Source organism: Streptomyces sp. NPDC006529, assembly GCF_040611795.1.
GTDB lineage: Bacteria > Actinomycetota > Actinomycetes > Streptomycetales > Streptomycetaceae > Streptomyces.
On the sequence record NZ_JBEXPB010000032.1, the window covers coordinates 1 to 55,841 of the forward strand.

The 55,841-nt window shown below is 73.6% G+C and carries 51 protein-coding genes; 30 read left to right on the forward strand and 21 right to left on the reverse strand.

Translation table 11 applies throughout. The features are described from left to right. Window positions 1–85 precede the first annotated feature (85 nt). Window positions 86–628 carry a TerD family protein gene (locus ABZY31_RS21460; RefSeq protein WP_356412674.1) on the reverse strand — a complete coding sequence of 181 codons (543 nt, stop codon included), beginning with the start codon at window positions 626–628 and terminating at the stop codon, window positions 86–88. Window positions 629–800: 172 nt separating this feature from the next. Here ABZY31_RS21460 and ABZY31_RS21465 point away from each other — a divergent pair, with 172 nt between their 5' ends. After that, complete coding sequence (locus ABZY31_RS21465; RefSeq protein ID WP_356412676.1) at window positions 801–1,616, forward strand: glutamate ABC transporter substrate-binding protein; 816 nt, start codon at window positions 801–803, stop codon at window positions 1,614–1,616. Window positions 1,617–1,630: 14 nt separating this feature from the next. Here ABZY31_RS21465 and ABZY31_RS21470 read toward each other — a convergent pair whose 3' ends face one another. After that, entirely contained in the window at window positions 1,631–2,761 is a 1,131-nt protein-coding gene (locus tag ABZY31_RS21470; RefSeq protein ID WP_356412678.1) for an alpha/beta hydrolase-fold protein, read from the reverse strand. Window positions 2,762–3,063: 302 nt separating this feature from the next. On the opposite strand from ABZY31_RS21470, the gene ABZY31_RS21475 reads away from it, so the two are divergent. Further along, window positions 3,064–6,360, forward strand: a complete 3,297-nt coding sequence (locus tag ABZY31_RS21475) for a TIM-barrel domain-containing protein (RefSeq protein WP_356412680.1) — start codon at window positions 3,064–3,066, stop codon at window positions 6,358–6,360. Here ABZY31_RS21475 and ABZY31_RS21480 read toward each other — a convergent pair. Continuing rightward, window positions 6,350–7,321, reverse strand: a complete 972-nt coding sequence (locus tag ABZY31_RS21480; RefSeq protein WP_356412682.1) for a LysR family transcriptional regulator — start codon at window positions 7,319–7,321, stop codon at window positions 6,350–6,352. The two genes, ABZY31_RS21475 and ABZY31_RS21480, sit on opposite strands and share 11 nt — an antisense overlap. Before the next feature lie 71 nt (window positions 7,322–7,392). Here ABZY31_RS21480 and ABZY31_RS21485 point away from each other — a divergent pair, with 71 nt between their 5' ends. From ABZY31_RS21485 to ABZY31_RS21500, 4 genes are all read left to right on the forward strand, one after another. Beyond that, on the forward strand, window positions 7,393–8,310 hold the full coding sequence (locus ABZY31_RS21485) for an NAD-dependent epimerase/dehydratase family protein (protein WP_356412684.1): 918 nt from the start codon (window positions 7,393–7,395) through the stop codon (window positions 8,308–8,310). 283 nt (window positions 8,311–8,593) lie between these two features. Beyond that, complete coding sequence (locus tag ABZY31_RS21490) at window positions 8,594–10,096, forward strand: FUSC family protein (protein ID WP_356412771.1); 1,503 nt, start codon at window positions 8,594–8,596, stop codon at window positions 10,094–10,096. Between the two features lie 207 nt (window positions 10,097–10,303). Further along, a complete protein-coding gene (locus ABZY31_RS21495) occupies window positions 10,304–11,440 on the forward strand; it encodes a nitric oxide synthase oxygenase (protein WP_356412686.1) in 1,137 nt (378 codons plus the stop codon). Window positions 11,441–11,618: 178 nt separating this feature from the next. Next, window positions 11,619–12,641: a lactonase family protein gene (locus ABZY31_RS21500; RefSeq protein WP_356412772.1), complete on the forward strand. Its 1,023-nt coding sequence runs from the start codon at window positions 11,619–11,621 to the stop codon at window positions 12,639–12,641. Window positions 12,642–12,753: 112 nt separating this feature from the next. Here ABZY31_RS21500 and ABZY31_RS21505 read toward each other — a convergent pair whose 3' ends face one another. From ABZY31_RS21505 to ABZY31_RS21515, 3 genes are all read right to left on the reverse strand, one after another. Next, window positions 12,754–13,677 (reverse strand): hypothetical protein, encoded by a 924-nt coding sequence (locus tag ABZY31_RS21505; RefSeq protein ID WP_356412688.1) that lies wholly within the window; start codon window positions 13,675–13,677, stop codon window positions 12,754–12,756. A 96-nt stretch (window positions 13,678–13,773) separates the two neighbouring features. Beyond that, entirely contained in the window at window positions 13,774–14,460 is a 687-nt protein-coding gene (locus ABZY31_RS21510; RefSeq protein WP_356412690.1) for a uracil-DNA glycosylase, read from the reverse strand. A gap of 37 nt (window positions 14,461–14,497) precedes the next feature. Then, window positions 14,498–15,598, reverse strand: coding sequence for an exo-alpha-sialidase (locus tag ABZY31_RS21515; RefSeq protein ID WP_356412692.1), 1,101 nt, complete (start codon window positions 15,596–15,598; stop codon window positions 14,498–14,500). A 222-nt stretch (window positions 15,599–15,820) separates the two neighbouring features. Here ABZY31_RS21515 and ABZY31_RS21520 point away from each other — a divergent pair, with 222 nt between their 5' ends. From ABZY31_RS21520 to ABZY31_RS21535, 4 genes are all read left to right on the forward strand, one after another. Further along, window positions 15,821–17,191: a wax ester/triacylglycerol synthase family O-acyltransferase gene (locus ABZY31_RS21520; RefSeq protein ID WP_356412694.1), complete on the forward strand. Its 1,371-nt coding sequence runs from the start codon at window positions 15,821–15,823 to the stop codon at window positions 17,189–17,191. 105 nt (window positions 17,192–17,296) lie between these two features. Beyond that, window positions 17,297–18,376 carry an NADH:flavin oxidoreductase/NADH oxidase gene (locus ABZY31_RS21525; protein WP_356412696.1) on the forward strand — a complete coding sequence of 360 codons (1,080 nt, stop codon included), beginning with the start codon at window positions 17,297–17,299 and terminating at the stop codon, window positions 18,374–18,376. Window positions 18,377–18,482: 106 nt separating this feature from the next. Further along, entirely contained in the window at window positions 18,483–18,833 is a 351-nt protein-coding gene (locus ABZY31_RS21530; protein ID WP_356412698.1) for a helix-turn-helix domain-containing protein, read from the forward strand. A 353-nt stretch (window positions 18,834–19,186) separates the two neighbouring features. Next, window positions 19,187–19,939 (forward strand): class I SAM-dependent methyltransferase, encoded by a 753-nt coding sequence (locus ABZY31_RS21535; protein WP_356412700.1) that lies wholly within the window; start codon window positions 19,187–19,189, stop codon window positions 19,937–19,939. Window positions 19,940–19,993: 54 nt separating this feature from the next. Here ABZY31_RS21535 and ABZY31_RS21540 read toward each other — a convergent pair whose 3' ends face one another. Further along, window positions 19,994–21,355 carry an FAD-dependent oxidoreductase gene (locus ABZY31_RS21540; RefSeq protein ID WP_356412702.1) on the reverse strand — a complete coding sequence of 454 codons (1,362 nt, stop codon included), beginning with the start codon at window positions 21,353–21,355 and terminating at the stop codon, window positions 19,994–19,996. Between the two features lie 52 nt (window positions 21,356–21,407). Beyond that, window positions 21,408–22,157, reverse strand: coding sequence for a DUF305 domain-containing protein (locus ABZY31_RS21545; protein ID WP_356412703.1), 750 nt, complete (start codon window positions 22,155–22,157; stop codon window positions 21,408–21,410). Window positions 22,158–22,374: 217 nt separating this feature from the next. Here ABZY31_RS21545 and ABZY31_RS21550 point away from each other — a divergent pair, with 217 nt between their 5' ends. Beyond that, window positions 22,375–23,790 carry a hypothetical protein gene (locus ABZY31_RS21550; protein WP_356412705.1) on the forward strand — a complete coding sequence of 472 codons (1,416 nt, stop codon included), beginning with the start codon at window positions 22,375–22,377 and terminating at the stop codon, window positions 23,788–23,790. A gap of 2 nt (window positions 23,791–23,792) precedes the next feature. Here the strand turns inward: ABZY31_RS21550 and ABZY31_RS21555 are convergent, their stop codons facing one another. The 3 genes from ABZY31_RS21555 to ABZY31_RS21565 form a co-directional block, all read right to left on the reverse strand. Further along, window positions 23,793–24,434 (reverse strand): helix-turn-helix domain-containing protein, encoded by a 642-nt coding sequence (locus ABZY31_RS21555; RefSeq protein ID WP_356412707.1) that lies wholly within the window; start codon window positions 24,432–24,434, stop codon window positions 23,793–23,795. Between the two features lie 149 nt (window positions 24,435–24,583). Next, complete coding sequence (locus ABZY31_RS21560) at window positions 24,584–25,522, reverse strand: M56 family metallopeptidase (RefSeq protein WP_356412708.1); 939 nt, start codon at window positions 25,520–25,522, stop codon at window positions 24,584–24,586. A 96-nt stretch (window positions 25,523–25,618) separates the two neighbouring features. Further along, the gene (locus ABZY31_RS21565; protein WP_356412710.1) at window positions 25,619–26,242 is read right to left on the reverse strand and encodes a DUF5134 domain-containing protein; all 624 of its coding nucleotides are present in this window, start codon (window positions 26,240–26,242) and stop codon (window positions 25,619–25,621) included. Window positions 26,243–26,390: 148 nt separating this feature from the next. On the opposite strand from ABZY31_RS21565, the gene ABZY31_RS21570 reads away from it, so the two are divergent. Further along, window positions 26,391–26,939, forward strand: a complete 549-nt coding sequence (locus ABZY31_RS21570; RefSeq protein ID WP_356412712.1) for a GNAT family N-acetyltransferase — start codon at window positions 26,391–26,393, stop codon at window positions 26,937–26,939. A gap of 63 nt (window positions 26,940–27,002) precedes the next feature. Here the strand turns inward: ABZY31_RS21570 and ABZY31_RS21575 are convergent, their stop codons facing one another. Further along, complete coding sequence (locus ABZY31_RS21575) at window positions 27,003–27,686, reverse strand: glycerophosphodiester phosphodiesterase family protein (RefSeq protein WP_356412714.1); 684 nt, start codon at window positions 27,684–27,686, stop codon at window positions 27,003–27,005. Window positions 27,687–28,016: 330 nt separating this feature from the next. Here ABZY31_RS21575 and ABZY31_RS21580 point away from each other — a divergent pair, with 330 nt between their 5' ends. The 6 genes from ABZY31_RS21580 to ABZY31_RS21605 all read left to right on the forward strand — a co-directional run bounded on the left by ABZY31_RS21580 (window position 28,017) and on the right by ABZY31_RS21605 (window position 34,253). Further along, on the forward strand, window positions 28,017–29,138 hold the full coding sequence (locus tag ABZY31_RS21580; RefSeq protein ID WP_356412715.1) for an LLM class flavin-dependent oxidoreductase: 1,122 nt from the start codon (window positions 28,017–28,019) through the stop codon (window positions 29,136–29,138). Between the two features lie 55 nt (window positions 29,139–29,193). After that, on the forward strand, window positions 29,194–30,216 hold the full coding sequence (locus ABZY31_RS21585) for an alpha/beta hydrolase (protein WP_356412716.1): 1,023 nt from the start codon (window positions 29,194–29,196) through the stop codon (window positions 30,214–30,216). Window positions 30,217–30,296: 80 nt separating this feature from the next. Further along, window positions 30,297–31,712, forward strand: a complete 1,416-nt coding sequence (locus ABZY31_RS21590; RefSeq protein ID WP_356412718.1) for a DUF6421 family protein — start codon at window positions 30,297–30,299, stop codon at window positions 31,710–31,712. A 26-nt stretch (window positions 31,713–31,738) separates the two neighbouring features. After that, the gene (locus tag ABZY31_RS21595; RefSeq protein ID WP_356412774.1) at window positions 31,739–32,500 is read left to right on the forward strand and encodes an SDR family NAD(P)-dependent oxidoreductase; all 762 of its coding nucleotides are present in this window, start codon (window positions 31,739–31,741) and stop codon (window positions 32,498–32,500) included. Next, window positions 32,497–33,558, forward strand: coding sequence for a low specificity L-threonine aldolase (locus tag ABZY31_RS21600; RefSeq protein WP_356412775.1), 1,062 nt, complete (start codon window positions 32,497–32,499; stop codon window positions 33,556–33,558). Before ABZY31_RS21595 ends, ABZY31_RS21600 begins: the two co-directional genes overlap by 4 nt. 86 nt (window positions 33,559–33,644) lie before the next feature. Continuing rightward, complete coding sequence (locus tag ABZY31_RS21605; protein ID WP_356412720.1) at window positions 33,645–34,253, forward strand: transglutaminase family protein; 609 nt, start codon at window positions 33,645–33,647, stop codon at window positions 34,251–34,253. On the opposite strand, the gene ABZY31_RS21610 is transcribed toward ABZY31_RS21605, so the two are convergent. Beyond that, a complete protein-coding gene (locus ABZY31_RS21610; RefSeq protein ID WP_356412722.1) occupies window positions 34,250–35,512 on the reverse strand; it encodes an MFS transporter in 1,263 nt (420 codons plus the stop codon). The genes ABZY31_RS21605 and ABZY31_RS21610 overlap by 4 nt on opposite strands. Window positions 35,513–35,635: 123 nt before the next feature. Then, on the reverse strand, window positions 35,636–36,358 hold the full coding sequence (locus ABZY31_RS21615) for a lysophospholipid acyltransferase family protein (RefSeq protein WP_356412723.1): 723 nt from the start codon (window positions 36,356–36,358) through the stop codon (window positions 35,636–35,638). A 215-nt stretch (window positions 36,359–36,573) separates the two neighbouring features. Here ABZY31_RS21615 and ABZY31_RS21620 point away from each other — a divergent pair, with 215 nt between their 5' ends. From ABZY31_RS21620 to ABZY31_RS21640, 5 genes are all read left to right on the forward strand, one after another. Further along, window positions 36,574–36,924 (forward strand): thioredoxin family protein, encoded by a 351-nt coding sequence (locus ABZY31_RS21620; RefSeq protein ID WP_356412725.1) that lies wholly within the window; start codon window positions 36,574–36,576, stop codon window positions 36,922–36,924. A gap of 237 nt (window positions 36,925–37,161) precedes the next feature. Further along, on the forward strand, window positions 37,162–37,773 hold the full coding sequence (locus ABZY31_RS21625; protein ID WP_356412726.1) for a flavin reductase family protein: 612 nt from the start codon (window positions 37,162–37,164) through the stop codon (window positions 37,771–37,773). A 202-nt stretch (window positions 37,774–37,975) separates the two neighbouring features. Further along, window positions 37,976–38,761 (forward strand): electron transfer flavoprotein subunit beta/FixA family protein, encoded by a 786-nt coding sequence (locus tag ABZY31_RS21630; protein WP_356412728.1) that lies wholly within the window; start codon window positions 37,976–37,978, stop codon window positions 38,759–38,761. A 69-nt stretch (window positions 38,762–38,830) separates the two neighbouring features. Beyond that, window positions 38,831–39,793, forward strand: coding sequence for an electron transfer flavoprotein subunit alpha/FixB family protein (locus ABZY31_RS21635; RefSeq protein WP_356412730.1), 963 nt, complete (start codon window positions 38,831–38,833; stop codon window positions 39,791–39,793). 185 nt (window positions 39,794–39,978) lie between these two features. Next, a complete protein-coding gene (locus ABZY31_RS21640; protein ID WP_356412732.1) occupies window positions 39,979–41,271 on the forward strand; it encodes an aldolase in 1,293 nt (430 codons plus the stop codon). 275 nt (window positions 41,272–41,546) lie between these two features. Here ABZY31_RS21640 and ABZY31_RS21645 read toward each other — a convergent pair whose 3' ends face one another. Then, complete coding sequence (locus tag ABZY31_RS21645; RefSeq protein WP_356412776.1) at window positions 41,547–42,566, reverse strand: LacI family DNA-binding transcriptional regulator; 1,020 nt, start codon at window positions 42,564–42,566, stop codon at window positions 41,547–41,549. Window positions 42,567–42,786: 220 nt separating this feature from the next. On the opposite strand from ABZY31_RS21645, the gene ABZY31_RS21650 reads away from it, so the two are divergent. Beyond that, the gene (locus ABZY31_RS21650) at window positions 42,787–43,800 is read left to right on the forward strand and encodes an NUDIX domain-containing protein (RefSeq protein WP_356412733.1); all 1,014 of its coding nucleotides are present in this window, start codon (window positions 42,787–42,789) and stop codon (window positions 43,798–43,800) included. A gap of 24 nt (window positions 43,801–43,824) precedes the next feature. On the opposite strand, the gene ABZY31_RS21655 is transcribed toward ABZY31_RS21650, so the two are convergent. Continuing rightward, window positions 43,825–44,484, reverse strand: a complete 660-nt coding sequence (locus tag ABZY31_RS21655) for an MBL fold metallo-hydrolase (RefSeq protein ID WP_356412778.1) — start codon at window positions 44,482–44,484, stop codon at window positions 43,825–43,827. A 167-nt stretch (window positions 44,485–44,651) separates the two neighbouring features. Then, a complete protein-coding gene (locus ABZY31_RS21660; protein WP_356412735.1) occupies window positions 44,652–46,016 on the reverse strand; it encodes a dipeptidase in 1,365 nt (454 codons plus the stop codon). 379 nt (window positions 46,017–46,395) lie between these two features. On the opposite strand from ABZY31_RS21660, the gene ABZY31_RS21665 reads away from it, so the two are divergent. Then, on the forward strand, window positions 46,396–47,712 hold the full coding sequence (locus ABZY31_RS21665) for a geranylgeranyl reductase family protein (protein ID WP_356412780.1): 1,317 nt from the start codon (window positions 46,396–46,398) through the stop codon (window positions 47,710–47,712). A gap of 24 nt (window positions 47,713–47,736) precedes the next feature. Here the strand turns inward: ABZY31_RS21665 and ABZY31_RS21670 are convergent, their stop codons facing one another. Further along, window positions 47,737–48,198, reverse strand: a complete 462-nt coding sequence (locus tag ABZY31_RS21670; protein ID WP_356412736.1) for a nitroreductase family deazaflavin-dependent oxidoreductase — start codon at window positions 48,196–48,198, stop codon at window positions 47,737–47,739. Window positions 48,199–48,412: 214 nt separating this feature from the next. Between ABZY31_RS21670 and ABZY31_RS21675 the strand changes: the two genes are divergently transcribed. Next, window positions 48,413–49,114, forward strand: a complete 702-nt coding sequence (locus ABZY31_RS21675; protein ID WP_356412738.1) for a TetR/AcrR family transcriptional regulator — start codon at window positions 48,413–48,415, stop codon at window positions 49,112–49,114. A 193-nt stretch (window positions 49,115–49,307) separates the two neighbouring features. Continuing rightward, entirely contained in the window at window positions 49,308–50,309 is a 1,002-nt protein-coding gene (locus tag ABZY31_RS21680) for a spherulation-specific family 4 protein (RefSeq protein ID WP_356412739.1), read from the forward strand. Between the two features lie 60 nt (window positions 50,310–50,369). Here ABZY31_RS21680 and ABZY31_RS21685 read toward each other — a convergent pair whose 3' ends face one another. Next, window positions 50,370–51,110 (reverse strand): maleylpyruvate isomerase family mycothiol-dependent enzyme, encoded by a 741-nt coding sequence (locus ABZY31_RS21685; protein WP_356412741.1) that lies wholly within the window; start codon window positions 51,108–51,110, stop codon window positions 50,370–50,372. 36 nt (window positions 51,111–51,146) lie between these two features. On the opposite strand from ABZY31_RS21685, the gene ABZY31_RS21690 reads away from it, so the two are divergent. After that, on the forward strand, window positions 51,147–51,833 hold the full coding sequence (locus ABZY31_RS21690; RefSeq protein WP_356412742.1) for an alpha-ketoglutarate-dependent dioxygenase AlkB: 687 nt from the start codon (window positions 51,147–51,149) through the stop codon (window positions 51,831–51,833). A 181-nt stretch (window positions 51,834–52,014) separates the two neighbouring features. Then, window positions 52,015–53,280 (forward strand): ROK family protein, encoded by a 1,266-nt coding sequence (locus ABZY31_RS21695; protein ID WP_356412781.1) that lies wholly within the window; start codon window positions 52,015–52,017, stop codon window positions 53,278–53,280. Between the two features lie 58 nt (window positions 53,281–53,338). Here the strand turns inward: ABZY31_RS21695 and ABZY31_RS21700 are convergent, their stop codons facing one another. Continuing rightward, window positions 53,339–53,911, reverse strand: coding sequence for an ATP-binding protein (locus tag ABZY31_RS21700; RefSeq protein WP_356412744.1), 573 nt, complete (start codon window positions 53,909–53,911; stop codon window positions 53,339–53,341). A 205-nt stretch (window positions 53,912–54,116) separates the two neighbouring features. Between ABZY31_RS21700 and ABZY31_RS21705 the strand changes: the two genes are divergently transcribed. Continuing rightward, window positions 54,117–55,244: a PLP-dependent cysteine synthase family protein gene (locus ABZY31_RS21705; RefSeq protein ID WP_356412745.1), complete on the forward strand. Its 1,128-nt coding sequence runs from the start codon at window positions 54,117–54,119 to the stop codon at window positions 55,242–55,244. Window positions 55,245–55,278: 34 nt separating this feature from the next. Here the strand turns inward: ABZY31_RS21705 and ABZY31_RS21710 are convergent, their stop codons facing one another. Further along, the gene (locus tag ABZY31_RS21710; RefSeq protein WP_356412747.1) at window positions 55,279–55,755 is read right to left on the reverse strand and encodes an SRPBCC family protein; all 477 of its coding nucleotides are present in this window, start codon (window positions 55,753–55,755) and stop codon (window positions 55,279–55,281) included. Between the last annotated feature and the right edge of the window lie 86 nt (window positions 55,756–55,841).

Here is a 55,841-nt window from a genome sequence, read left to right on the forward strand (position 1 = left end):
CCGGGGGGGCCGGGGGCCCCCCCCCCCCCCGGGCGGGGGGGGGGCCCCCCCCAGCAGGAGCGGCCGCCACCCGGTCCGCGTCAGTTCAAGCCGAGGTGCCGGGGGCCCCGCCCATGATGCGGAGGTACTCCTCCGGTCCGACGGCCAGGCCGTGCACCGCCGGGTCGAGGGACCATGCGCCCGCGGCATCCCGGGAGAACACGGCGACCGTGGCCGCGGTGGCGCCCGCCACCCCCGCGAGCGGGCCCTCGGGGACGAGGTCGACGTACCCCTCGCGGATCCGCAGGGCCATGCCTCCGATGTCACCGAAGGTCTTGTTGCCGTCCTCGCTCTGGATGACCACGCCCACGACCACGCGCCGCAGCCGCTCCGACATCCGGTCGAGTTCGAGGGTCATCACCTCGTCGAAACCGAACCCCTGGCCGGTGCGGCTGTCCCGGTTCAAGGTGACGGTGCCGTCCGGGGCGCGGTGGTCGAAATAAACGGCGTACTCGGGCGTTCCGTGCAGATCACCCTCCGCGTACGCCGCCGCGACGATGTCGAGATCGTTCGCGGGCGAACCGGGCGCGCTGGGATCCCATTTCAGCGCCACCTCCACCCGGGCCAGACTCTTGCGTACTCCGCTCATCGAACTCCCCCTCCAGGTCACGTGCGTTGCCCCCGTACCCCGTCATGCTGTCACGGGGATCTTCGGGCCCGCCCGGATCGTTATCCTCAATTCTTCCTCAGATGTAGTGACGCTGTGCACATGGGCTTTCTAGCTTCTCCAAGCAAGCCGTTCCCTTCGGAGAGAGTCCAGCATGAAGGTTTCCCAGGCCGGTGCGGTCGCCGCAACGATCGCTCTAGCCCTGACCGCCTCCGGATGCGGCGGGCATGATGACGCCCCGCACACGATCCCGATCGGGATCAAGTTCGACCAGCCCGGCCTGGGATACCGGGCGGCGGACGGCACGTTCTCGGGCTTCGACGTGGATGTCGCCCGTTATGTCGCCAAGGAGCTGGGCTACAAGCCCAGTCAGATCGAGTTCAAGCAGGTCTACAGCGCCGACCGGGAACTGCTGATCCAGTTCAACGAGGTCAAGTTCGTCGCGGCGAGCTATTCGATCAACGACAAGCGCAAGACCAAGGTCGACTTCGCCGGGCCGTACTTCCTGGCCCACCAGGACCTGCTGGTCCGCGCCTCCCAGACCGACATCACCAAGCCCGAGGACCTCAACCACAAGAAGCTGTGCTCGGTGACCGGCTCCACGTCGGCCGAGAACATCAAGAACAGCCTCGCGCCCAAGGCGGACCTGCTGGAGCTCCCGGGCTACTCCGAGTGCCTCATCGCCCTTCAGGACAGCCAGCTCGACGCGCTGACCACGGACAACACCATCCTCGCCGGGTACGCCGCGCAGGAGGGCAACCAGGGCAAGTTCAAGCTGGCCGGTCTCAGCCTGAGCAAGGAGAACTACGGCATCGGCATCAAGAAGGGCGACACCGAGCTCCAGACGAAGATCAACGGCGCGCTGCGCAAAATGGTGCAGGACGGCTCCTGGGCGAAGTTCGTCAAGAACAACTTCGGCGCCGTCAACTACAAGAACGAGCCCGCCCCGGCGATCACCGAGGGCAAGTAGCGGGCCGGCCGTCGCTACCCGGTGGGAACCGGTCCCCGCATGTGCGCGCTGATCCACTGGATCAGGCCGCCGTCGTGCATGCCGGGGACGTAGCTGCGGGCGTCGTGGCCGCCGCCCTGGTCGACCTGGAACCTCGTCTTGACAGGCCCCTTCCCGTAGTCCCTGATGAAGTCTTCGATGAGCGGCCGGTTGCGGATGTCGCTGCCCTTGGTGCCGACCTGGAAGGCCAGGTAGACCTCGGGGCCTTCGCGCTCCGCCAGGCGCCGCGCGAGTTCCGGCGGGCTGTTCTCCGCCTTCTCCTTCGGGTGCCCGTGCCACAGGGGGGAGTCGGGAACGATGTCGGGCCCTCCGGCGATCACGGCCTTGAACTTGTCCGGTTTCTGCAGCACCGCCTTCAGCCCCGCGAAACCGCCCGAGGAACTGCCCATGAAGGCCCACCCGTCGCGTGAGGCGATGGTCCGGAAGGTGGCGCGGACCAGGTCGGGGACGTCCTCGGTGAGCCAGGTCCCCATCTTGGGCTGACCGGGGATGTCGCTCCCGTCCCAGTACAGGCCCCCCTTGTCGGTGGCCGGGTTCAGGACGGGCATGGCGAGGATGAACGGCAGGCTGCTGCCCTCCCGGGACCACGCGGAGATGCTGGACTCCAGCTTGAGGCCCGGGTCCATCCAGTAGTTGGTGGGGTAGCCGGGGCCGCCGGGCAGGGCGATCAGCACGGGGAAGCCGCTGCGCGCGTACGCCGGATCCTTGTAGAGCGGCGGCACCCACAGCCAGACCCGGCCCGTGAACCCGGACTTCCGCCCGGCCAGCGTCGTGACCATGACCTTCGTGCCGTCCTCCGGGACGGTGGCGGCGATGCGCAGTTCCGGCCGGGGCCCGGTCGGCATCAGGGTCAGCGGATCGGCCGGGGCGCGGGCCGGACGGGCGGCGCGGGCCGGGGGCTGCGGCGGGTCGTCGTCGAAGCGGACGACGTCCCCCGTGTCCGAGAACAGGTCGTCGTACGAGAGCGCGCACCCGGTGGCGACGACGGCCGCCACGAGCGCCGCCACGGCTGCCGCCCAGCGGCGCCGCGGCCCGGGCCGCCCCGTCGTCCGCGGCGCCTGCGGGGCCTGCGGGGGCTCCGGCCATGGCTCTGTGCCGTGATTCATCGTGTACCACTCCCGACGCCGACCGCTGCGTGCGAACCGCTCCGGTCGTCACGTTAGGAGAGGGCGGGCACAAAGCCGCGGATCGCCACCAACCGGTCTGAAAAGGGCGCTTGGTGAGGTCGGCCCCGCACGGCGCGCTCCGGTCCGGAGGTGTGCTCCGAGCAGGGAAGGTGTGCTCGAAGTTGCGCGATAATGCGTCACTTCGAGCATCTTCCTTCACCTGAGCCCGGTGGGCGCGCTATGTTGCCGGGTGCATGCCAAAGAGCTGTGTCCGTGTCCCGGACCGCACGAGGAGCTGCCCCATGAGACTCACCCCCCACCTCCTGCCACCGCTCCCACCCCTGTTGCGGCGTCCCCGGCCCGTCCGTGGCCCCCGCCGGACCGCCCGCCCGACCAGCGCCCGGCGCCGTACCCCCCTCGCCGCCCTGCTCGCCGGCGCCCTTGCCGTGGCGGGCCTGGCCGCCGCCGGGCCGGCGGCCTCCCTGGCCGAAGCCGCGCCCGCCGCGAGCGTCGTGAGCGCCGCCCCCGCGTCCACGGCGGGCGACGCCACCGGGCTGACCCGGTCCGGGAACACCTTCACCGTGACCTCGACCAGCGGCGCCAAGGTGCGGGTGGTGGTCGCGCGGGCCGATGTCTTCCGGCTCTGGCTCTCCCCGGACGGCGCCTTCACCAACGACCCGGCGGGCTCCGACCTCGCCCGGACCACCGACTTCGGCCCGGTGAGCGCCGGGTTCACCGACGCGGGCGGCTACTACAAGATCACCACCGGGTCCGTCTCGATCCGGGTCAACAAGGCGCCGTTGCAGTTCTCCGTCTACCGGGCCGACGACTCCACCCTCGTCTGGCAGGAGACCCGGCCGACCAGCTGGGGCGGCGGCCAGACCACCCAGTACCTCGCCCGCGGCGCGGACGAGCAGTTCTACGGAACCGGTCTGCGACTGGGGGAGTGGGCGCTGCGCGGCAAGACCGTGCCGGTGGCCGTCGACAACAAGTGGCGCGAGAACAACAACGCCAGCCCCGCGCCCTTCTACATGTCGACCAACAACTACGGCGTCATGCGCAACACCTGGGCGCCGGGCTCCTACGCCTTCAACGCCCCCAGCACCCTGACCCACAACGAGAACCGTTTCGACGCCTGGTACTTCACCGGCGACTCCCTCAAGTCGGTGCTCGACGCCTACACCGACGTCAGCGGCAAACCCTTCCTCGCGCCGATGTGGGGCTTCGAACTGGGCAACGCCGACTGCTTCAACGCCTCCAACCCGGCCTATCAGGGCGACCACGACCGGCTGCGTCACCAGACCACCCCGGACGTCGTCGGGTACGCGACCGACGCCCGCGCCGCCGACATGCCCTCCGGCTGGTTCCTGCCGAACGACGGCTACGGCTGCGGGTACACCGCGCCCCTGAAGTCCACCGTCGACGCCCTGAAGGCCAAGGGCTTCCAGACCGGACTGTGGACCTCCACCGGGCTCGGCTCCATCGCCGACGAGGTGTCCGTGGCCGGCACGCGGGGCGTCAAGACGGACGTCGCCTGGATCGGCGGCGGCTACAAGACGGCGTTCTCCGGCGTCCAGCAAGCGGTGGACGGCATCGAGAAGAACTCCGACGCCCGCCGGTACGTGTGGACCGTCGACGGCTGGGCGGGCACCCAGCGCAACGCCGTCGTCTGGACCGGCGACACCAACGGCACCTGGGACGACATGCGCTGGCACGTCCCCGCCATCGCGGGCGCGGGCCTGTCCGGTCTGAACTACGCCTCGGGCGACATCGACGGCATCTTCGGCGGCAGCCCCAAGACCTACGTCCGCGACCTCCAGTGGAAGGCCTTCACGCCGGCCTTCATGACCATGTCCGGCTGGGGCGCCACCGGCCCCTCCGCGGGCTACCAGGACAAGCAGCCCTGGCGCTTCGCCGAGCCCTACCTCTCCATCAACCGCAAGTACCTCCAGCTCAAGATGCGGCTGATGCCCTACCTCTACACGATGAGCGCGGCCGCCCACGACACCGGCGTGCCCAGCACCCGTGCGATGGTGCTGGACTACCCGGACGACCCGGTGGCCCGCGGCAACCTCACCAGCGGCCAGTTCATGGCCGGGGACTCCTTCCTCGTCGCGCCGGTCGTCTCCGACACCGCCGTCCGCGACGGGATCTACCTCCCCGCGGGCACCTGGACCGACTACTGGAGCGGCAAGACGTACGCCGGCCCGGGCTGGCTGAACAATTACGCGGCCCCCCTCGACACCCTCCCCCTGTTCGTCAAGGGCGGCGCCATCGTGCCGATGTGGCCCCGGATGAACCACACGGGCGAGAAGCCGGTCTCCACCCTCACCTACGACATCACCCCGCGCGGCGACTCCGCCTTCTCGCTCTACGAGGACGACGGGATCACCCGCGCCCACCAGAACGGCGCCTCGGCCCGCCAGCAGGTCAAGGTCAGCGCCCCCACGGCGGGACCGGGCACGGTCACCGTCTCCGTCGGCGCCTCCACCGGCAGCTACGCGGGCAAACCCGCTGCGCGCGGGTACGAGTTCACCCTCCACGTGGCTTCCGCCCCCGCCACCGTCACCGCGGACGGCGCCGCCCTCACCCGCCTCGCCTCCAAGAGCGCCTACGACGCGGCCGCGACCGGCTGGTTCCACGACCCGGCCGACCGCGCGGGCGTGGTGTGGGTCAAGACCGGTTCCAAGGCGGGCGCCTTCACCGTCTCCGCCACCGGTACGACGATCCCCAAGGCCGAACCCGTCCCCACCTCCACCACCCCCGTCCCGCAGGCCGGCTGGTCCCTGATCTCCGCCGACAGCCAGGAGACGGGCTCCGAGAGCGGCGCCGCCGTCAACGCCTTCGACGGTGACCCGGCCACCCTCTGGCACACCGCCTGGTCCTCCGGCACCCCGGCGGCCCTGCCGCACGAGATCCGGATCGACCTCGGCGCCCGCTACGCGGTGGACGGCCTCGGCTACCTGCCCCGGCAGGACGGCGGGAACAACGGCCGGATCGGCGGCTACGAGGTGTACGTCTCCGACAGCGCCACGGACTGGGGCGCCCCGGTGGCCACCGGGACCCTTCCCGACACGGCGGCGGCCAAGACCGTACCGCTCGCCGCGAAGACCGGGCGCTACCTGCGGCTGAGGGCGCTCACCGAAGCGGGCGGCCGGGGGCCCTGGACCAGCGCGGCCGAGATCACCCTGACCGGGCGGCCCGCCGCACTGCCCACCGACGCCACCCTCGTCAACGGGGCCTCGGCAACCTGCGCGGACCTTCCCCACAGCGCCACGGCGCCCGGCACCGAACCCTCCCTGTACACCTGCCACGGCGGGCCCAACCAGCGCTGGACCCTCCAGGGCGACGGCCGGATCACCGGTCTGGGCGGGGTCTGCCTCGACACCACCGCCGGGGCCACCGGCGCCGTGACGGTACGGGCCTGCGCCCCCGCTCCGGTACCCGCCGCCCAGAACTGGCAGCAGGGGCCCGACGGCAGCCTGCGCAACGCCGGCCAGTGCCTGGTTCCGACCGGCTCCGCCACGGCCAACGGCACCACGCTGGGCCGTGCGCCCTGCACGGGCACCGCCGCGCAGCGGTGGACGTTCACTCCCTGACGGAGGCGGCGGACGGGGCGGCCGAAAGCGCCCCGTCCGCCGCTCCCGCCCCGTCCGCCGCCCCCGCCTCGACGGCCAGTTCCCGGACGAGGTCACCGGCGTAGGGCTGCGGCGCGCGCCGACGCGGCGTGAGCACCCCGATGTGCCGGGCGGGGCGCGGCGGGTCGATCTCCACGGCCACCGCGCCCGGCCCCGGCGCCGACGAGACCGACGGCACGAGCGAGACGCCCACGCCGGCCGTGACCAGCGACTGCGCGAAGAAGTAGTCGGTCGTGGAGGCGGCGACCCGCAGTTCGAAACCGGCCTGCGCCGCATACCGGCGCAGGTACGCCTCCGTCTTCAGACAGCCCAGCACCCACCGCTCGCCCGCCAGCTCGCCGAGTTCCAGCGAGGCGCGGCCCGCGAAACGGTGGCCGCGCGGCAGCACCACCGACAGCGGATCGTCCATCAACGGCGTCCAGTCGAGCACCGGCCGCGCCCCCGGCCCGCCCGGCCCCGCCGGTGTCGGCCCGTCGAAGCGGTAGGCCAGCGCCAGATCGGCGGCGCCCCGGCGCACCATCGCCGCCGCCTCCTGCGGCTCCGCCTCCAGCACGGTCAGCTCGATGTCCGGCCGCGCCGCCACGAACCGCGCCAGCGCCGCGGGCAGCAGGTGACGGCCGCCGCTCGTGAAGGTGGCGAGCGTCAGCCGGGGAGGGGCCTCGCCGAGCCGGGCGATCCGCCGCCGGACCTGATCGAGTTCGTCGGAGATCGCCTCCGCCGCCTCGACCAGCAGCCGGCCGGCCTCGGTGAGGGTGGCGCCCCGGGTGGTGCGCACCGCCACCGCGTGACCGAGCGCCCGCTCCAGCGCCGCGATGTGCTGCGAGACCGCCGACGGGGTCAGCAGCAGTGCTCCGGCCGCCCGGTTGAAGCTGCCGTGCTCGGCGACGGCCCGCAGCACGCGCAGCCGCTGCACATCGATCATCAGTTCTCCTTGCGACGGGTTCAGCGAGCAAGCGGTTCCGCTGGGGACGGGACGGCGGCAGAGTCGGCGGCATGCGAAACATATGCGTCATCGGCGGAAGCCGGTACTTCGGAAAGCACCTGGTCAAGCTGGAGCGGGACGCCGGGAACCAGGTCACCGTCATCAACCGCGGCTCCACCGGACCGCTGCCCGGCACCACCCGCCTCGTGGCCGACCGCGACGACGAACGGCAGCTGCGCGAGGCCCTCGGCGCGCGCACCTTCGACGTGGTCGTCGACCAGGTCTGCTACACCCCGCGCCAGGCCGCGCTCGCCCGCCGCGTCTTCGCCGGACGCACCGGCCGGTACGTGATGACCTCCACGATGGAGGTGTACGACCCCGCGACCTTCGCCGTCCCCCCGCCCGGCCCCGCGGGCGTCCCGGTCACCGAGGACCGCCTCGACCTCACCGCGCTGCCCCCGGCACGGGATGCGGCCGCGCCGGATCCCGCGACCGCCTACGCCGAGGGCAAGCGCCGGGCCGAAGCGGTCCTGCTGAGCGAGCCGGAGTTCGACACGGTGTCCGTCCGGACCGCCCACGTGCTCGGCGGGGGAGGCGCGGACTTCACCGGGCGCCTCGCGCACTACGTCGAGCGGATCGCGGCCGGCCGGCCCGTCGACGTCCACCCCGACCCCTTCCCGACCTCCTTCGTCCACCACGAGGAGATCGCCGCGTTCCTGCGCTGGTCGGCGGCGGGCACCTTCACCGGGCCCGTCAACGCCGCCTCCCACGGAGCGCTCGACGTCACCAGTCTGTGCGAACTGATCGCGGCCGCGACCGGTACGCGCCCCCGCTACCGCACGGTGGCGGGCGCCGCCGCCTCCCCGTTCTCCTTCGACCGCGGCTACGCGATGGACAACGGCCGCGCCGCCCGCCTCGGTTTCGGCTTCACCCGGGTCGCGGACTGGCTCCCGGGGGCCGTGGCCGAGGTCCGCGCTTCCGCCGTGTGAGAGACCGCCCCCCGCTGGGCCGCCGGTCCGCCAGTGGCCGCTCGTGCGGGCATCCGGCTGGGCCAATGGCCCACCCGAGCAGCATCGAGTTGAGCCGACGGGCCTCCGGATGGTTATCTGTGCCGTATCCATGTACTTACGGCGCCGTGCGGCGCCGGACGGCGACGAGGCCGCTCCGGAGCACGGTGCCTTCGCCGTGTCCGCCCACGCCCACCACCCCCGGGCCGCCGCGGGACCGGCGAGCGCACGATCGCAAGGGGGGCGGCACACCGCCGTGAAGAGGATGTTCGTGGCTCCGGATCCGGGGCGCCTGAGACTGCGCACCTCACTGCGCGCGGTGACCGGGGTCGGCCTCGCCGTCGCCGCCGCCGAAGGCTGCGGCCTGTCACTCCCCGCCTCCATCACGGCGGGCCTGGCGGCACTGCTCGCCCTGTTCACGGTCACCGACCCCGGCGTGCGCGCCCAGCGCGTGACGACGGCCCTGCTGCCGGTGGCCGGTTTCCCGGTGTTCGCCCTGGCCACCTCCCTGCACGGCGTCCCCCTAGCCCGCGACGGGGCCTTCCTCGCCGTCGTCCTCGGCGGGGTCTACGCCCGCCGCTGGGGTCCGCGCGGCCACGCGCTCGGCATCTTCGCCTTCATGAGCTTCTTCATCACCCAGTTCCTGCACGCCGTCCCCGCCCAGCTGCCCGAGCTGTACGCCGCCGTCGCGCTGGCGCTCACGGCCGCCGGCGCCGTGCGGTTCCTGCTGTGGCCCATCGAGCGGCGCGATCCGCCCCCCGCCGTCCCGCCGGGGCTGCCCGGGCGCGGCCTCGCCCGGCCCACCACCCGCCAGGCCCTCCAGGCCACGGCCGCCTGCGCGGTCGCCCTGTCGCTGGGCCAGTCCTTCTCCGAGGACCGCTGGTACTGGGCCGTCGGCACCACCTGGTGGATCTTCGTCAACACCACCTCGCGGGGCGAGACCCTGGTCCGCGGTTTCCGCCGGGTCCTCGGCACGGTGATCGGCATCGTCGTCGGGCTGCTGATCGCGATCCCGCTGCACGGCGCCCCCGCGCCCACGGCCGCGCTGGTCGCGCTCTGTGTCTTCGGCATCTTCTACACCGCCGCCGTGTCGTACAGCTGGATGATGCTCGCCGTCACCGTCATGGCCGGGCTGCTCTACGGCCTCCTCGGCGTCCTGAACCCGGCCCTGCTGGTCCTGCGCCTGGTGGAGACCGGGGTCGGGGCGGTGTGCGCCGCGCTCGCCGTGGTCCTCGTCCTGCCCGTCACCACCCACGCCACCAACGACGCCTGGATCCAGCGCGCCCTGCGCTGCGTGCACGCCGCCACCGCGGCCGCCGCCGCCCGCCTCGCGGGCTCGCCCACCGCGGACCCCGCTCCGCACGCCGCCGAGCTGGAGCTGCTGCTGGCGCGCGTCCGGATGGCGCTCGCCCCCCTGGTGCACCCGCTCAGCCCCTTCCGGGACCGCCGGGCCCGCGCCCGCCGGGTCATCGCGCTGCTGGACGACTGCGCCCGCGAGGTGCGCGGCCTCGCCGCCGTCGCGGCCGACCCCGCGGCCTCCCACGACGCGCGTCTGGCCGCCGCGTGCTGGCGGGTGGAGGCCGCCGTCGAGGCCCTCACCGCGCCCATGACCGAGCTCCGCCACGACCGGGAGCCCGTGGCCGCCGCGACCGCGCCGGCTCTGACCGAGCCCGCGCTCGCCCATCTGCACGGGCTGGAACGGGCGCTCGCCGAACTCGCCCACCCGCTGCGTTCGGAACGCCCCTCGCCGCTGATCGGCGCCGGCTGAGGCTGGTGAGCGCCGCGGCATCGTCGCGGACCCTATGGCACAACCCCTGATTCCGCAGGCGGATGAGGGCGGTTCACTCGAACGAAGGTTCCCGGGTGACCTGCCGGACGCCGCTGACCTGCGACCCGTAGAAAGGGTGGTGGGCCATCGCACATGCATCTGACATGTACAGGGTGGATCTGCGGGTACAGGGGGTAACCAGGCGAAATGGAAATTCTGCATCAGCCGTCGACGGCCCGCCAGGTGTGGGAAGAGGCACGAGAATTCATTCAGCTGTTCCACCGGGAGAATCCGGAAGCCGGCGATCCGGCCCGCCGCCTCGACGCCGTACGGACCCAGCTGGCGGAGACCGGAACCTACCGGCACACCCACGACGAGGTCGTCCACGGTGCCCGCGTCGCGTGGCGCAACAGCAACCGGTGCATAGGCAGGCTGTACTGGAACTCCCTGCGGGTGCGCGACCGCAGGGGCCTCACCGGCGCCGACGAGATCGCCGCCGAGTGCTTCGAGCACCTGCGGGACGCGACCAACGGCGGCCGGGTGCGGCCCACGATCACCGTCTTCGCCCCCGACACCCCCCGGCGCCCCGGCCCGCTCATCTGGAGCGAGCAGCTCATCCGCTACGCCGGGTACGGCGACGAGGACTCGATCCCCGTCGGCGACCCGCGCAACGCGTCCCTGACCCGCGCCCTGTGCCGGCTCGGCTGGACGGGGGGCCGCGGCGGCGCCTTCGACCTGCTGCCCCTGGTGGTGCAGGGCTGCGACGACAAGCCGCGGTGGTTCGACCTCCCCGAGGACGCCGTGCTGGAAGTCCCCATCCGCCACCCCGAGGGCGACGGCTGGGCGGACTGGGGGCTGCGCTGGCACGCCGTCCCGGCCATCTCCAACATGTGCCTTGAGATCGGCGGCATCCACTACCCGGCCGCGCCCTTCAACGGCTGGTACATGGGGACCGAGATCGGCTCCCGCAACCTCGGCGACGAGGACCGCTACAACCTGCTGCCCGAGGTTGCCCGTCGACTGCGGCTTGACACCTCCAGCGACCGTTCGCTGTGGAAGGACCGGGCGATGGTGGAGCTGAACCGGGCGGTGCTCGACTCCTTCGACCGCGCCGGGGTCACCATCGCCGACCACCACACCGAGTCCCGGCGCTTCCTGTCCCACATCGACCGGGAGGAGCGCAAGGGGCGCGAGGTGGGGGCGGACTGGTCCTGGATCGTGCCCCCCATGTCGGGTTCCGCGACACCGGTCTTCCACCGCACCTACGAGGACCGGCGCCAGAGCCCGGCGTACGTCCAGCACACCGGGGCGCGGGAACGGGCGATGGGGCGGGATCTGGTCTAGACCCCTCTGTTACCGTCGGCCCGACGAACCGGCGGAGAGGGAGAACACCGTGGCAAGTACGGACCGGGGCAACGGACATGCGGGTGCGGGTGCGGGTACGGCGGACGGCCACGGCGGCGCGGGCGGTCCCGGCGCCCCGGCCGGAGATCCCGGCGGGACGCGGGGGCGGCGTGCGTACATCGGCTCGTTCACCTCGACCGGCGGGGGCGGCGTCACCACCGCCGCCGTCGACCCGGCGACCGGCGCCCTGACCCCGATCGCCACCACCGGCGCCCTCGCCGACCCCTCCTACCTGGCGCTCGGCGCGGACGGCGGGATGCTCTACGCGGTCAGCGAGACCAACCACGGCGCCGTCGGCGCCTTCCGGCCCTCCGACACGGAAGGGCTCGTACCGATCGGCTCCCCGGTCGCCGTGGACGCCTCCGGCCCCACGCACCTCAGCGTCACCGGGAGCCACCTGGTCACCGCCAACTACACCTCGGGCAGCGTCAGTACGCTCGCCCTCGCCGCCGACGGGCGCCCCACCGGACCGGCTTCGGTGCTGCGCCACCACGGTTCGGGCCCCGACGCCGACCGCCAGGCGGAGCCGCACGCCCACCAGGTGCTGCCCGACCCCGGCGGGCGCTGGGTGCTCAGCGTGGACCTCGGCACCGACTCGCTACGGGTGTGCGCGCTCGACCCGGTCACCGGAGCACTGCGGGTGCACTCCGAAGCCGTCCTGCCCGCGGGCAACGGTCCCCGCCACCTCGCCTTCCACCCCGGCGGCGCGCTGCTCTACGTACTGAACGAACTGCGGCCGCTGCTGACCGTCTGCCGGTGGGACGCGGCCACCAGGGCAGTGGAACCGGTCGGCGAGGTTCCGGTCGCCCCAGAGGGCGGCTCAGGGGCCGTACGGCCCTCACCCTCGGCCGTCAGGGTCTCGCCCGACGGCCGGTTCCTCTGGGCGGCCGTCCGCGGCCTCGACTTCATCGCCGCCTTCGCCCTCCCCGGGGAGGGCGCCGAGCCGCGGCTCACGGGCACTGTCCCGTGCGGCGGCCGCTGGCCCCGCGACCTGGTGCTCGATCCGGCCGGGCAGCGGCTGTACGCGGCCAACGAGCACTCCGGGGACGTCACCTGGTTCGACGTGGACCCGCTGACCGGCCTGCCGCGGCGCGCCGGGTCCGTCCCGGTGCCGGCGGCCACCTGCGTGGTCTTCGGCTGACGGTCACGCCGGGTCCCGGCCGACGGCCCGGCCCATCCCGCTCCGGCAGCGCGAGGGCCCGCCCGCGGATCCGATGATCCGGGGGCGGGCCCTCGTCGCGTGCGGGCACGGATCAGTGCACCGGGGTCTCCAGGGAGATCCCCGCGGCGCGGCTGTACTGCGCCACGGCGAGCTTGCCGAGCGCCGGGTAGGCACCGAGCGCGTCGGCCGTGGCGCAGCCCGCCTCCTTGCACGCGGTGTCGATGAGACCGTCGGCGGCCTCCGGGCCGATCAGGTACGGGGCCAGCGCCAGCTGGACGGCGCCGGAAGACTGGCGCAGCTCGTCGGCGACGGCGGCCACGGAGCCCTCCTGGTCCAGGGCGGCGGCCATGACGGGCACCGCGAGGCGCGCGGCCAGCAGCATCCCGGTGATCCCGGCGGCCTGGACGGCCTCCGGCCCACCGGTGGTGGCCAGGATGATCCCGTCGGCGGCCGTGGTCACCGTGAACAGCCGGGCCCGGTCGGCCCGGGCCAGGCCCGCCTCGGAGAGGCGCACGTGCACGGCCTCCGCCAGCAGCGGGTGCGGGCCGAGGACGTCGGCAAGCTCCACGGCGGCGGCGCAGTCCATCATGGCCTGGCGGATCCGGCGCAGCAGATCGCCGTCCGGGCCCACCAGCAGCGGAACCACCACGGCGTCGGGGCCGCTCGGCGGGGGCACGTCCTGGCCGGTCGCGCGGGCGAACTCGGCGCGCGCCGCGCGCTGGTGCCCGATCGCGGTCAGGACGGCCGACAGGGCGGGGAACTCGGCGCCCTCGGTGTCATCGCCGTCCAGGAAACCGACGTGCGCGTCCAGGCCGGGCAGCTCGGAGCGCCCGATGCTCAGGATCTCCTCCGCGTACCCCCGCGAGGCGGCCGAAGGGGCACCGGGCACGGCGAGTACCAGCGCGGGCGCGCCCTCGGGCGCCACCGCGGGCTCGGGCCGGCGGTGCCGTCCGGTCTGGCGGGGTCGCGGCATTCGTACGGGCAGGCCATTCGCGGGCCCAGTGGGGGAGCTCATGGCGCCGCATGCTACTGGCTTTCCCGTACCGGCTGTTCGGGCAGGGCCCACTCGGGCGGCATCTGTCCGCATTTATCCGGTGAAGGTCAGATACGATCAACTGACGGACGGCAAGCGCCAGTCCACAGGCTGTGATCCCTGGCGGACCAGCAGGTCGTTCGCCCTGCTGAACGGCCTGGACCCGAAGAACCCGCGGTCGGCCGACATCGGGGACGGGTGCGCCGCCTCCAAGGCGGGAAGCTCCCCCAGCAGGGGCCGCAGATTGCGGGCGTCCCGGCCCCAGAGCACCGACACCAGCGGCTTGCCCCGTGCCACCAGGGCGCGGATCGCCTGCTCCGTCACCGCCTCCCAGCCCTTGCCGCGGTGGGCGGCCGGTTTGCGCGGAGCCGTGGTCAGGGCCCGGTTGAGCAGCAGGACGCCCTGGCGGGTCCACGGGGTCAGGTCGCCGTTCACGGGCCGGGGCACGCCGAGGTCGCTGTGCAGCTCCCGGAAGATGTTGTCCAGGCTCCCGGGAACCGGGCGCACGTCGGGGGCCACCGAGAACGACAGCCCGACCGCATGCCCCGGCGTGGGGTAGGGGTCCTGCCCGACGATGAGGACCTTCACCTCGTCGAAGGGCTGCTGAAAGGCGCGCAGGACGTTCGCGCCGCTCGGCAGGTACGTCCGGCCCGCCGCTATCTCGGCGCGCAGGAACTCGCCCATCGCGGCGATCTGCTCCGCCACCGGTTCCAGAGCACGGGCCCAGCCCGGCTCGACGATCTCGTTCAAAGGTCGTGCTGCCACGCCGCGTCACTCTAGTTGATCCGCACGCGGCGTCCGTTCACGCCAACGGCCGCTCCATCACGGCGGCCCGGACGCACAGCACGTCGGGCAGGTGTCCGGCCAGCAGCTCCCAGCTGTCGCCGTCGTCGGCGCTGGCGTACAACTCGCCGTTGCGGTTGCCGAAGTAGATGCCCGCCGGGTCGGCGTCGTCCGTGCAGAGTGCGTCGCGCAGCACCGTCCCGTAGTGGTCGCCGGAGGGCAGGCCCGCGCTCAGCGGCTCCCAGGTGGCGCCCGCGTCCCGGGTGCGGAAGACCCGGCAGCGGTGTCCGGCCGGGACCCGGTCGGAGTCGGCGTTGAGCGGGAAGACGTAGGCGGTGTCCGGCCGGTGGGGGTGGGCGGCCACCGCGAACCCGAAGTCGGAGGGCAGGCCGCCGCCGATGTCCGTCCACAGCGCGCCCGCGTCGTCGCTGCGGTAGACGCCCCAGTGGTTCTGCAGGTAGAGGCGCTTCCGGTCGCCCGCGTCCTGGGCGATCTTGTGGACGCACTGGCCGAACTCGGGCTGCGGGTCGGGCAGGAAGACGGCCGAGACGCCGTGGTTGGACGGCGTCCAGCTCTCCCCGCCGTCCTCGGTGCGGAAGACTCCGGCCGTGGAGACCGCGACGGTGACCGCCTCGGGGCGGGCCGGGTCGGTGATCACGGTGTGCACGGCCTCTCCGCCGCCCCCGGGCACCCAGGCCGAACGGGTCGGATGCTCCCACAGCGGGCGCACCAGCTCGAAGGTCTCGCCCCGGTCGGCGGAGCGGAACAGCGCCGCCGGTTCGGTCCCCGCGTACACGACGCCGGGGGCCTCGGGCCCGGCCGGATGCAGCTGCCAGACCCGCTCCAGGGAGGCGCCCGTGTCCTGGGGGAACTTGACCGCGGGCGCGGCAGGTTCGTGCCAGGTCGCCCCGAGGTCGTCGGAGCGGAAGACGGAGGGCCCCCAGTGCAGGCTGTCCGCGCCGACCAGCAGCCGGGGCGCGGGCCCGCGCCGGTCGATGGCCACGGCGTAGACGGCCTGCGCGTTGAAGTGCGGATCCTCGAACCGCCAGTGACCGTCGGACCCCCGGCGGCCGATGAAGAGTCCTTTGCGGGTTCCTGCGAGCAGTAGTACGTCGGCCATGGCCGACACCTCCCGGACGTCGTTGTCCTCGGGGACATTGCCTTTCCGGCCAGTCTGCACCCGACCACTGACAGCGGCCCGGCAGGCGCTGCGGGGCGTGGCGGGGCATCTGACCTGCTGATCGATAGTGGCCGGGAATGCGATCGTGTCTGCTGGTTACTTGATCGTACGGAGGCGTAAAGGGTTCACTTCTGGCTTCTGCTGCCCTGTGAGAGGCGATCCGTGGCCATCGAGCACCTCCCTCCGCTCGACCTCGCCTTCTGGCGGATCGAATCCGCCTCCCATCCCATGCACCTCGGCGCGCTCGGCGTGTTCGAGGCCGCCGGTCCGGACGCGGCCGCCCGCGCCGCGGAGCTGATCGCCGAGCGCTGCGCCGACGTGCCCCGGCTGCGCCGCCGGATCCACGACGTCCTGCTGCCGGTGGGCGCGGCCGCCTGGTCACCCGCCCGCGACTTCGACCCGGCCCGGCACGTCTTCCTCGTCCGGCACGCGCACACCGACCTCCACGGCGACGCCGATCCGCACGCCGCCGCCGGACCGCTGATGGCTCGGCCGCTGGAGCGGGGGCTGCCGCCGTGGGAGGCCCACGTGCTGGCCGGGCCGGACCCGGAGACCTTCGCCGTACTGTTCAAGTTCCACCACGCGCTGTCCGACGGACTCGGCGTGCTCGCGCTCGCCGCCGGTCTCTTCGACGAGGGGCTGCCGGTACGGGGCTCCGCGCGCCCCGCGGCCCGGGCGGCCGGGCCGCGCCCCGGCCGCCCCGCGGCGGAGCCCCGCTCGGCCCTGCGGCGGCTGCCCGGCACCCTGGCGGCGCGCGCCCAGGACGTCGGCCAGGCCCTGGAGATCGGCGCCGCCGTGGCCCGGTCGGGGCTGCCCCTGGGCGTTCCCGACGGGTTGAGCGCCGAGAGCGGCGGCGCGGCGGGGAGCAGGGCGCTGGCCGGGGTCGCGCTCGACCTCGACGACGTGAACCGGATCCGCAAGGCCGCCGGGGGCACGGTCAACGACGTGCTGATCGCCCTCGTCGCGGGGGCCCTGCGGCGCTGGCTGGCCGGGCGCGGGGAACCGGTGGGCGGGGCGTCCGGGCCGCGCGCCCTGATCCCCGTCTCCCGGCGCCGCTCCCGGGACGGGTCCGGCGCGGGCAACCGGCTCTCCGGTTACCTGCTGCGGCTGCCGGTGGCCGAGAGCGAGCCCCTGCGCCGCCTGGACGCGGTACGGGCCGACATGGACCGGAACAAGGAGGCGGGGCCGGCCCGGGGCGCGGGGGCCGTCGCCCTGCTCGCCGACCACGTGCACCCGCTCGGCCACCGGCTCGGCGGGCCGCTGCTGGCCCAGGCGGCGCGGCTGCTGTTCGACATCCTCGTCACGAGCGTGCCGCTGCCGGGGCTGAGCTTCTCGCTCGGCGGCAGTCCGGTCCGCCGGATCTACCCCCTGGCCCCGCTGGCCCAGGGACACGCGCTGGCCGTCGCGGTCTCCAGCTACCGGGGCACCGTCCACTTCGGGCTGGTGGCCGACGCCGCCGCCGTGCCGGATCTCCAGGCGCTGGCGGAGGCGCTGCGGACGGAACTCGAAGAACTCGTACGAGAGGTCTCGTAGTACGAGAGATTCCGTAGTACGGTGTATCTCGTACTTAGGTGCCGTGCCCGGCCGCTCCGGCTGCCGGACCCGGCATCCGTCGGCCGCGTCCCGTGGAGATCCAAGATGAGTGCCAGCCTGTTCGAGCCCTACACCCTGCGTTCGGTGACCGCGCCCAATCGCGTCTGGATGGCTCCGATGTGCCAGTACAGCGCCGAGCCCGCGGGCCCGCAGGCGGGTGTGGCCGGCGACTGGCACTTCGCGCACTACGCGGCCCGCGCGGTCGGTGGCACCGGCCTGATCATCCAGGAGGCCACTGCGGTCTCCCCGGAGGGCCGGATCTCCCCCTATGACCTCGGCATCTGGAACGACACCCAGGTCGAGGCGCTGCGCCGGATCACCGGATTCCTGAAGGCGCAGGGCACCGTGCCCGGCGTCCAGATCGCCCATGCGGGGCGGAAGGCGTCCACCGACGCACCGTGGAAGGGCGGAGCCCCGATCGGCACGGAGGACGGCGGCTGGCGGGCGAGCGCCCCGAGCGCGGTGCCCTTCGCGGAGGACCACCCCGTGCCGCACGAGCTGACGGTGGAGGAGATCCAGGAGGTCGTGGAGCAGTTCGCGGCCGCCACGCGGCGCGCGCTGGCGGCGGGGTACCAGGTCGTCGAGATCCACGGCGCCCACGGCTACCTGATCGGCGAGTTCCTCTCCCCGCACAGCAACCGCCGCACCGACGCCTACGGCGGGTCCTTCGAGAACCGGATCCGCTTCGCCCTGGAGGTGGTGGACGCCGTGCGGGCGCAGTGGCCCGAAGAACTCCCGCTCTTCTTCCGGATATCCGCCACCGACTGGCTGGAGGGGGACGGGTGGACGGCCGACGAGACGGTCCGCCTGGCGTCCGTGCTCCGGGAGCACGGGGTGGACCTCCTCGACGTCTCCAGCGGCGGCCTCGCCCCGCACGCCCGGATACCCGTCGGCCCCGGCTACCAGGTGCCGTTCGCCGCGCGGGTCAAGGCGGAGGCCGGGCTGGACACAGCCGCCGTGGGCCTGATCACCGAGCCGGCGCAGGCCGCGAAGATCGTGGCCAACGGTGAGGCGGACGCGGTGCTGTTGGGCCGCGAGCTGCTGCGCGACCCGCACTGGGCGCGGCGGGCGGCGGGCGAGCTGGGGGCCGAGATCCGACGCCCGAACCAGTACCACCGGTCGTGACCCGTCCGAGAGGCCGCGCGGGGCGCCGTCCACCGGTTCTCCACTCGAACCATGTACTACGATGGTTCTCGTACCATCGTGGTGTCCAGCGAGTGGAGGAGTACAGATGACGGAGCCCAGTGCCACCGCCCGTTCCCTCGACCACCCGAGCCCTGCCGAGATCCGGCTGGAAAGCGTGCTGCACGCCCTGTCCGACCCGGTGCGGCTGTCCATCGTCCGCGAACTGGCGGGGGGCAGCGGCGAACTGTCCTGCTCGTACTTCGAGTTGCCGGTGACCAAGTCGACCACCACGCACCACTTCCGGGTCCTGCGCGAGAGTGGCGTCGTGCGCCAGACCTACCGGGGCACCACCAAGCTGAACGACTTGCGCCGGGACGACCTGGACGCCCTCTTCCCGGGCCTCCTCGACGGCATCCTGACGGCCGCCTCCGCCGAGGCCGAGCGCACGGCGGGCTGACCGGTCCGGCGCCTCGGCCGCCCCGCGCGGGGCGGCGGGACGCCGGGGCGGCCGGGCGGCCGGGACGTCGCTCGGGTGCCCCCCGGCCGGCACGCGCCCCGGGTGCTCTCCTCCCTGTCCGCGCGGCAGGCGGGGGCGTGCGTTCGGAAACCCTCCCCGGCCGGGCCTCCGAAGGGCCCGTGCGGCCCCTCCGTGGCCCCTTCCGTGATCTTTCGGCCGACGCCCGGACGGGGGCGTGGCGCGGCGGGCGGCGGGCCGTCAGAGCGGCCCCACCGGCCTCCCCGCGAAGGGCCTGACCTGGCCTTTCGTCGCCGTTCGGCCTACGGTCGTGCTCTCGGGGAAAGGGGGACCGGATGGACCGGAACATCCGCACCATCGACGACGTGCTGCGGCTCATGGACGGCCTGTTCGCGCCGGAGTCCGACCGCTGGACGGCCGGCGCGGCCGACTGGTGGGACGGGTTCTACGCGGACCGGAGCAGGTCCGTGCCGTTCTTCGTGGCTGCACCGGACGAGCACCTCGCCGAGGCGCTCGACCGCGGCCTGATCCGGCCCGGCCGCGCGCTCGAACTCGGCTGCGGGCCCGGCCGCAACGCTCTTCACCTCGCCTCGCTCGGCTTCGAGGTGGACGCGGTCGACCTGTCCCCGGCGGCCCTCGCCTGGGCCGGGGAGCGGGCGGCGGAGGCGGGTCTCGACGTCCGGTTCCACCACGGCGACATCTTCGACCCCGACCCGGCAGGCTGGGGCGGGACCTACGACCTGATCGTCGATTCGGGCTGCTTCCACCACCTGCCGCCGCACCGCCGGATCAGCTACCTCGCGCTGCTGGACCGGGCGTTGGCCCCTGGTGGCCACTTCTCGCTCACCTGCTTCGCCGCCGGCGAGGCGGGCATGGGATCCGAGCTCTCCGACGCCGAGTTCTACGGCCAGGCCCGGCTGCACGGCGGCCTCGCCTACACGGCGGAGTCGCTCCGCGCGATCTTCGCCGACCTGACGGAGCTCGAACTGCGCCGGATGAACGACGAGCCGCCCGCCTCCCCGCGCTTCGGCGAACCCTTCCTCTGGAGCGCCCTGTTCCAGAAGCCCCGGACCCAGCCGCAAACGTAGCCTTGGCCGAAGCCCGGCCCCGGCCCCGGCCGGGCGGGCGCACCGGCTCGACGGCTACTCCGCCGTGGCCGCCGCCGCGAGGAGGCCCGGCCAGTCCGGGATCTTCACCGAGCGGCGGCCCAGCGACAGCCCGAGCGAGGACTCCGCCGTCTCGATCGCCAGCCAGCCCGGCCACAGCACCGGGCTCAGGCCCGCGGCGCGCAGGGCGTCCAACGGGTCCCCGGGCAGCTCCCGCCCGGCCAGCGTGCCCGCGTCCTGGAGCAGCGAGGACGCCGTCTCCTTCGCGCAGGGCCGGTTGGTGCCGATCACCCCGGTCGGGCCGCGCTTGATCCAGCCGGCCACGTACTCGCCGCGGGAGACCCGGCCGTCGCGCAGGACCCGGCCCGCCGCGTGCGGGACCGTACCGCGCGCCACGTCGAAGGGCAGTCCGGGCAGCGCCACGCCCTGGTACCCGACCGACCGCAGCACCAGCTCGGCGCCGAGGTCCTCGTAGGCGCCGGTCCCCGACACCCCGCCGTGCCCGTCCGGGGCGGTCCGCTCGAAGCGCACCCCGCTGACCCGGCCGTCCGGCCCGCCCAGGACCTCCACGGGCCGCAGGAAGAACCGCAGGGTGATCCGCCGCGCCCCCTCCCGCGGCCGGTGGGCCGTCCAGTCGCGCAGTACCTCCACGTTCCGCCGGTTCACGGCGGGCAGCGCGGCCGCGGCCGCCGGATCGGCGTAGGCGGGGTCCAGGGCCAGTTCGCCGGCCCGCACCACCGTGTCCACGCCGGGCAGGGTGCCGAGTTCGCGCAGCTCCTTCGTGGTGAACCTGCCCTGCGAGGGCCCGCGCCGGGCCACCATGGCCACCTCGCGGAGCCCGCTGCCGGCCAGCACTCCGAGGGCCGGTTCCGGCATGTCGGTGGGCCGTAGGTCCGTGACCGCGCGGGCCAGGATCCGCGTCACGTCCACGGCGACGTTCCCCGCTCCGATCACCACCGCCGACCGCACGCCCGCCAGGTCGAAGTCGTCCGCCGCCGTGTCAGGGTGTGCGCTGTACCAGGAGACGAACTCGGTGGCGGAACGCACCCCGGCCAGTTCCTCGCCCGGGATCCCGAGCGTCCGGTCCCGGGCGGCGCCCACGCAGTACACGACCGCGTGGTACAGCTCCAGCAGCCGCCGGGTGGTCAGCCGGTCCCCGCCCACCTCGACGTTGCCGAGGAAGCGGATCCGCTCGTCCTCCAGCACGGTCCGCAGACTCCCCTGGAGCGATTTGATCTTCTCGTGGTCCGGAGCCACGCCGTAGCGCACCAGGCCGTACGGGCACGGCAGCCGGTCCAGTACGTCGACCCGCACGCCCGGCACCTCGCGCTGCTGGACCAGCGCCTGTGCGGCGTAGACCCCGCTCGGGCCCGAACCGACCACGGCGACACGAAGCACGGAGGGTCTCCTTCCGCAGAGGGATCCAGCATGGCACCGCCGCCGCGGACCGTCAGCCCATCGCGCGCATCCGGCTGACCTCGGCGCTCTGCTGCGCCACCACTTCGTTCGCCATCTCCTCGACCGCCCCGTTGTTCCCGCCCGCGAGGGCCTCACCGGCCATGGTCACCGCCCCCTGGTGGTGGGCGATCATGAGCCGCAGGAAGAGCCGGTCGAAGTCCGGGCCCGAGGCCCGTGCCAGCTCCTGGAGCTGCTGCTCGGTGGCCATGCCGGGCATCGGCGCCCCGCCGTGGTCGTGCGGCGCCGGTCCGCCGGTCGCCGCGCCCGGTGCCGGGACGCCGGTCCCCGCGGTCGCCGTGCCCGGTGCCGGGACGCCGGTCCCCGCGGTCGCCGTGCCCCGCTCCGGGTACCTGGCCAGCCAGCTCTCCATGACCTTGATCTCCGGCCCCTGGGCCGCGGCGATCCGTTCGGCGAGCCGCTTGACCGGCTCGGCCGAGGCCCGTTGCGGCGCCAGTGCGCTCATCGTCAGGGCCTGCCGGTGGTGCTCGGTCATGCGGCGCACGTAGCTCCGGTCGGCGGCGTTCGGACTGTCGTCGGGCCGTTCCCGCGCCGCCTGGCCGGGGGAGAGGGTGCGGGGCTGCTCGCCCGGCCGGCCCGGGGCGATCACCACCGGTCCGGCGGCGGACTCGTCGTCTCCGCCTCCCTGGCAGGCGGTCAGGCCGAAGGCGGACACGGTGGCCAGGACCACCCCGGCGCACCGGTGGAGCACGCGTGCCGTCATGCGCTCTGTTGTCATGGGCATGCAGAGGAACATACTGCCGGAGACGGGGGTACCGGTTCCGTTCCCGCCGAGAGGGGTCGGAACACCCCCAAGGGAGGACACATTGACCTCGTCAGTCCCGTTAGCCTCACTCGCCTCACTCGCCTCACTCGCCTCACCCGCCCTGGCCGTCGCGTCCCGTCCCCGCAGAGCGCGCCCGCGGACCCTCGCCGCGGCCGCCGCAGCGGCCGGACTCCTCGTGGCGCTGCTCGCCGTCGCGGCCCCCGCTTCCGCCACCCCCGATCCCGGCGACCTGACCCCGGCGGCGCCCGGCCGCAGCGCCGCCGGCCCCCCGGCCACCGGAACCGTCTCCTCCGACATCCCCGGACGCGACGAGATCGTCCACAGCCGCAACATCACGCCGCTGGCCAACATCCCCGGCGCCAACCCCGCCGCGATCAACTCCGACATCGCCTTCCAGGGCCGGTACGCCTACGCGGGCAGCTACGACGGCTTCACCATTTACGACATCGGCAACCCGAACGCCCCCAAGACCGTCACCACGGTGCTCTGCCCCGGCGGCCAGAACGACATCTCCGTCTCCGGCGACCTCCTCTTCCTCTCCACCGACTCCTCGCGCAGCGACGATTCCTGCAACAGCGTCTCGCAGCCCGCGACCGAGAAGTCGTCGTGGGAAGGCATCAAGATCTTCGACATCCGCGACAAGAAGAACCCGAAGTACATCAAGTCCGTGGAGACGGCCTGCGGTTCCCACACCCACACGCTCGTGCCGGGCAAGCGCGGGGACATCTACCTCTACGTTTCCTCGTACTCGCCGAGCGAGGCCTTCCCGGACTGCCAGCCGCCGCACGACGGCATCTCCGTCGTCAAGGTCCCGAAGAAGGACCCCCGGCAGTCGGCGGTCGTCGGCTTCCCGGTGCTCTTCCCCGACGGCGGCAACCCGGGCGCTCCCGCCAACCCCGGGGTGTCCAAGACCACCGGCTGCCACGACATCACCGTGCTGCCCTCGAAGGACCTGGCCGCGGGCGCCTGCATGGGTGACGGCATCCTCTTCGACATCAGCGAACCCGAGCGGCCGCGCGTGATCGACCGCGTGCAGGACAACGTGAACTTCGCCTTCTGGCACTCGGCGACCTTCAACGAGCGCGCGGACAAGGTGGTGTTCACCGACGAACTGGGCGGTGGCGGCGCCGCCACCTGCAACGAGGCCACCGGCCCGAACCGCGGGGCCGACGGCATCTACGACATCACCGGACGCGGCGACCAGCGCAGGCTCGTCTTCCGCGGCTACTACAAGATCCCGCGCCACCAGGCCGACACCGAGAACTGCGTCGCCCACAACGGCTCGCTCGTCCCGGTCGGCGGCGGCCGGGACATCATGGTGCAGGCCTGGTACCAGGGCGGCGTGTCCGTCTGGGACTTCACCGACTCCACCCGCCCGAAGGAGATCGCCTACTTCGAGCGCGGCCCGCTCAGCACCGACGCACTCAGCCTCGGCGGAGCCTGGTCGGCGTACTACTACAACGGCCACATCTACGCGAACGACATCACCAAGGGCCTCGACGTGCTGCGCCTGGACGACTGGCGCACCGAGAGCGCCAAGTGGGTCTGGACGGACCGGCTGAACGTCCAGTCGCAGCCCGACTACCACTGAACCTAGAGGAACGTTCCGTCGGGCGGGCCCCCGTCCGGCGGGACCCCCATCTCCCACTCCAGCCCGTACCGCTGGAACAGCTCCGCCCGCAGCCGGGCCGCGGCCATGGGCGCCCCCGGCAGCAGGACGGCGAACACCGCGCCCATCAGCAGCGCCCGCAGCAGCGGATAGTCGCGGTCGGGATTCGTGTCCGGATCACCCGCGCCGCGGCGGGCCACGGTCTCCCGCAGCAGCTCCGCCAGCTGCCGCTGCTCCGGGCACTGGACGAACCCCTCGTTCGAGAGGATGCCCGCCATGTGCGTGCGCATCAGCAGCGGCTGCTCCAGCGCCAGCCCGAGGACCGCGTCGATGGCCCGGGCCAGCAGCTCCCGCCCGGCGTCCGCTCCGGCGGGCTTCGGCTCGCGCTCCAGCGCCTCGCGCAGGGTCCGGTACATGAGGCGGTGCACCGCCGACTGCAGCAACTGGCGCTTGCCCGGGAAGTAGTACGACACCAGGCCGCGCGCCGCCCCCGCCCGGACCGCGATGTCCCCGAGGGTCGTGGCCTCGTAACCCCGTTCACCGACGAGTTCGACGGTGGCCTGCAGCAGCCGCTCCCGGGAACGTCTGCGCAATTCTTCATTGACCGATGCGCTGCGCGGGACCATGCTTACTCCTGCGTTGACTGGCTCCGAGCCAATATACTCAGCGCACGGGCCGACCGGTGGTGGGCGACGCGGGGGATCGCCCACCACCGGCCGTTCCCGACCGGATGTCGCCCTCCGGCGGCCGAGAGCCGCCCCGCCGGCCCTCCGCTCTACGCGAGGGCGCTGAGCCCCGGTACGAACGCCACCAGCACCGGAACCGCCGGCACCAGCGCCGCCAGTGCCGTCAGCCGCAGCCGGCGTACGGCGGAGAGCCGGGGCGTGGCCGCCAGCAGCCGGCGCACCCGCTGGGGGACGTGCGCGTGCGGGGTCGGGCAGGGCCCGAACACCCCGCGGTCCTCGTTCAGGCCGACCAGCGCCAGCGCCACGGTGAGCCGCCCGTACCGCCGCGAGGCCACGTCGTCGGCGGCCAGCTCGACCAGCCGGTGCATCTGCGCCTCGAAGGCGGCGAAGACGGGGACCTGCGGAAACGCCCCCGACAGCGCCCGCGAGCAGTGCAGCAGCCAGTCGTGCCGCGCGGCCGCGTGACCCTGCTCGTGCGCGAGCACGGCGTCCAGCTGCTGACCCTTGAGCCGCCCGAGCGCGCCCGTGGTGACCACCAGCCGGGGCGCGGTGCCCGGCAGCCACCAGGCGTCGGGCCGCCGCCCCTCCAGGACGACCAGGCGCCCGCTGTCCGGTTCCTCGCCGGGCAGCAGGGGCGCCCGCACCAGGAGTTCGGCCCGCTCGGCGCGCCGGCGCGAGCGCGCCCGCAGCACCTCCGCGGTCAGCATCGCCCCGGTCCACAGCGCACCGCCGGCGAGCACCAGCGCGGTCCCGGCGGCCCAGCGTCCACCGCCCGCCCCGAGCCCGTAGGCGTCGACGACCCCGCGCGGCGCGGACGCGAAGAGCGGCCCGCGCACCGCCAGCCAGGCGGCTCCCGCGCTGAGCAGCATCGAAAGGGCGCAGCAGAGGAGCACCGCGGCCACCACGCACTGCCACACCCACAGGGCCACCACCGGCTCGCGCTCGGGCCACTCGGCACGGGCCAGCAGTCGGGGCGCGAGGAGAGCGGTCAGGGCGCCGAGCAACAGGAGAACGGCGGGGACCATCATGGGCGCATTTTAGGTGGGCGGGCCTGCCCACCGGTATGGCCGCCGTTCATTGGTGACGCACGACACGTCGGGTGCCCCGCCCCGGGACAGGGCGCCTCACATGGTGAGCAGCATGGCCAACATCCCTATCCCCATGGCCAGTCGGCACGCCCGGGTGAGCTCGGCGGCCCCGCGTCCGGCGCCCCGCGGGGCCCCCGCGAGCGCCGCCGGGCCCGGCGCACCGCCCGCCACCGCCGCCGCTCCGCCCGCCGTCACCAGCCGGGCTCCGCCCAGCAGCACGTACCCCGCGAAGTAGAGCAGCAGCAGGCCGGTGACCAGAGGCAGCCCCGGAGCGAGCCCCTCGCCGTGCCCCGGGCCGTGGCTCCCGGCGTGCGCGGCGCCCGTATCCGGTGCCGCGGCCGCACCCATGGTCACCGTCATGTAGACCATGGCCAGCGAGCCCACCAGGTGGTGGACGTGGTGGACGCCGCCGCGCAGCAGCCACACCGCGTGCAGCGCGGCCGCGCAGAAGACGGCCAGCAGCACCCCGGGGCCCCACGCTCCGGTTCCCGTCGGCGCGGCCATCACCGCCATGCCGAACCCCATCGCGGCCTCACCGCCCGCCGCCCCCCGCGCGGCGCGCTCCGCTCTGCGCGCCCGCAGCAGGCAGTAGGCCCCGCTCAGGGCGCACAGCGCCACCAGCAGCCACGCGGAAACGGTGGCGGAAGCGGAAAGGGACATCGCGGGACCGTGCACGGCGGAACCCCCCGGTTCGTCGGCGTCAGGGGAAGAGATGCCCTGCCCGGAGGGCCCGCACGCCGCCCCGGGTTAGGCTCTCCTTGCCGGACCAGGCTTGTCATATGCCAGCTTTTCGAACGGAGCCGCCCCGATGTCGACCGCCGAGCCCACCCGCACCACGGCCCTCAGCTTCCGCAGTGCCGTCGACTCGGACGTACCGGCTCTGGTGGCGCTCGTGGAGTCGGCGTACCGCGGCGACGTGAGCCGCGGCGGCTGGACGACCGAAGCGGACCACCTCGACGGGCAGCGCACCGACGAGCGGGGCGTGCGCGAGGTCATCGCCGCCCCCGGCAGCGTCCTCCTCGTGGTCGAGCGCGACGGTGAGATCGTCGCCTGCTGCCACCTCGAACACCGCGGTGACCACGCCTACTTCGGGATGTTCGCCGTACGCCCCGCGCTCCAGGGCGCCGGCCTCGGCAAGGAGATCATGGCCGAGGCCGAGCGCCGGGTGCGCGAGCTGTGGGACGCCAAGGAGATGCGCATGACCGTGATCAACGTGCGCGAGGAACTCATCGCCTACTACGAACGACGCGGTTACCGGCGCACCGGCGAGCTGACCCCGTTCCCCTACGGCAACGAGCGCTTCGGCATACCGCGCCGCGCCGACCTGGCGTTCGAACTGCTGGTCAAGCAGCTCTGAGCCGGGCGGCGCAGCCCCTCGGCGCATCGCGGCCCCACAGGCTGAGCCGGGGCCGGAGCCGGATCAGGCGGTGAAGCGGCCCGTCCGCCGGATCTCCGGCAGGTCGGTCACCGCGCCGTCCAGCTCCAACGCCCGTGCCAGCTTGAGCCGTTCCTGGGTGTTCACCGTCCAGCCCATCACCCGCAGACCGGCCGCGTGCGCCGCTTCGACGGTCTCCAGGGTGAGCCGCCGGATGTCGAGCGCCAGGGTCCCGGCGCCCGCGGCCGATGCCCGCTCCACGACGTCCTCGCCGTAGCGGCTCGCGCTCAGCACCGTCCGTACCCCCGGTACCAGCCGGGCGATCCCGGCGAGCACCGCGTCGTCCCCGGAGGAGACCTCCACCCGGCCGGTCAGGTCCCGCCGCAGCAGCACCTCCGCCAGCACCTGGGCGCAGGCCCGGTCCCGCACCGAGGCCACCAGCGGCAGGCCGACCGCGTCCAGCACCTCTTCGAAGACCGGCACCCGCTCGCCCTGGCCGGCGTCGAGCCCGCGCAGTTCCGCGAGGGTCAGATCGGCGACGGCCCCCGCGCCGTCGGTGGTCCGGTCGACCTCGGGGTCGTGCAGGACGACGAGCGCGCCGTCCTTGCTGAGCCGGAGATCGAGCGCGATCACGTCCATGCCGCTGCGCTGCGCGCGGACGAACGACCGGAGGGTGTTCTCCGGCTCGACACCCATGACCCCGCGATGACCGATGGTGAGGAAAGTCAAGGTTCTCTCGCTTCCGTCGACGGCGGCTCCCCGCGCGGTCGCGGTGTCCCGACCGGCCGCGTGGTGAGGACGCATGCTAGTGCGCCGACGGTGCGTTGGGACCGCCCGTGCGGCGCCCCGGCAGGACCCTCCGGCCGGTTCCCGCCAAGGGTTGTGCACGGCGTCCGGGCTGCCGCGCCGTCACCCTGCCGTGGGCGCGTCCCCGCTGCCTTGACCCGGCGCGTCCCCGCGGCCCGACCCGGGCGCGCCTCTTGCCTCTTCGAGATATGACTACTAGTCATATTCCTAATAGGAGTATGTCCAGGCACGGCAGGCACCCCTGGAGGCACCGTGAAGTTTTCCGTGATCTTCGAAGCGCAACTCGCCGACCCGACCGTGGAGCGCGAGCACCAGGTCATCCGGGACTCCGTGGAGCAGGCCGTCCTGGCCGAGCGGATGGGCTTCGACCGGATCTGGGCCGTCGAGCACCACTCGCTCAAGTGGTACAGCCACCTCAGCGCTCCGGAGATCTTTTTGACCTGGGTCGCGGCCAGGACGCACACCATCCGCATCGGCCACGGCGTCGTGTGCATGCCCTTCAACTTCAACCACCCCGTCCGGGTCGCCGAGCGGGCCGCGATGCTCGACCTGCTCTCCGGCGGCCGGCTCGACCTGGGCGCGGGGCGAGGCGGCACCCTGCAGGAGACCTCGCTGTGCGGCGTGGACCGGGACCGCACCGCGCAGGAGGTGGAGGAGGCGCTGCGGATCATCGGCCGGGCCTGGCAGGAGGACGAGCTGGAGTACCACGGCGACCTGATCGACATCGATCCGCATCCCGTCCTGCCCCGCCCGCGGCAGACCCCGCACCCGCCCCTGTTCCTCGCGTGCAGCCGCGCCGAGACCCTGCGGCAGGCGGCCGAACTGGGCGTCGGCGCCCTGGTGATGGGCTTCGCCGGGCCGGAGTCGGTCGCCTCGATGCGCGCGGCGTACGACGCGGCCATCGCCGGACGGGACGGTTCGCGGTTCGTGTCGAGCGAGGTCAACGACCACTTCTCGGTGCTCTGCCCGACCATCGTGCTCGACGACCCGGCGCGGGCCCGCCGGATCGGCCTGCGGGGCCAGCGCTTCTTCGCCCAGTCCATCGGCCACTGGTACGGCGGCGCGGGCGTCCCGGACGAGGCGGTGGTCGCGGGCGCCGACGAGGGCGCCGCCCTGCGCGGGGCCGCCGAGCAGGTGGTGGCGCGGCTGCACGAACTCGACGTCCCGGTCCGGCCCACCGCCACGGCCACCTTCCACGCGGACCACGCCTACGGCGGCGCCGAGGACGCGATCGCCCACGTCGAACGGCTCCGCGAGGCCGGGGCGGACGAGGTGATGTGCCTGATCCAGATGGGCACGGTGCCGCAGGAAGCCTGTCTGGAAACCCTGCGGCAGTGGGGCGAGAAGGTCATCCCGCGCTTCCGGGAGGTGTGAGCGGCGCCCCGGTGAGGTAGTGACCCACGCGCGACCCCCTCTGGAGGTGCCCCTGATGCAGTCCGTCCCGCCGCCGCGACCGCTCCCGGACCCCGACCGACTCGATCCCGGGGTCCGCCCCTTCGTGGACGCCCTCTCCGACCTCTTCCCCGACATCGGCGGCCGGGTCACCGACGCCGCCACCGCCCGCCGGATCCTGGCCGACGTCCCCGAGTCCCCGGGCCCGCCGCCCGCCGTTGGCTCCGTGGCGGACCGCGAGATACCCGGGCCCGAGGGCGCGCCGCCGCTGGCGGTGCGCGTGTACCGCCCCGACCCGCGGCGGTGGCCCGGGCCCCGGCCCACCGTGGTGTTCTGCCACGGCGGCGGCTGGGTGCTGTGCGACCTCGACACCCACGACACCACCGTGCGGGAGCTGTGCCGGGCCTCCGGCGCGGTCGTCGTGTCCGTGGACTACCGGCGGGCCCCGGAGGCCCGCTTCCCCGCCGCCGTCCACGACGTCCACGCCGCGCTGAGCTGGGCTGGCGGGCACCTGGCCGACCTCGGCGGTGATCCCGGCGCCCTCGTGGTCGCGGGGGACAGCGCGGGCGGCAACCTCGCCGCCGCGGCGCTGCTGCTGGCCCGGGCGCGCGGGGGACCGCCGGTCGCCCTCCAGGTGCTCCTCTACCCGGCCCTGGACGCCGCCCTGGACAGCGGCTCCGCGCGGCGCAACGCCGAGGGCTACTTCCTGACCGCCGCGCACGTGCGCTGGTTCTGGGAGCAGTACCTCGGGCCCGGCGGGGACGGCGCGGATCCGCTGGCCTCGCCGCTGCGCGCGGACCTCGCCGGGCTCCCGCCCGCGCACGTGGTCACCGCGGGTTGCGATCCGCTGTGCGACGAGGGGGCGGCGTACGTCCGTGCGCTCCGCGAGGCGGGCACGAGCGCCCACGAGGATCATCATCCCGGGATGTTCCACGGGTTCCTGGCGCTTTCCGGCCTGCTGCCCGCGGCCCGCCATGCCCTGGACGGCGTAGGCGAAGCGATCGCCCGGACGGCATCCAGCGGGAAGAATTGCGGCGAGGGCGGGGGTGACGCAGGATAATTTCCCGGATCGCCACTTGAGCAGGAGGGCCTCGCATGCAACCCTGTCCTGACGTGAGGTTCTCCTGTGGAGGAAGTGACATGACGGAAACTCTTGTGCCGGGACCGGTCGGTGCCGTGATAACCGCCGGAACGCGGGTGGTGGACCACCCGGCGTGGCCCCAGCTCAAGGCCGCCGTGGAGGAGATCCGTCCTTGGCAGGCCAAGGACGGGTCGATCGACTTCGAGGCCGCGGTCGCGCCCACGCGTCTGGAGGCCGAGGCCGTCGTGGAGCGCATGATCGACGCCGTGGAGCAGCTGTCGCCGCTGCTGCCGCACTCCCTGGACTACCACCGCGCGCTGGTCGCGGACCTGCGCAAGTACGCCGCGGACGGCTTCGGCGTGCCGGACTTCCTCGACTCGCTGCTCGCGTTCCACCCGGCCGCCGAGCGCGCCGACGGGCTCCAGCACCTCGTGGTGTTCCCCATGTACACGCAGAACGGGAACCCCGACCGCAACTTCGAGGCCGTCGTCCTCAAGATGGTGTGGCCCGAGTGGCTCGCCGAGCTGGAGCGCACGCGCTACGACAACCCGCTCTTCCTCGGCATCACCTTCGAGGACTTCACGGCGGGCTACGACACCCACTCGGCCGTGCTCTTCCCGGAGACCATCGCGGTCCGCGAGGCGCCCGAGCGCTTCACCTGGGGCGGCATCTTCTGCGACCGCGAGGCCGCGCGCTTCCGCAAGGTCACCGAGGCGGCCGTGGACATCCTCGGCATCACCCTGCCCGCGGACATCGCCGCCATGGTCACCGACCAGGAGCGCTGCGAGAAGGCCTTCGTCCTGTGGGACATGGTCCACGACCGCACCCACAGCCACGGCGACCTGCCGTTCGACCCCTTCATGATCAAGCAGCGCCAGCCGTTCTGGATGTACGGCCTGGAAGAGCTGCGCTGCGACCTCACCGCCTTCAAGGAGGCCGTGAAGCTGGAGTCCGAGGGCAACGAGCACGGCCGTGACGTGCAGTACGCCGTCCTCTTCGACCGGATGTTCCGCTTCCCGGTCTCCGGCGACCGCACCCGCAACTACGACGGCCTCGGCGGCCAGCTGCTCTTCGCGTACCTCCACAAGCACGACGTCGTGCGCTGGACGGACAACACGCTGAAGATCGACTGGATGCGCGCCCCGCAGGTGACCAACCAGCTGTGCGCCGAGATCGAGGACCTCTACCGGGCGGGCATCGACCGCCCCAAGCTGGTTCACTGGTTCAAGGCCTACGAGCTGGTCGCGACCTACCTCGCGCCGCACCCCGGCTCCCGCTGGGCCAAGGGCCCCGACGCCCTGGACCTGACGCAGCCGCCGCGCAAGCTCGTGGACGACGTGCTTCCGGACGAGTTCCCCCTCAGCATGTTCTACGAGGCCCTCGCCAAGAAGCTCAAGGGCGTCATCGCCTCGACCAAGGGGATCACGGCGCTGAACGCCGAGGACCGCACGAAGGAAGAGCGGGTCGCCGCGTGAGCGCTCGCGCGGAGGAGGCACAGCGGATGAACGGCTCCGGGAACGGAAACGGAAAGCTCAGCGGAGCGGTCGTGGCGGTCGCGGGAGCAGGCGGGCCCGCGGGCCGCGCCACCCTGATCCGCCTCGCCGAGGCGGGCGCCACGGTGATAGCGGCCGACGCGGACGCGGCGCGCCTCGCGGAAGCGGTCGACGCCGCCCGCTACGCCCACGGCGGGGCCACCGTCACCGGTGACACCGTCGACCTGCTCGACCTGCACGCCACCAAGGAGTGGGCGGCCAGGACCGAGAAGGAGTTCGGCTCGGTCGACGGGGTGGTCCACCTCGTCGGCGGCTGGCGCGGCAGCTCGTCCTTCACCGAGACGGACCTCGCGGACTGGGACTTCCTGGAGAAGCTCCTCATCCGCACCGTCCAGCACACCTCGCTCGCCTTCCACGACGGCCTGCTGCGCAGCGGCCGCGGCCGCTACGTCCTGGTGAGCCAGTCCGGTGCGCACAAGCCGGTGGCCAACAACGCCGCGTACAACGCGGGCAAGGCGGCGGCCGAGGCCTGGACGCTGGCCCTCGCCGACTCCTTCCGCAAGGCGGGAGGCGACGACGGCCCGGGCGCGGCGGCTGCGATCCTGGTCATCAAGGCACTGGTGCACGACGCGATGCGCGCCGAGCGACCCACTGCGAAGTTCGCGGGCTTCACCGACGTCAAGGAGCTGGCCGAGGCCATCACCGGCGTCTGGGAGAAGTCCGCCACCGAAGTGAACGGACAGCGTCTGTGGCTGACCCCGCAACCCTGAGGACCGATGCCCGCCGGCACCACGACCCCGCGGTGCGCGGCTTCGCGAGCGACAACTACGCGGGAGCGCATCCCGAGGTCGTGGCCGCGATCGCCCTCGCCAACGGCGGCCACCAGGTGGCCTACGGCGACGACGAGTACACCGAGCACCTGCAGAAGGTCATGCGGAGCCACTTCGGCCCGTACGCCGAGACCTACCCGGTCTTCAACGGCACCGGCGCCAACGTGACCGCGCTGCAGGCCCTGACCGACCGCTGGGGCGCGGTGGTGTGCGCGGAGACCGCGCACATCAACGTCGACGAGGGCGGCGCGCCGGAGCGGATGGCCGGTCTCAAGCTGCTCACCGTGGCGACGCCGGACGGCAAGCTCACGCCCGAGCTGATCGACCGGCAGGCCTGGGGCTGGGAGGACGAGCACCGGGCGATGCCGCAGGTCGTGTCCCTCACCCAGAACACCGAGCTGGGCACGGTGTACACGCCGGACGAGATCCGGGCCATCTGCGAGCACGCGCACGCGCTGGGCATGAAGGTCCATCTCGACGGGGCCCGGATATCCAACGCGGCGGCGTCGCTGGACGTGCCGATGCGCGCGTTCACCAACGCGGTCGGCGTCGACGTGCTGTCGTACGGCGGCACGAAGAACGGCATGCTCTTCGGCGAGGCCATCGTGGTCCTCAACCCGGACGCGGTCCGGCAGATGAAGCACATCCGCAAGATGTCGATGCAGCTCGCCTCGAAGATGCGGTTCGTCTCGGTGCAGCTCGAAGCGCTGCTCGCCAAGGACCTGTGGCTGCGCAACGCCCGGCACGCGAACGCGATGGCGCAGCGGCTGGCGGCGGGCGTGCGCGAGCTGGACGGGGTGAAGATCCTCTACCCGGTCCAGGCCAACGCCGTGTTCGCGCGGCTGCCGCACGAGGTCTCGCGCCGGCTGCAGAAGCGTTTCCGGTTCTACTTCTGGGACGAGGTGGCGGGCGACGTGCGCTGGATGTGCGGGTTCGACACCCAGGAGGACGACGTGGACGCCTTCCTCCAGGCGCTGAAGGAAGAGCTGGCGCGGTAAGTCACGAGCTCGCACCGCATGCATGGATATACCCCGTCTCGTAAATCTATAGATTTCCGGGGCGGGGTATACCTATGCTCCCGATCATGGAACTGATCCCGGAACACCCAGGCCTCGCGCCCTATCTTGCGGCGGACGAGGCCATCGACCACGGCCACCCGCTGGTCCGGCAGACCGCCGACACCCTCTGGGCCGCCACCGGCGACGCATACACATACGCGGAATCGGCCTTCGCGTTCGTCCGCGACACCATCCCGCACTCGAACGACGCCGGTGACCTCCGCGTCACCTGGCGGGCCTCCGACGTACTGGAGCGGCGCACCGGCATCTGCTACGCCAAGGCCCACGCCCTGACCGCGCTGCTGCGCGCCCGGGACATCCCGACGGGGCTCTGCTACCAGCTCCTCGGCGACGACGACGGCTCCCGCGCCGTGGTCCACGGCCTGATCGCCCTGCGGCTGCCGGGCCGGGACACCTGGTCCCGGCTGGACCCGCGCGGCAACAAACCGGGCGTAGACGCCCGGTTCTCGCTGGACACCGAGCGGCTGGCCTTCCCCGTACGCCCGGAGCTGGGCGAGATCGACTACCCCGGCCTGTACGCCACCCCGCCCGCGCCGGTGCTGCACGCCCTGCGCACGGCCCCCGACCGGGTGGCCCTCTGGGATCTGCTGCCCACGGGGCTCCAGGCGGCCTAGCGGGGCGCTTCGCGCGGAGCGTCGGCCGCCGACGGTGCGGGTGGTGCGAGCGGTCGCGCGGCGAGCGGCTCGGCCGCAGGGTCGACGGGGACGGCGGGGCCCGTGGTCAGCCGGTGCAGCAGCGCGGCGGCGAGCTGGAGGGCGGCGATGCCGAGGACCAGCATCCAGGGCGGCCGGGCCGCCGCGAGGCCCACCAGGGCGGCGCCCGCCGCCGCCGCGGTGATCTTGAGCCCGGCCCCCAGGGTGAACACCTGCGCCCGCACCGCTTCCGGCGCGTGCTCGGCCCGGATCCGCAGGGTCGCCGTCAGCAGCGGCCCGTCGCACAGTCCCGCCAGCGCGAAGCAGGCCGCGGCGAGCGCCGGCGTGGGCGCGAAGGCAGCTCCGACCAGCACCACCCCGGTACCGGTCAGGGCCCAGCGGGCCAGCCGGCCCGGATCGTCCGCCCGCCCCGAGGCGCGCCGCCGGGCCAGCAGCAGGGACCCGCAGAGCGCGCCCACCGCGAAGGCGGTCATCAGGACGCCCCCGGCCCCGGGGGCGCCGAGGGCGCCCGCGAGCAGGACGGCGGTGGTGCTCAGGGCGCCGATGCCGACGAAGGCCAGGGTGGTCGCCGCGGAGACGGCCCGCAGCTCGCGGACCCGCCACAGGGCGGCGAAACCGCCGCCCGCGGTGGGCCGCGTCCGCGCGGTCCGCGGGCGGGCGCGCGGGTCCTCGTACGGGAGCAGCGCGGCCAGGACGGCGGCCACCGCCCCCGAGCAGGCCAGCGCGGCCATCGCGGGCCCCGCCGAGCCGAGCGCGGCGATCAGGCTCACCACGGCCGGGGCCGTCACACCCGCCGCGTTGTAGGTCGCCGCGTCCCAGGCGTACGCGCGGTCGCGCCCGCCACCCGCCGGGACCAGCGAGGCCACCAGGCTCGACAGCCCGCCCGTCACCATCGGTCCGCAACTGCCGCCGGCCACCGCCACCGCGATCACCACGGGCACCGGCGCCCGGCCCACCAGCACCGACAGGGCCGCCACGGCCAGCGTGAAGCACACGAGAGCGCCCACGTGGAACAACCGGGGGCGCGCGGTCCGCGCGGCGGCCGCGCCCGCCAGCGGGGCGGCCAGCACGTGCGGGGCCAGCCACGCGGTCAGGACGAAGGCGCCGTCCGCGGCGCTCCCGGTCCGCTCCAGCGCCAGCAGCACCAGCGCGATCCCCATCCCCTCGGACGCGAACCGGCCGGCCAGCGCCGCGGCCAGGTACCGCTTGAATCCGCGCATGCGGTCACCACCCCCGGTCGAGACGCTACCGCGCGCCGGTGGACGGGGGGTGGAGATGCCGTGAGGGGCCGCGCGGGGACGCGGCGACCGGGCCGGCGGCGGGGATCCGGCGGGCCCGGGGGCTCAGTCGGCTTCGCGGACCTGCGCCGGGGTGGGCGCCGTACCGCCGAGGTGCGCCGGCAGCCACCAGGCGTCGTCCGTGCCCTCCGGCTTCGCCGGGTAGGCCCGCTGCGCCGCCTCCAGCAGCTCCTGCACGCGCTCGCGCAGCCGCCGCGTGATGGCTCCGGCGAACTGGTCGGCCGGCGCGTCCATCGGCTCGCCCACTCGCATCGTCACGGGGATGTGACTGCGCTTGAGGTCCTTCGGGCGGCCCTTGGTCCACATCCGCTGGGTGCCCCACATCGCGAGGGGGATCAGCGGGACCCCGGCCTCCTGCGCCATCCGCGCCGCACCCGACTTGAAGCTCTTCAGCGTGAAGGACTGCGAGATCGTCGCCTCGGGGAACACCCCGATGATCTCGCCGCCGCGCAGGGAGTCGAGGGCGAGCTGGTAGGCCGCCTCGCCCTGCGTGCGGTCCACCGGGATGTGCTTCATCCCGCGCATCAGCGGACCGGACACCTTGTGCCGGAACACCGAGTCCTTGGCCATGAAGCGGATGAGCCGCTTGGACGGCCGGGCCGCCATCCCGGCGAAGATGAAGTCGAGGTAGCCGACGTGGTTGGAGACGAGCACCGCGCCGCCCTTGCGCGGGATGTTCTCGGTGCCCTTCATGTCGATGCGGACGTCCAGCGCCTTGAACAGCGTGTGCGCCGCGCCGATCACCGGGGGGTAGACGAACTCAGCCATGTGGGGAGACCCCGCTTTCTGCCTGGGGAAGAACTCCCGGCCGTAAGTTACGCCATCGTAGGTACGTAGCCATGGGGATCGTGCCCCATACCTGCCCCGGTAGCCAGTCCAGATGCCCCGACCAGGAGAGATTCTTGTCACGCCGGGAATGTGGCGTACCGCGGGGGTGCTCGCAAGACCGTACGGAGCGGACGGCGGCGGTGACGGGAGAGCACATGCGGGGCCAGGACGGGCGACCGGAGCACGAGACGCGGGGCGAACGGCGGCTGGGACGCGCGGAACTGGGCGCCGAGCCGGGGGAGCGGGCCACCCTGGTCCAGTTCTCCAGCGCCTTCTGCCAGCCCTGCCGGGCCACCCGCCGGATCCTCGCCGAGGTGGCCGCCATGGTCGAGGGCGTCGCGCACATCGAGATCGACGCGGAGGACCACCTCGCCCTGGTCCGGGAGCTGGCCGTCGAGAAGACCCCGACCGTGCTCGTGCTGGACGCGGCGGGCCGGATCGTGCGGCGGGCCGCCGGGATGCCCCGCAAGGCGGACGTGATCGCGGCCCTGGGCGCGGCGATGTGAACCGGTGCGCGCGCCCCCACGCAGCGTGACGCGCCCGACATCTGGCCGCTGTCGCTTGACTGGGCGCGCCGGAGATCGCCAGGCTGGCGGCATGCGGTACGAACTCCTGCTTTACGGACGGGTCCCCGCCGGGCCCGCCCGGTACGCGAGCGCGCGCTGTCGGGGCCGTTGACCGCCCCACCCCCCTCCGGCGACCCGGCCGGGGCAGACGACGCGGCAGAAGGAAGAGACACACCGATGACGGCGCTGACCGCCACCACGGACACCACCGCGAAGGACACCAGCGCGACGGACCCCACCACCACGGGCATCACCGCCGCGGGCCCGACCGCTCGCGAGGAGAACGGCGCCGTCGGCGCCGCGGGCGTCCTCCCGGGCTCGCCCGACCTGCTGCGCTCGGTCTTCCGGCAGCACGCCGCGGGCGTCGCGGTGATCACCTCCGAGACCGGCGGGCGCCCGGCGGGATTCACCGCCACCTCGCTCAACTCCGTCTCCGCCGACCCTCCGCTGCTGTCCTTCACCATCGGCACCGGGTCCTCCAGCTGGCCCGCGATACGCGACTCCGAGCACGTCGGGGTGCACATACTCGGCGAACACCAGCGGGACCTGGCCGGACTCTTCTCCCGGAGCGGAGCCGACCGCTTCGGCCCGGCCACCGCCTGGGCCGCGGGGCCGCACGGGGTCCCGCTGCTGGACGGGGTCCTGGCCTGGCTGGTCTGCCGGATCGTGGCCCGCGTCCCCGCGGGCGCGCACCGGGTGATCATCGCGGAGGCGGTCGCCGGGCACCCGGCCGGGGAGGGCCGCCCGCTGCTCTACCACCAGGGACGCTTCAACGCGTTGCGGGACTGAATCGTCCCTGCTGGGGCGCCTTGGTCCGGCGTTGGCAAGGTCACAGTTCGGCGGCCTTGCAACCGGGGAAGACCAGGGGTGTACTGACGAGTAACATTCCCTTCGGAGCGCGGACCGCCCCGACCGGGATCGGCCCGACAAGGCGCCTATGCTGCCTGCATCAAGGCAGCACCAGAAAAGACGATGCAGTAGGAGAGCCGGCGTGAGCTTGAGGATCGTTGTCTGTGTGAAGTACGTGCCCGACGCCACCGGCGACCGGCACTTCGCCGATGACCTGACCGTCGACCGCGACGACGTCGACGGCCTGCTGTCGGAGCTCGACGAGTACGCCGTCGAGCAGGCGCTGCAGATCGCCGACGAGGCCGACGACGCGGAGATCACCGTCCTGACGGTCGGCCCCGAGGACGCCAAGGACGCGCTGCGCAAGGCGCTCTCCATGGGCGCCGACAAGGCGATCCACGTCGAGGACGACGATCTGCACGGCACCGACGTCATGGGCACCTCGCTGGTGCTCGCCAAGGCGATCGAGAAGGCCGGCTACGACCTGGTCATCACCGGTATGGCGTCCACCGACGGCACCATGGCCGTCCTCCCGGCGATCCTGGCCGAGCGCCTGGGCGTCCCGCAGGTCACCCTGCTCTCGGAGGTCAAGGTCGAGGACGGCGCCGTCACCGGCCGCCGTGACGGCGACACCGCGAGCGAGCAGCTCCAGGCGTCCCTGCCGGCCCTCGTGTCGGTGACGGACCAGTCGGGCGAGGCCCGCTACCCGTCCTTCAAGGGCATCATGGCCGCCAAGAAGAAGCCGGTGCAGGCGTGGGACCTGTCCGACCTGGAGATCGAGGCGGACGAGGTCGGCCTGGAGGGCTCCTGGACCGCGGTCGACTCCGCGACGCAGCGCCCGGCCCGCACCGCCGGCACGATCGTCAAGGACGAGGGCGAGGGCGGCAAGCAGCTGGCCGAGTTCCTGGTCGGCCAGAAGTTCATCTAAGAGCTTCGGCCGCGCACCACGGCCACGCCCCACCTCCCCCGACTACTTCGCTTTCGCAGGAGCAACCCCATGGCTGAAGTCCTCGTCTACGTCGACCACGTGGACGGCGCCGTCCGCAAGCCCACCCTCGAACTGCTGACGCTGGCCCGTCGCATCGGCGAGCCCGTCGCCGTCGCGCTGGGTGCCGGCGCCGCCGCCACCGCCGCCGTGCTCGCCGAGCACGGCGCGGTCAAGGTCCTCACCGCCGACGCCCCCGAGTTCACCGAGTACCTCGTCGTACCGAAGGTGGACGCGCTCCAGGCCGCGTACGACGCCGTGTCGCCCGCCGCCGTGCTCGTCCCCTCCTCCGCCGAGGGCAAGGAGATCGCGGCCCGCCTGGCCGTCCGCATCGGCTCCGGCATCATCACGGACGCCGTCGACCTGGAGGCGGGTGACGAGGGCCCGGTCGCGACGCAGGCCGCCTTCGCCGCGTCGTTCACCACCAAGTCCCGCGTCTCCAAGGGCACCCCGGTCATCACCGTCAAGCCGAACTCGGCTCCGGTCGAGGCCGCCCCGGCCGCGGGCACCGTCGAGGAGCTCGCCGTCACCTTCGGCGCGCTGGCCACCGGCACCAAGGTCGTCTCCCGCACCCCGCGCGAGTCGACCGGCCGCCCGGAGCTGACCGAGGCCGCGATCGTGGTCTCCGGCGGCCGCGGCGTCAACGGCGCCGAGAACTTCCACATCATCGAGTCGCTCGCCGACTCGCTCGGTGCGGCCGTCGGCGCCTCCCGCGCCGCCGTGGACGCCGGCTGGTACCCGCACTCCAACCAGGTCGGCCAGACCGGTAAGTCGGTCTCCCCGCAGCTGTACATCGCCTCGGGCATCTCGGGCGCGATCCAGCACCGGGCCGGCATGCAGACCTCGAAGACCATCGTGGCCATCAACAAGGACTCCGAGGCCCCGATCTTCGACCTGGTCGACTACGGCGTCGTCGGCGACCTCTTCGCCGTCGTCCCGCAGCTGACCGACGAGATCAAGGCCCGCAAGGGCTGAGCCGCCGGTCCCAGCTCCGCTGACCGGAGCTGACCTGCGCAGACGTGCTGCCCCGGGGCCGCGTGGTGACTCTCGCCACGCGGCCCCGTGCTGTTTGGGGCAACCATTGACGGAGCGGAATGCGCTGACTAAATTCTGCTATGCGGATCAATGCTTCCGTGTAGCGGAAAAGAGGAGAGTGCACGATGGGTCAGCAGGAGAAGGTGGCGACCAGCCTCGCAGGCGCGGTCAGCGAGGGCATCAGCGCCTCCCTCGCCCCGGTGGACGCGGAACTAGCGCGCCACTACCCGGGCGACCCCGGCACCCGCCAGCCCATCCACACCGTCTACGTCCCGGGCGACGTCTTCGCCGCGGACACCATCCGCTCCTGGGGCGACCAGGCCCTCGCCGCGCTCGACGAGCACGCGCCGGACGCGCCGACCTTCGCGAAGGTACTGGGCATCAGCGACGAACTGGCGGTACCGGTCTACGACCGGGTGCGCGCCAAGCTCGCCGCCGAGCCCGTCGAGGACCTCCGCGTCGACTTCGAGGACGGCTTCGGCGTCCGCTCCGACGAGGAGGAGGACCAGGCCGCGGCCCGCGCCGCCCGCCTCGTCTCGGAAGCCTTCTCCAACGGCACGAACGCGCCGTACATGGGCATCCGGATGAAGTGCATGGAGTCCAACGTCCGCGACCGCGGCATCCGCACCACCGACATCTTCCTCTCCGGCCTGCTGGAGCACGGCGGCCTGCCCGACGGACTCGTCCTGACCCTGCCCAAGGTGACCTACGCCGAGCAGGTCAGCGCCTTCGTCAAGCTGCTGGAGGCCTTCGAGACCGCGCGCGGCCTGCGCCCCGGCCGGATCGGCTTCGAGATCCAGATCGAGACCAGCCAGTCCATCGTCGCCTCCGACGGCACCGCCACCGTCGCCCGGATGATCGAGGCCGCCCAGGGCCGCGCCACCGGCCTGCACTACGGCACCTTCGACTACAGCGCCTGCGTCGGCGTCTCGGCCGCCTACCAGTCCAGCGACCACCCCGCCGCCGACCACGCCAAGGCGATCATGCAGGTCGCCGCCGCCGGGACCGGCGTACGCGTCTCGGACGGCTCGACCAACGTCCTGCCGATCGGCAGCACCCAGCACGTCCACGAGGCCTGGAAGCTGCACTACGGCCTCACCCGCCGGGCCCTGGCCCGCGCCTACTACCAGGGCTGGGACATGCACCCGGCACACCTGCCGACCCGCTACGCGGCCGTCTTCACCTTCTACCGCGAGGGCCTCGAAGCCGCCGCCGCGCGGTTGAAGGCGTACGTCGCCAAGATCGAGGGCGACGTGATGGACGAGCCCGCCACCGCCAAGGCCCTGGCCGGCTACCTGGTCCGCGGCCTCGACTGCGGCGCGGTCGGCGCCGAGGAGGTCACCGCCCTGACCGGGCTGACCCGCGCCGAACTGGACGCCTTCGCGATCCCGCGCCGCTCGGCGACCCTGCACGCCTGAGCCGTGTACGGCGGGGCCCGGCCGGATGCGCTCCGGCCGGGCCCCGCGCGTTCACCCGCCCCCGACCACCCACCGCCGCAGGGTGCCGTCGCGTCCCGCGGTGGCCGGCAGGCTCCCGTCGGGCGAGAAGGCGAGGCCGTTGACGGCGCCGATGTGGCCGCTGAGGGGCTGACCGACGACCGTGCCTGAAGTTCGCCCACCAGGCTGGGACGGCGCGGGCCCCGCGGTCCCGGACTTCACCGAACAGAACGGAACACACGCGCCGTTCGCGGGCCTCATCCGGTGACGGGGGAGCCGGCGCCGCCGGGGCGGATCTCGCCCGAACCGCGCGCGATCAGGCGGGTCGGGAGTTCGATCCGGGCGGGGGGCAGTTCCGCGCCGGCCAGGCGCTGGAAGAGGCGTTCGGTCGCGACCCGGCCGAGGGTCGCCGGGTCCTGGGCCACCACGGTGACGGCCGGGCGGAGCAGGTCGGCCAGTTCGAAGTCGTCGAAGCCCACCAGCGCCACCGGCGGCGCTCCCCGCGCGGCCACCGAGGCGAGGACCCGGACCAGGGTCACCGTCACCCGGTTGTTGCCCGCGAAGACGGCGGTGACCGGGCCGGGTCCCGTCAGCATGGCCGTTGCGGCCGCCGTGACCCGCTCCGGGGCGGTCGGGCCGAGGGACTCCCAGCCGGCGTCCACCGCGAGCCCCGCCGCCGTCATGGCCGCCCGGTAGCCGCGCAGTCGCTCGGTCGCCGTGTGGATGTGCGGATGGTCGCCGATGAAGCCGATCCGGCGGTGGCCGTGCGCGATCAGGTGGGCCACCCCGTCGCGGGCGCCGCCGAAGCTGTCGGAGAGCACGACGTCCGCGTCGATCCGGCCCGCCGGGCGGTCCACGAACACCGTCGCTACCCCGGCCCGCATCTCCGGCTCCAGGTAGCGGTGGTCGTCCCCGGCCGGAATGACGATCAGCCCGTCCACCCGGCGCGCGCACAGGGCGAGCGCCAACTCCCGCTCCCGCTCAGGGTCCTCGGCGCTGGAACCGTTGACGAGCAGAGCGCCGTGGGCGCGCGCGACCTCCTCCACGGCCCGGTTCAGCGGCCCGTAGAAGGGGTCGGCGAGGTCCTCCAGGACCAGCCCGACCGTCGCCGTACGGCCCTTGCGGAGCACGCGTGCGCTGTCGTTGCGCCGGAACCCGAGTTCCTCGATGGCGTCGTGGACCCGCTTCTCGGTGTCGGGGGTTACCCCGGGCTCGTCGTTGACGACCCGGGACACGGTCTTCAGGCCGACCCCCGCCCGGGCCGCCACGTCCTTCATCGTCGGCCGCCGGCCGTAGCGGGACTCGGGCGAACGGCGGGAATGCGGCACGGTGGGGAACCTCCGGTGGTGGTGGGCGCGGCGGTCACGCGTCCGGGCGCGACGCGCTGACCTCGAGGATAAGCACCTCGGCCGATAACCGGGTTTCCGCGACGGGCCGGGGCGGGCAAGCCACTGGGGGTTCGGACGAGCCGAGGGCGCATCGGGAAGAGGGGTAATCGTGATTGTCTGGATCAACGGCACTTTCGGGGCCGGGAAGACCAGCACCGCCCGTGAACTGACCGGGCTCCTGCCGGACGCCACCCTGTACGACCCCGAGACTGTCGGCGACGCCCTCCGGCTCCTGCTGCCGCGCGAGCGGCTCGACGAGGTGTCCGACTACCAGGACCTGCCCAGCTGGCGGCGCCTGGTCGTGGACACGGCCGCCGCGCTGCTCGCGGAGGTGGGCGGCGTGCTGGTGGTGCCCATGACCCTGCTGCGGCAGGAGTACCGGGACGAGATCTTCGGCGCCCTCGCCGCGCGCCGGATTGCGGTCCGGCATGTGTTGCTGACCCCCGAGGAAACGATCCTGCGGCAGCGGATCGCCGGCCGGAACGAGGCCCGCGCGTGGTCCTACGCCCACTTGGAGCCCTACCGGCGGGCGCTCGGCTGGCTCACCGCCGACGCGCACGTCATCGACAACGGCGCCCTGACGCCCCGGGAGACCGCGCACCGCATCGCCGAGGCGCTGCGCTCCGACGAACTCGCCCTCTGTGACATCGTGCAGACCCCCGAGCCCACCGCCGAGACCGTCGCCGCCGGGGTGCTGCTCTTCGACGAGCACGACCGGGTGCTCCTGGTGGATCCGACGTACAAGCCCGGCTGGGAGTTCCCCGGCGGGGTCGTCGAAGCGGGCGAGGCACCGGCCCGGGCGGGGGTGCGGGAGGTCGCCGAGGAACTGGGCGTCTTCCTCGCGCAGCCGCCGGGACTGCTGGTCGTCGACTGGGAACCGCCCTGCTCCCCGGCCTACGGCGGGCTGCGGCTGATCTTCGACGGGGGCCGGCTGTCCCCACAGGTGGCGGCGGAGGTCCGGCTGCCCGGGCCCGAACTGCGGGCCTGGCGCTTCGTCACCGAGGAGGAAGCCGCCGGACTGCTCCCGCGGCACCGGTTCGAACGGCTGCGCTGGGCCCTGCGGGCACGGGAAAGGGCGACCGTGCTCAACCTGGAAGCGGGGGTCCCGGTCGGCGCGCCCTGAAGCCCGGGCCGCGCCCGCCCGCGCTCAGCCGGAAGCCCGCTGCGCGGCCGTCCTCAGGGCGGCCGCGGCGCCCTCGGTGACCGGGTCGCCGTGTCCGAAGCAGGCCACGGATGGGGCCAGGGACGCCAGCCGCCGGAAGGAATCCAGGGCGCGGCCGCGGTCCACGTTGAACACCCCGAGCATCACTTGGCCCACCGCCGCCACCGCGTCCCCCGTGAACAGCACGCCGTGGCGCGGGAGATGGACGCCGATGCTGCCGTCGGTGTGCCCGGGCGCGTGCACGACGTACGCCCCGTCCCCGAAGCCCAGCGCGTCGCCGTCCTCCACCTCCCGGTCCACCCGGGTCGGCGGGGCCTCGGGAAGGGTGAGCCCGCGCTCGTACAACGGCATCTCCCAGTCCAGGAGCACCGGTTCGGGGACGGGCGCATCGCCGCGGATCACCGGCGCGTCGAGCCGGTGCGCCACCACGGCAGCGCCCCGGCGTTCGGCCAGTTCGCCCGCGCCGCCGACGTGGTCGCGGTGGCAGTGGGTCAGGACGATCCGCTCCAGCCGCTCGGGACGCAGCCCGAGGGAGCGGACCGCCTCCTCGATCCCGGCGGCGGCGCCGGCCGGCCCGGAGTCGATCAGGGTCAACGCCTCCCCGTCACGCCACAGGTACGCCTGGCCGATGGGGTAGCGGAGCATGTACAGCCGCTGCGGTACGACCTCCACGAGGTCGGGTGTGGCGAAGGTGTTCACGGAGCGAACGTACGCTCCACCGCGCCCGCACCGCGGGGGACTTCACTCGCAGCGGACTCCGCCCAGAGCGCACTGCGCCCTGGGCGGACAGCCGGAGGGACCGGACCGGCGTCTCAGTCGCGCTTGGACTCCGCGTAGTTCACCAGGAAGAGCGCCTCGGCGACCGAGAGCCGCTCCAACTCCTCCGGGGACACGCTCTCGTTGACCGCGTGGATCTGCGCCTCCGGCTCGCTCAGCCCGATCAGCAGCATCTCGGCCTCGGGGTAGAGGGAGGTCAGCGTGTTGCACAGCGGAATCGATCCGCCCATGCCGCTGATCTGCATCTCCTGCCCGGGGTACGCCGCTTCCATGGCCGCGCGCATCGAGGTGTAGGCCGGGCTGTCGGTGTTCGCCTGGAACGGCTGGCCCTGGCCCACGACCTCGAGGGCGAGGCGCGCCTGCCACGGGGTGTGCGCCACCAGGTGCGCTTCCAGGAGCTTGATGGCCTCGGTGACGTCCACGCCCGGTGGGACCCGCAGGCTGACGAGGGCGCCCGCGGAGGCGTGTACGGACGGCGTGGCGCCGACCACCGGCGGGCAGTCGATGCCGAGGACCGTCACGGCCGGTCGGGCCCACAGCCGGTCAGCGACCGTGCCGTTGCCGATCAGCTCCACTCCGTCGAGCACCCGCGCGTCGGCGCGGAAGTCCGCCTCCGGGTACTGCAGCCCCTCCCACACGGCGTCCGAGGCGAGCCCGTCCACGGTGGTCGAACCGTCGGCCGCCCGCAGCGAGTCCAGTACCCGGATCAGCGCGGCGAGCGCGTCCGGGGCGACGCCGCCGAACATCCCGGAGTGCAGGTTGCCGCCCAGGGTGTCCACCTTCACCTTGAGCAGCGTCATGCCGCGCAGGGTCGCCGTCACCGTCGGCAGGCCCAGGCGGAAGTTGCCCGCGTCACCGATGACGATCGTGTCGGCGGTCAGCAGTTCGGGGTGCGCCTCGGCGTACTGCTGGAGGCCGCCGGTGCCCTGCTCCTCCGAGCCCTCGACGATCACCTTCACGCTGACCGGCACCCCGCCGTTGGCCTTGAGCGCGCGCAGCGCCAGCAGGTGCATGATGAACCCGCCCTTGCAGTCGGCCGCGCCGCGCCCGTACCAGCGGCCGTCGCGCTCGGTCAGCTCGAAGGCGGGGGAGATCCAGGCGGCGTCGTCGAGCGGCGGCTGGACGTCGTAGTGCGCGTAGAGCAGGACGGTCGGCGCGCCCGCGGGGCCGGGCAGGAAGCCGTACACCGACTGCGTGCCGTCCGGGGTGTCGAGCAGGGCCACGTCCTGGAAGCCCTCGGCGCGCAGCGCGTCGGCCACCCAGTTGGCCGCGGCCTCGCTCTCGCTCCGGGGGAACTGGGCCCAGTCCGCGACCGACTGGAAGGCCACCAGCTCGGACAGCTCCTGCTTGGCGCGGGGCATCAGCGAGGCGACGGTCTCGGCGATCGGATCGATCGGCATGGGCACGCTCCTTTTGGGTGCGACGTCGTTGTGCGTGTGAGGGCGGAAACGGGGGCATACGGTGTGCGTGCGTACGCCGGGTTACGGCGTATGACGGTCCGATCCTCCCACAGCGGGGTGAGCCGGACCCGCGCCGTAGGATTTCCCCGGCATCGGGACACCGGGACCGTCGGGACCATCGGGACCAACGCGTGATCAGGAGCAGCAGCACATCGTGAGCAGCGACGACGTACACGGCGCGGACAACGCGGACGACGCGGGTAGCGCGGACGAGGCGGGTACCGCGGACCGCGCGGACCGCGCGGGCGGCACGGACAAGGCCGGCGACGCGGGGCAGGACGCGCGGGAGCCGGGCGAAGCGGCGGAAGCGACCGCCGAGGTGCCCGGGGAGCCGGAAGGGGCGGACGAGGTCTGGGACGTGATCGTCGTCGGCGCCGGACCGGCCGGTGCCTCGGCCGCGCACGCCGCCGCCGGTGCGGGCCGCCGGGTGCTGCTGCTGGAGAAGGCCGAACTGCCGCGGTACAAGACCTGCGGCGGCGGGATCATCGGGCCCTCGCGGGACGCGCTGCCGCCGGGCTTCGCGCTGCCGTTCAAGGACCGCATCCACGCGGTCACCTTCTCCCTCAATGGCAAGCTGACGCGCACCCGCCGTTCCAAGAACATGCTGTTCGGACTCGTCAACCGCGCCGAGTTCGACGCCGGGCTGGTCGCCGAGGCCGAGAAGGCGGGCGCGACCGTCCGCACCGGCACGGCCGTCTCGCGCGTCGAGCAGCACGGCCCGGCGGTGCCCGACCGGCGCACCGTCGCCGTGGTGCTGTCGGACGGCGAAGTCGTCCTGGGCCGCGCCGTGATCGGCGCGGACGGCAGCGCGAGCCGGATCGGCGCCCATGTCGGGGTCGAAATGGACCAGGTCGACCTGGGCCTGGAAGCGGAGATCCCGGTCCCGCCCGCCGTGGCCGAGGACTGGAAGGGGCGGGTCCTGATCGACTGGGGCCCCCTGCCCGGCAGTTACGGCTGGGTCTTCCCCAAGGACGACGTCCTCACCGTCGGCGTGATCTCGGCGAAGGGCGAGGGGGCGGCGACCAAGCGCTATCTGGAGGACTTCATCGCGCGGCTCGGCCTGGCCGGTTTCGAGCCCTCCGTCTCCTCCGGGCACCTCACCCGCTGCCGCACGGCCCAGTCGCCGCTCTCGCGCGGCCGGGTCCTGGTCGCGGGTGACGCGGCCGGACTGCTGGAGCCGTGGACCCGGGAGGGCATCTCCTTCGCCCTGCGCTCGGGGCGGCTCGCGGGGGAGTGGGCCGTGAAGATCTCCGAGGCGCCGGACGCGGTGGACGCGCGGCGCCAGGCCCTCAACTACGCCTTCGCCGTCAAGGCCGGGCTCGGCGTGGAGATGGGGGTCGGCCGGCGGATGCTGGGCGTCTTCGTGACCCGGCCGGGCATTCTGCACGCCGCGCTCATCGGCTTCGGTCCCGCGTGGCGGGCCTTCGCCCGGATCACCCAGGGTGCGACGAACCTGGCCGACCTGGTGCGTACGTACCCCCTGGCCCGCAAGGCGCTGCACGCGATGGACCGCAGGGAGGGCCGGGCGCAGGCAGAGGCATCGCACGCCCGGGCGCAGACGCAGGCAGTGAAGCAGGCACCGGCGCAGACGCAGACGCAGGGGCAGACGCAGACGCAGGGCCAGGAAGAGGCGTAGGCACCGGAGGGCGGCGGGGGCGGATCAGTCCGAGACCGTCAGGCGGAAGACCGGGTGGTCGGCGGCGGCCGCGCGCAGTTCCTCCTCGGAGGAGCGCGCGGTCACGCCGCGGAAGAACCGGTTGACCTCCCAGCCCCACTTCACGAGGTAGCCGCGCAGGACGACGGCCTTCTCGGCCGGGTCGGTCAGCTCGACCGCGGTGAACGTGCGGACCCGGCGGCCCACGCGGAGTTCGCCGCCGCCGGCGGCCCGCATATTGCGCACCCACTGGGAGTGGCCGCGGGCGGAGACCAGGTGCTGGACGCCGTCGGCAGCGGTGTACGGGTTCACCGGGATGCGCCGCATCTCGCCGGACGTACGGCCGCGGACGGACAGCTCCGCGGTGCCCGCGAGACTGATGCCCAGCCGGGCCAGCCTGCCGAACAGGGCGTTGAACCGGGTCTCGAAGGCGCTGGCCTTCAGGTAGTAGGGGGCGGGCGTGCTCATGGCGGCCTCCGGTGGTCTGGCTGGTCGGTTGGTTAGTGGGTCGAGATTGGCTGGCTGGCCTGTACGGGCGGGTGCTCCCCTCCCTTTCGAGAGCACCGCTCTCGCTTGAGATCAGTGTGCACGGATCGCCGCATCAAAGCAAGAGCAGTGCTCTCGAATGAGAGCGAGGGTCGCGTTTGTGGGCGCCGCTCACCTCCATGCCACACTGATCCCCATGAGCACCGTGCGTGGGGCCCGGGAGCGGGCCCGTACCGAGATCACCGCCGCCATCAAGGACGAGGCGCGCCGCCAACTGGCCGCCGAGGGAGCCGCCAAGCTCTCCTTGCGAGCCGTCGCCCGCGAGGTGGGCATGGTCTCCTCCGCCCTGTACCGCTACTTCCCCAGCCGCGACGACCTGCTCACCGCGCTCATCGTGGATGCCTACGACAGCCTCGGCGCAGCCGCCGAGGGCGCGCACGCCCGTACCGTCGCCGCTCCGCCCCGCGAGCGCTGGCTCTCGGTCTGCCGGGCGGTGCGCGCCTGGGCCCTCGCGCACCCGCACGAGTACGCGCTGATCTACGGATCGCCGGTCCCCGGCTACGCCGCCCCCGACTCCACCGTCGCTCCCGCCTCCCGGGTCGGCAACGTCCTCATCTCGATCGTCCGCGCCGCCTACGAGGGCCCCGGCCTCGCCCTGCCTCCCCTCGCGCCGGTGCTGCGCGCGGAGGCGGAGCGGATGGCCGAGGACTTCGCCCCCGGGCTGCCGCCCGAGGCCGCGCCCGCCCTGGTCGCGGCCTGGGCGCAGCTGGTGGGGCTGATCTCGTTCGAACTGTTCGGCCAGTTCCACCGGGTGGTCGAGGAGCGCGAGGCGTTCTTCGAGCACGCGGCGGGACGACTCGCCCACGAGGTGGGCCTTCCGGTCCCGCCCGGCAAGTGACCTGCGACCGGGGGCACGGGGCAGGAACACCGCAGGGGCGCCGCCCCGATGAAGATCACATGACAAGGTGACAAGTCGCTTGTCTGTTCCTCACATCAAGCGAACCGATTCTGCCGCCCCCGCTCGGCGGCGCGTCTAGTCTTCCTCGCGTCGGTGCCCAGTCGCCCAAACGCCTGCCGGAGGAAGAAACGCCATGGCCACGACTCGCGCATCGAGGTCCCTCTACGCCGTCCTGATGGTCGTCGCCCTCGCCGCTCCCGCGCCGGCGATCTGCTCGGCCGCGGCGGGCCCGGGGCAGGGCTCCGGGGCCGCCGCGCAGGCGGGTCCGCGGGCGTCCGGCCCCGTCCCCGCTCCGACCCCCGGCCCGAACGAGCCGGTCCGGCCCCGGTTACCCGGGGTGCGCGGCCTGGACGTCGCGGTGCCGGCGTACGTGTGGGCGGACGACCCGATGCTGGACGAGCTGACGGCCACCGGCCCGGCCGCGTCCGTCGTCGTCCTCAACCCCGGCAACGGCGACGCGCCCTTCGACGCTCCCTGGCAGGCCCGGGCCGATGTGCTGAGGGGCGGCACCACTGCCAACGGAGAGCGCACCAAAGTCCTCGGCTACGTCCACACCGACCACGGCAACCGGCCCCCGGCCGAGGTCAGGGCCTCCGTGGACCACTACCTCAGGACCCCCGACGGCCTGCTCCATGTGGACGGCATCTTCTTCGACGTCGTCAGCCGTGACTGCGGCCCGGCCAACGCGACCCGCGACCTCTACGCCGACTACCACCGCTACGTCCAGGACGCGATGCGGGCGGTCGACCCCACCGTCCCCGACCTGGTGGTCGACAACCCCGGCACGGCCATCGCCGACTGCTACCTCGAACCCGGACACCGCACCGCAGACGTCTTCGTGACCTTCGAGGACACCTACGCCGCCTACACCGGAGGCGGCTGGCTCGGGGGCAACGTCTTCAACGAGGGGACCGGCTACCGGGCGGGCGCCGAACTCGACCCGAGCGGCACCGCCTTCTGGCACCTGGTCCACGACGTCCCGGACGCCCCCGCGATGCACGCCACCCTCCGGACGGCCTTCACCCGCGGGGCGGGCTACGCCTACGCGACCAGCACGGCCATGCCCAACCCCTGGAACGCCCCGCCGGACTGGAGGTTCCGCCCCCAGACCACGTACGCGAGCACCCTCGGCTGACCTCCGACCCCGAGCCGCCCCCGACTCCGCCCCGCCCCGCGAGCGAGACCTGTCGGTGGCTCAGATCCCCGCCGTCTCCCGCCACAGCCGCGCCAGTGACGCGTCGCCGCTGATGCCGGGACCGTCCAGCGGGGTGCGGTTCCACAGGGCCGTGTACAGCCACGCCGCCTCACCCGTCACCTCGCAGTCCGCCGGACCGGCGTCCCCCCGGACCGTACGGGCGGGCTCGCCCGACAGGTGTACGGTCCAGGCCTCGCCCGTGTCGGAGGTGCGCAGCCGCAGCACCCGCGGCTCCGGGGTGCGCACCCGGCTGCGCGGTCGCGCATGGAACCCGGTGAGCACCTCGTCCACCCCGTCGGCCGCGAACGCCGGATCCACCGGCGTGAAAGCCGTGCCCAGCGCGCCCTCCGCGTCCATCCGGTGCACCGCCGTCTCATGGGCCTGGCGGCGCGCCCAGAACGCCAGCGGGGAGGGCGGCTCCGTCGGCAGGAAGGTCCAGCACCGCACGTCCGCCGGGGCGTCGGTCAGCGTCCGTATCAGTGCCGCGTGCCCCTCGCGGAACCAGCTCACCAGCGGCGCGCCGGTCAGCTCGGGGGCGTCGGGGAACGGCACGGGCTCGGGCAGGGCGCCCGCGACGAACCCCGCCGCCCAGCGGTGGACCGCCCCCGTGTGCCGCAGCAGGTCGGCCACCCGCCACTCGGGACAGGACGGCACCGGGGCGTCCGGGCCCGCCTGTTCGGCCGCGTCGGCGAGCAGCCGGCCGTCCCGGTCCAGCGTCTTCACGTGCTCGATGATCTCCATGCGGCGAGTGTGCCAGCGAGCACTGACAATGGGGAGATGGAGCGGCCACTCCCCCCTTCGCGACCCACCCCCGAACTCTTCCCGCGCGAGCGGACCGAGATCGCGCCCGGCGCGGTCCACGTGCCCGACTGGCTCGGCATCGACCGCCAGCTCGCCCTGCTGGCCGCCTGCCGCGAGTGGGCCCGCCCGCCCGCCGGTCTGCGCACGGTCCGGACCCCCGGCGGCGGCGCGATGACCGCCCGCCAGGTCTGCCTCGGGCTGCACTGGTACCCGTACGGCTACGCCCGCACCGTCGTGGACGGCGACGGGGCGCCGGTGAAGCCGATGCCCGCCTGGCTCGCGGAGCTGGGCCGGGAGGCCGCGGCCGTGGCGGCGGTGGAGCCCGTACCCCCGGGCGGAGCGCCGGCGTACGACATCGCCCTGATCAACTTCTACGACGCCGGCGCCCGCATGGGCATGCACCGCGACGCCGAGGAGCGCTCCCCGGCCCCCGTGGTCTCGCTGAGCCTGGGCGACAGCTGCGTCTTCCGCTTCGGCAACACCGTCTCGCGCGGCCGCCCGTACCAGGACGTGGAACTGCGCAGCGGCGACCTGTTCGTGTTCGGCGGTCCCGCCCGCAGGGCCTTCCACTCGGTGCCCAAGGTCCTGCCGGGCACGGCTCCGCCCGCGCTGGGCCTGACCGGGCGGCTGAACATCACCCTGCGCGTCGGCGGCCTCGGCTGAAGGGCGGCGTCCGCGGCCTGCCGCTCATGCGAGGATCGCTGTCATGAACGGCAACACGGCCCCGCGGCGGGTGGGGGATGTGACCACCGGCCCGCTCCCGGACCCGACCACCGACGCCACCCGGGCCGCGGCTCCGGGCACGAGGACGGCCACGGGCAGGGGCACGAGCGCGGACGCCGACATGAGCCCGGACGCGCGGACGGACGCGGCCACCGGTCCGGCCACCGAGCCGGGTACGACGTCCGCCCGCACCAAGCTGGAGCGGGGCCGCGGCGCGCTCGGCCCGGCGCTGGAGCTGGTGCACACCGGGCGGGCCCCGACCCGGGCGGTCCTCACGGCCGAGCTGGGCGTGACCCGCGCCACCGCCGGAGCCGTCGCCGCCGAGCTGGAGGCCCTCGGCCTGATCCGCGTCGATTCCCGCCCCGGTGGGGCCGGCGGCACCCAGGGCCGCCCTTCGCACCGGCTGTCGGTGGACGAGAACGGGCCCGTCGTCCTGGCCGCGCAGGTCCACCCGGACGGCTTCCGCGCCGCGCTGGTCGGCCTCGGCGGCCGCATCGTGGCCACCGCCCCCGGGCAGGTGAAGGTCTCCGCCGACCCGGCCCAGGTGCTCGGCGCGGTCGTCGAGGCGGGCGCCGCGCTGCTCGCGAGCAGCGGTCGCCGGTGCGTCGGCGCGGGTCTCGCCGTGCCGTCGGCGGTCGCGGAGCCGGAGGGAACGGCGCTCAACCCGCTGCACCTGGCCTGGCCCGCCGGTTCGCCGGTGCGCTCGATCTTCGCGCGGTGCGTCCGGGCGGCGGGGATCGAGGGCCCGGCCCTGACCGGCAACGACATCAACCTCGCCGCGCTCGCCGAGCACCGCCACGGCGCCGGGCGCAGCGCACAGCACCTGCTCTGCGTGGCCACCGGCCACCGCGGGGTCGGCGGCGCGCTGGTCCTCGACGGGCGCCTGCACAGCGGGAGTTCGGGCCTGGCCCTGGAAGTAGGCCATCTCACGGTGAACCCGGAGGGCCGGGCCTGCCACTGCGGCAGCCGCGGCTGCCTGGACGTGGAAGCGGACCCGCTGGCCTTCCTGACGGCGGCCGGCCGCGTCCCGGGGCCCGCGGTCTCGCTCCTCCAGCAGGCCCGTGACCTGCTGCGCGCGGAGTACGCCGACCCCTCGGTACGGGCGGCGGCGGAGGAACTCATCGACCGCCTCGGGCTGGGGCTGGCCGGGCTCGTGAACATCCTGAACCCGGACCGGATCATCCTGGGCGGGCTCCACCGAGAGCTGCTCCAGGCCGACCCGGACCGGCTGCGCGCGGTGGTCGCGGACCGCAGCCTCTGGGGCCGCAGCGGCGGCGTGCCGATCCTGCCGTGCACCCTGGACCACAACAGCCTGGTCGGCGCCGCGGAGCTGGCGTGGCAGCCGGTCCTGGACGACCCGCTCGGCGCCCTGGGGGCGGCGGCCTGATCCCGGCGCACCGCGCCCGGTCCCGCTGCCGGGGGACCGGCGCGAGGGCCGGCCACGGTCAACCCGGTACGGCGCCCAGCGCGCCCACCCGCGCGGGTTCGGCCACCGGCACCCCCTGGTCCACCGCGGCCGCCACCGGCTGCACGAGCGGCTCGGCGGTGACCGGCGGCGCCGTCGGCCGCCGGAGCGGCACGGGACGGATCCTTACGGGACGCGCGGGCGCAGCGGGGGCGGGGGCCGCCCGGAGCGAGAACCAGACGACCTTTCCCGCGCTGTCCGGCTGCGGCCGGGCGCCCCAGGACTCGCTGACCGCCGCTATCAGGGCGAGACCGCGCCCGCAGGTCTCCAGCGGGTCCGCGTCCCGGCTGACGGGCAGCCGCGGATCGTTGTCGTGGACCGAGACGGTGAGCCTGCCGAGGCGCAGCTCGATCTCGACCCGGCAGGCCTTGTCCGGCTCGGCGTGGCGGTGGACGTTGCTGAGCAGTTCCGTCACGCCGAGCGCGGCCCGGTCTATGAGCGGGTCGAGCTGCCAGTGGCGCAATTGTGCCGAAATGATGCGGCGGACCTGGCCGATCCGCGGTGGCAGGGCCTGCAGTGCGACGACGCAGTGCCTGCGTGGATGACTTATCACGGCTGCGACTCCCCGACATGAGTGTTACGGGTGCTGCACCCTCTGTGACGCCCCACCAGAGTCACCCACCGTCCGCCCCCGTGCAACCGAAAGCAACCAAAAGGAAAGCGCATGGAACCCCAAAGTGACTGTTTGTGCAGGTGAGGGGGGTACATTGCGAAAGCAGGGGGAGCGCGGAAGCAGTACGCACGAAGGAGCACGGCGCATGAGCACCACCGGTACCACGGCCACCACCGTTGACATCGACCGCAGCGACGCCGCCTGCCGGGCCTGGCTGAAAGAAGCCGTCCGCAAGGTCCAGGCCGATGCCAACCGCTCCGCCGACACCCACCTGCTGCGCTTCCCGCTCCCGGAGGAGTGGGGGATCGACCTGTACCTCAAGGACGAGTCGACCCACCCCACCGGCTCGCTCAAGCACCGCCTCGCCCGGTCGCTGTTCCTGTACGCCCTCTGCAACGGCTGGATCCGCCCCGGACGTCCGGTGATCGAGGCCTCCTCCGGCTCCACCGCCGTCTCCGAGGCGTACTTCGCCAAGCTGATCGGGGTCCCGTTCATCGCCGTCATGCCGCGCACGACCAGCCCGGAGAAGTGCCGGCTGATCGAATTCCACGGCGGGACCTGCCACTTCGTGGACGACCCGATGAAGATGTACGAGGAGTCGGCGGCGCTGGCGGCGCAGACCGGCGGCCACTACATGGACCAGTTCACCTACGCCGAGCGCGCCACCGACTGGCGGGGCAACAACAACATCGCGGAATCGATTTACCAGCAGCTGCGCCTGGAGCGGTACCCCGAGCCCACCTGGATCGTCGCCACCGCCGGCACCGGCGGCACCTCCGCGACCATCGCCCGCTACGTGCGCTACATGCAGCACGACACCCGCGTCTGCGTGCCGGACCCGGAGAACTCCTGCTTCTTCGACGGCTGGACGCACCACGACCCGGACGCGAGCAGCGACTGCGGCTCGCGCATCGAGGGCATCGGCCGCCCGCGCATGGAGCCGAGCTTCGTGCCCGGCGCGATCGACCGGATGATGAAGGTGCCGGACGCCGCGAGCGTCGCGGCCTGCCGTGCGCTGGAACGGGCCATCGGCCGCAAGGCGGGCGGCTCGACGGGCACCGGCCTGTGGAGCGCGCTGAAGATCATCGCCGAGATGGTGGCCGACGGCCGCAGGGGCAGCGTCGTCACCCTGCTGTGCGATCCGGGCGAGCGCTACCTGGACAAGTACTACTCGGACGGCTGGGTCGCCGCCCAGGGCATGGACCTCGCCCCGTACGCGAAGACCATCGAGACCCTGCTGGACTCGGGCGCCTGGCACGAACCCGCCGCCTGAGCCCGGCACCGCGGGCGTGCGGACCGGCGAACGGCTACCGGGCTGCCGCCAGCCGGCCGTCCAGGGTGCGGACCGCCGTGCGGAACGAGTGCCCCAGCCCCGGCCGGGCGGCCGCCAGACCCAGCCGGAAGGGCGCCGAGCCGTCCGCCGCGAAGGTCCACCGGACCCGGGTGCCGGAGCCGGAGGCGCTCAGCAGCCACTCCTCCAGCAGGGCCCGCACACCGGGGACGTTGGTCCGGTCCACCCGGTAGGCGTAGCGGCGTCCCGCGTCGGCGGCCATGACCGTCTCCTGGAAGCGCACACCGCCGACGAGTCCGATCTCCCGCCCCGCGCCGCCGTGCGTCGGCCGGGCGAGGGTGACCGCCCTGAACCAGGACGGCCAGCCCGTCACCTCCTCGGCCAGCGCCCGGTACACCGCGTCCGGCGAAGCGGCCGCCTCGGCCGTGTACACGAGGCGTATCGGGGCGGTGTCGGTGAAGTCCAGCCCCACGGGGCGCAGTCGGCGAGCCATGACGCAACTCCTGTGGCGGGTGAGGGGGAAGGGCGATGGGCGGGCACGGTCCGGCCGGCCGCCGGTGCGCGACACCCTAACTGTCC

What these genes read in the sequence shown, in the direction of transcription:
- ABZY31_RS21460 (WP_356412674.1), bottom strand. Translation starts at nt 628, where the DNA reads ATGAGCGGAGTACGCAAGAGTCTGGCCCGGGTGGAGGTGGCGCTGAAA.
- ABZY31_RS21465 (WP_356412676.1), top strand. Translation starts at nt 801, where the DNA reads ATGAAGGTTTCCCAGGCCGGTGCGGTCGCCGCAACGATCGCTCTAGCC.
- ABZY31_RS21470 (WP_356412678.1), bottom strand. Translation starts at nt 2,761, where the DNA reads ATGAATCACGGCACAGAGCCATGGCCGGAGCCCCCGCAGGCCCCGCAG.
- ABZY31_RS21475 (WP_356412680.1), top strand. Translation starts at nt 3,064, where the DNA reads ATGAGACTCACCCCCCACCTCCTGCCACCGCTCCCACCCCTGTTGCGG.
- ABZY31_RS21480 (WP_356412682.1), bottom strand. Translation starts at nt 7,321, where the DNA reads ATGATCGATGTGCAGCGGCTGCGCGTGCTGCGGGCCGTCGCCGAGCAC.
- ABZY31_RS21485 (WP_356412684.1), top strand. Translation starts at nt 7,393, where the DNA reads ATGCGAAACATATGCGTCATCGGCGGAAGCCGGTACTTCGGAAAGCAC.
- ABZY31_RS21490 (WP_356412771.1), top strand. Translation starts at nt 8,594, where the DNA reads ATGTTCGTGGCTCCGGATCCGGGGCGCCTGAGACTGCGCACCTCACTG.
- ABZY31_RS21495 (WP_356412686.1), top strand. Translation starts at nt 10,304, where the DNA reads ATGGAAATTCTGCATCAGCCGTCGACGGCCCGCCAGGTGTGGGAAGAG.
- ABZY31_RS21505 (WP_356412688.1), bottom strand. Translation starts at nt 13,677, where the DNA reads ATGAGCTCCCCCACTGGGCCCGCGAATGGCCTGCCCGTACGAATGCCG.
- ABZY31_RS21515 (WP_356412692.1), bottom strand. Translation starts at nt 15,598, where the DNA reads ATGGCCGACGTACTACTGCTCGCAGGAACCCGCAAAGGACTCTTCATC.
- ABZY31_RS21525 (WP_356412696.1), top strand. Translation starts at nt 17,297, where the DNA reads ATGAGTGCCAGCCTGTTCGAGCCCTACACCCTGCGTTCGGTGACCGCG.
- ABZY31_RS21530 (WP_356412698.1), top strand. Translation starts at nt 18,483, where the DNA reads ATGACGGAGCCCAGTGCCACCGCCCGTTCCCTCGACCACCCGAGCCCT.
- ABZY31_RS21535 (WP_356412700.1), top strand. Translation starts at nt 19,187, where the DNA reads ATGGACCGGAACATCCGCACCATCGACGACGTGCTGCGGCTCATGGAC.
- ABZY31_RS21545 (WP_356412703.1), bottom strand. Translation starts at nt 22,157, where the DNA reads ATGCCCATGACAACAGAGCGCATGACGGCACGCGTGCTCCACCGGTGC.
- ABZY31_RS21555 (WP_356412707.1), bottom strand. Translation starts at nt 24,434, where the DNA reads ATGGTCCCGCGCAGCGCATCGGTCAATGAAGAATTGCGCAGACGTTCC.
- ABZY31_RS21560 (WP_356412708.1), bottom strand. Translation starts at nt 25,522, where the DNA reads ATGATGGTCCCCGCCGTTCTCCTGTTGCTCGGCGCCCTGACCGCTCTC.
- ABZY31_RS21565 (WP_356412710.1), bottom strand. Translation starts at nt 26,242, where the DNA reads ATGTCCCTTTCCGCTTCCGCCACCGTTTCCGCGTGGCTGCTGGTGGCG.
- ABZY31_RS21570 (WP_356412712.1), top strand. Translation starts at nt 26,391, where the DNA reads ATGTCGACCGCCGAGCCCACCCGCACCACGGCCCTCAGCTTCCGCAGT.
- ABZY31_RS21585 (WP_356412716.1), top strand. Translation starts at nt 29,194, where the DNA reads ATGCAGTCCGTCCCGCCGCCGCGACCGCTCCCGGACCCCGACCGACTC.
- ABZY31_RS21590 (WP_356412718.1), top strand. Translation starts at nt 30,297, where the DNA reads ATGACGGAAACTCTTGTGCCGGGACCGGTCGGTGCCGTGATAACCGCC.
- ABZY31_RS21595 (WP_356412774.1), top strand. Translation starts at nt 31,739, where the DNA reads ATGAACGGCTCCGGGAACGGAAACGGAAAGCTCAGCGGAGCGGTCGTG.
- ABZY31_RS21605 (WP_356412720.1), top strand. Translation starts at nt 33,645, where the DNA reads ATGGAACTGATCCCGGAACACCCAGGCCTCGCGCCCTATCTTGCGGCG.
- ABZY31_RS21610 (WP_356412722.1), bottom strand. Translation starts at nt 35,512, where the DNA reads ATGCGCGGATTCAAGCGGTACCTGGCCGCGGCGCTGGCCGGCCGGTTC.
- ABZY31_RS21615 (WP_356412723.1), bottom strand. Translation starts at nt 36,358, where the DNA reads ATGGCTGAGTTCGTCTACCCCCCGGTGATCGGCGCGGCGCACACGCTG.
- ABZY31_RS21620 (WP_356412725.1), top strand. Translation starts at nt 36,574, where the DNA reads ATGCGGGGCCAGGACGGGCGACCGGAGCACGAGACGCGGGGCGAACGG.
- ABZY31_RS21625 (WP_356412726.1), top strand. Translation starts at nt 37,162, where the DNA reads ATGACGGCGCTGACCGCCACCACGGACACCACCGCGAAGGACACCAGC.
- ABZY31_RS21635 (WP_356412730.1), top strand. Translation starts at nt 38,831, where the DNA reads ATGGCTGAAGTCCTCGTCTACGTCGACCACGTGGACGGCGCCGTCCGC.
- ABZY31_RS21640 (WP_356412732.1), top strand. Translation starts at nt 39,979, where the DNA reads ATGGGTCAGCAGGAGAAGGTGGCGACCAGCCTCGCAGGCGCGGTCAGC.
- ABZY31_RS21645 (WP_356412776.1), bottom strand. Translation starts at nt 42,566, where the DNA reads ATGAAGGACGTGGCGGCCCGGGCGGGGGTCGGCCTGAAGACCGTGTCC.
- ABZY31_RS21655 (WP_356412778.1), bottom strand. Translation starts at nt 44,484, where the DNA reads ATGCTCCGCTACCCCATCGGCCAGGCGTACCTGTGGCGTGACGGGGAG.
- ABZY31_RS21660 (WP_356412735.1), bottom strand. Translation starts at nt 46,016, where the DNA reads ATGCCGATCGATCCGATCGCCGAGACCGTCGCCTCGCTGATGCCCCGC.
- ABZY31_RS21670 (WP_356412736.1), bottom strand. Translation starts at nt 48,198, where the DNA reads ATGAGCACGCCCGCCCCCTACTACCTGAAGGCCAGCGCCTTCGAGACC.
- ABZY31_RS21675 (WP_356412738.1), top strand. Translation starts at nt 48,413, where the DNA reads ATGAGCACCGTGCGTGGGGCCCGGGAGCGGGCCCGTACCGAGATCACC.
- ABZY31_RS21680 (WP_356412739.1), top strand. Translation starts at nt 49,308, where the DNA reads ATGGCCACGACTCGCGCATCGAGGTCCCTCTACGCCGTCCTGATGGTC.
- ABZY31_RS21685 (WP_356412741.1), bottom strand. Translation starts at nt 51,110, where the DNA reads ATGGAGATCATCGAGCACGTGAAGACGCTGGACCGGGACGGCCGGCTG.
- ABZY31_RS21690 (WP_356412742.1), top strand. Translation starts at nt 51,147, where the DNA reads ATGGAGCGGCCACTCCCCCCTTCGCGACCCACCCCCGAACTCTTCCCG.
- ABZY31_RS21695 (WP_356412781.1), top strand. Translation starts at nt 52,015, where the DNA reads ATGAGCCCGGACGCGCGGACGGACGCGGCCACCGGTCCGGCCACCGAG.
- ABZY31_RS21705 (WP_356412745.1), top strand. Translation starts at nt 54,117, where the DNA reads ATGAGCACCACCGGTACCACGGCCACCACCGTTGACATCGACCGCAGC.
- ABZY31_RS21710 (WP_356412747.1), bottom strand. Translation starts at nt 55,755, where the DNA reads ATGGCTCGCCGACTGCGCCCCGTGGGGCTGGACTTCACCGACACCGCC.